Origin of the sequence: Alteromonas confluentis (assembly GCF_001757105.1) — a bacterium.
GTDB lineage: Bacteria > Pseudomonadota > Gammaproteobacteria > Enterobacterales > Alteromonadaceae > Alteromonas > Alteromonas confluentis.
Window position 1 is genome coordinate 21,020 of record NZ_MDHN01000039.1, and the last position, 57,671, is coordinate 78,690.

General features: G+C 47.5%; 53 protein-coding genes (1 of these 53 cut by a window edge). 35 read left to right on the forward strand and 18 right to left on the reverse strand.

Annotation, left to right across the window (positions count from 1 at the left end):
* Positions 1-334: 334 nt before the first annotated feature.
* The 3 genes from tig (at position 335) to clpX (ending at position 3,713) form a co-directional block, all read left to right on the forward strand.
* Positions 335-1,639 carry a trigger factor gene (tig, locus tag BFC18_RS16425; protein ID WP_070126642.1) on the forward strand — a complete coding sequence of 435 codons (1,305 nt, stop codon included), beginning with the start codon at positions 335-337 and terminating at the stop codon, positions 1,637-1,639.
* 98 nt (positions 1,640-1,737) lie between these two features.
* Positions 1,738-2,364: an ATP-dependent Clp endopeptidase proteolytic subunit ClpP gene (gene clpP / locus BFC18_RS16430; RefSeq protein WP_070126643.1), complete on the forward strand. Its 627-nt coding sequence runs from the start codon at positions 1,738-1,740 to the stop codon at positions 2,362-2,364.
* Positions 2,365-2,438: 74 nt separating this feature from the next.
* On the forward strand, positions 2,439-3,713 hold the full coding sequence (gene clpX, locus BFC18_RS16435) for an ATP-dependent protease ATP-binding subunit ClpX (RefSeq protein WP_070126644.1): 1,275 nt from the start codon (positions 2,439-2,441) through the stop codon (positions 3,711-3,713).
* A 94-nt stretch (positions 3,714-3,807) separates the two neighbouring features.
* Here the strand turns inward: clpX and BFC18_RS16440 are convergent, their stop codons facing one another.
* A complete protein-coding gene (locus BFC18_RS16440) occupies positions 3,808-4,323 on the reverse strand; it encodes a prepilin-type N-terminal cleavage/methylation domain-containing protein (RefSeq protein ID WP_083273146.1) in 516 nt (171 codons plus the stop codon).
* A gap of 303 nt (positions 4,324-4,626) precedes the next feature.
* On the opposite strand from BFC18_RS16440, the gene lon reads away from it, so the two are divergent.
* The 3 genes from lon to ppiD all read left to right on the forward strand — a co-directional run bounded on the left by lon (position 4,627) and on the right by ppiD (position 9,700).
* Positions 4,627-6,981, forward strand: coding sequence for an endopeptidase La (gene lon / locus BFC18_RS16445; RefSeq protein WP_070126646.1), 2,355 nt, complete (start codon positions 4,627-4,629; stop codon positions 6,979-6,981).
* 314 nt (positions 6,982-7,295) lie between these two features.
* Entirely contained in the window at positions 7,296-7,568 is a 273-nt protein-coding gene (gene hupB / locus BFC18_RS16450; RefSeq protein WP_070126647.1) for a nucleoid-associated protein HU-beta, read from the forward strand.
* Positions 7,569-7,807: 239 nt separating this feature from the next.
* Positions 7,808-9,700 (forward strand): peptidylprolyl isomerase, encoded by a 1,893-nt coding sequence (gene ppiD, locus BFC18_RS16455; protein WP_070126648.1) that lies wholly within the window; start codon positions 7,808-7,810, stop codon positions 9,698-9,700.
* A gap of 124 nt (positions 9,701-9,824) precedes the next feature.
* Here the strand turns inward: ppiD and BFC18_RS21740 are convergent, their stop codons facing one another.
* Entirely contained in the window at positions 9,825-9,995 is a 171-nt protein-coding gene (locus BFC18_RS21740; protein WP_170826617.1) for a hypothetical protein, read from the reverse strand.
* Between the two features lie 200 nt (positions 9,996-10,195).
* Between BFC18_RS21740 and BFC18_RS16460 the strand changes: the two genes are divergently transcribed.
* Positions 10,196-10,510, forward strand: a complete 315-nt coding sequence (locus tag BFC18_RS16460) for a hypothetical protein (protein ID WP_070126649.1) — start codon at positions 10,196-10,198, stop codon at positions 10,508-10,510.
* 62 nt (positions 10,511-10,572) lie between these two features.
* On the opposite strand, the gene BFC18_RS16465 is transcribed toward BFC18_RS16460, so the two are convergent.
* From BFC18_RS16465 to BFC18_RS16480, 4 genes are all read right to left on the reverse strand, one after another.
* Complete coding sequence (locus BFC18_RS16465; RefSeq protein WP_070126650.1) at positions 10,573-11,757, reverse strand: M56 family metallopeptidase; 1,185 nt, start codon at positions 11,755-11,757, stop codon at positions 10,573-10,575.
* Entirely contained in the window at positions 11,750-12,142 is a 393-nt protein-coding gene (locus tag BFC18_RS16470; protein WP_070126651.1) for a BlaI/MecI/CopY family transcriptional regulator, read from the reverse strand. Before BFC18_RS16470 ends, BFC18_RS16465 begins: the two co-directional genes overlap by 8 nt.
* A gap of 211 nt (positions 12,143-12,353) precedes the next feature.
* A complete protein-coding gene (gene olsF, locus BFC18_RS16475; protein WP_070126652.1) occupies positions 12,354-14,072 on the reverse strand; it encodes a bifunctional ornithine lipid synthase OlsF in 1,719 nt (572 codons plus the stop codon).
* Between the two features lie 119 nt (positions 14,073-14,191).
* Positions 14,192-14,992, reverse strand: a complete 801-nt coding sequence (locus BFC18_RS16480) for a UDP-2,3-diacylglucosamine diphosphatase (protein ID WP_070126653.1) — start codon at positions 14,990-14,992, stop codon at positions 14,192-14,194.
* A gap of 611 nt (positions 14,993-15,603) precedes the next feature.
* On the opposite strand from BFC18_RS16480, the gene BFC18_RS16485 reads away from it, so the two are divergent.
* Positions 15,604-18,540 carry a TonB-dependent receptor gene (locus BFC18_RS16485; protein WP_070126654.1) on the forward strand — a complete coding sequence of 979 codons (2,937 nt, stop codon included), beginning with the start codon at positions 15,604-15,606 and terminating at the stop codon, positions 18,538-18,540.
* A gap of 232 nt (positions 18,541-18,772) precedes the next feature.
* Here the strand turns inward: BFC18_RS16485 and rpsT are convergent, their stop codons facing one another.
* Entirely contained in the window at positions 18,773-19,033 is a 261-nt protein-coding gene (rpsT, locus tag BFC18_RS16490) for a 30S ribosomal protein S20 (RefSeq protein WP_070126655.1), read from the reverse strand.
* Positions 19,034-19,346: 313 nt separating this feature from the next.
* Between rpsT and murJ the strand changes: the two genes are divergently transcribed.
* From murJ to BFC18_RS16545, 11 genes are all read left to right on the forward strand, one after another.
* On the forward strand, positions 19,347-20,906 hold the full coding sequence (gene murJ / locus BFC18_RS16495; protein ID WP_070126656.1) for a murein biosynthesis integral membrane protein MurJ: 1,560 nt from the start codon (positions 19,347-19,349) through the stop codon (positions 20,904-20,906).
* A gap of 90 nt (positions 20,907-20,996) precedes the next feature.
* On the forward strand, positions 20,997-21,923 hold the full coding sequence (ribF, locus tag BFC18_RS16500; protein WP_070126657.1) for a bifunctional riboflavin kinase/FAD synthetase: 927 nt from the start codon (positions 20,997-20,999) through the stop codon (positions 21,921-21,923).
* 60 nt (positions 21,924-21,983) lie between these two features.
* Positions 21,984-24,803, forward strand: coding sequence for an isoleucine--tRNA ligase (gene ileS, locus BFC18_RS16505; protein WP_070126658.1), 2,820 nt, complete (start codon positions 21,984-21,986; stop codon positions 24,801-24,803).
* Positions 24,796-25,311, forward strand: coding sequence for a signal peptidase II (gene lspA, locus BFC18_RS16510; protein WP_070126659.1), 516 nt, complete (start codon positions 24,796-24,798; stop codon positions 25,309-25,311). The genes ileS and lspA overlap by 8 nt, the downstream gene beginning before the upstream one ends.
* Positions 25,312-25,327: 16 nt before the next feature.
* Positions 25,328-25,783: an FKBP-type peptidyl-prolyl cis-trans isomerase gene (fkpB, locus tag BFC18_RS16515; RefSeq protein WP_070126660.1), complete on the forward strand. Its 456-nt coding sequence runs from the start codon at positions 25,328-25,330 to the stop codon at positions 25,781-25,783.
* 12 nt (positions 25,784-25,795) lie between these two features.
* A complete protein-coding gene (gene ispH / locus BFC18_RS16520; protein ID WP_070126661.1) occupies positions 25,796-26,740 on the forward strand; it encodes a 4-hydroxy-3-methylbut-2-enyl diphosphate reductase in 945 nt (314 codons plus the stop codon).
* 164 nt (positions 26,741-26,904) lie between these two features.
* Positions 26,905-27,522: a prepilin-type N-terminal cleavage/methylation domain-containing protein gene (locus BFC18_RS16525; RefSeq protein WP_070126662.1), complete on the forward strand. Its 618-nt coding sequence runs from the start codon at positions 26,905-26,907 to the stop codon at positions 27,520-27,522.
* A complete protein-coding gene (locus BFC18_RS16530) occupies positions 27,519-28,358 on the forward strand; it encodes a PilW family protein (RefSeq protein ID WP_070126663.1) in 840 nt (279 codons plus the stop codon). Before BFC18_RS16525 ends, BFC18_RS16530 begins: the two co-directional genes overlap by 4 nt.
* A complete protein-coding gene (locus BFC18_RS16535; RefSeq protein ID WP_070126664.1) occupies positions 28,358-28,930 on the forward strand; it encodes a PilX N-terminal domain-containing pilus assembly protein in 573 nt (190 codons plus the stop codon). Before BFC18_RS16530 ends, BFC18_RS16535 begins: the two co-directional genes overlap by 1 nt.
* Before the next feature lie 11 nt (positions 28,931-28,941).
* Positions 28,942-33,009 carry a PilC/PilY family type IV pilus protein gene (locus tag BFC18_RS16540; protein ID WP_070126727.1) on the forward strand — a complete coding sequence of 1,356 codons (4,068 nt, stop codon included), beginning with the start codon at positions 28,942-28,944 and terminating at the stop codon, positions 33,007-33,009.
* A gap of 2 nt (positions 33,010-33,011) precedes the next feature.
* Positions 33,012-33,479, forward strand: coding sequence for a type IV pilin protein (locus BFC18_RS16545; RefSeq protein WP_070126665.1), 468 nt, complete (start codon positions 33,012-33,014; stop codon positions 33,477-33,479).
* Between the two features lie 21 nt (positions 33,480-33,500).
* On the opposite strand, the gene BFC18_RS16550 is transcribed toward BFC18_RS16545, so the two are convergent.
* The 4 genes from BFC18_RS16550 to BFC18_RS16565 all read right to left on the reverse strand — a co-directional run bounded on the left by BFC18_RS16550 (position 33,501) and on the right by BFC18_RS16565 (position 36,352).
* Complete coding sequence (locus tag BFC18_RS16550; RefSeq protein ID WP_070126666.1) at positions 33,501-34,004, reverse strand: hypothetical protein; 504 nt, start codon at positions 34,002-34,004, stop codon at positions 33,501-33,503.
* Positions 34,005-34,138: 134 nt separating this feature from the next.
* Positions 34,139-35,251: a hypothetical protein gene (locus BFC18_RS16555; RefSeq protein WP_070126667.1), complete on the reverse strand. Its 1,113-nt coding sequence runs from the start codon at positions 35,249-35,251 to the stop codon at positions 34,139-34,141.
* The gene (locus BFC18_RS16560) at positions 35,241-35,846 is read right to left on the reverse strand and encodes a hypothetical protein (RefSeq protein WP_070126668.1); all 606 of its coding nucleotides are present in this window, start codon (positions 35,844-35,846) and stop codon (positions 35,241-35,243) included. The genes BFC18_RS16555 and BFC18_RS16560 overlap by 11 nt, the downstream gene beginning before the upstream one ends.
* Positions 35,840-36,352: a GspH/FimT family pseudopilin gene (locus BFC18_RS16565; protein ID WP_070126669.1), complete on the reverse strand. Its 513-nt coding sequence runs from the start codon at positions 36,350-36,352 to the stop codon at positions 35,840-35,842. The genes BFC18_RS16560 and BFC18_RS16565 overlap by 7 nt, the downstream gene beginning before the upstream one ends.
* Before the next feature lie 84 nt (positions 36,353-36,436).
* Here BFC18_RS16565 and BFC18_RS16570 point away from each other — a divergent pair, with 84 nt between their 5' ends.
* Positions 36,437-36,823, forward strand: coding sequence for a type IV pilin protein (locus tag BFC18_RS16570; protein ID WP_083273148.1), 387 nt, complete (start codon positions 36,437-36,439; stop codon positions 36,821-36,823).
* Here BFC18_RS16570 and BFC18_RS16575 read toward each other — a convergent pair.
* Positions 36,820-37,365 carry a GspH/FimT family pseudopilin gene (locus tag BFC18_RS16575; protein WP_070126671.1) on the reverse strand — a complete coding sequence of 182 codons (546 nt, stop codon included), beginning with the start codon at positions 37,363-37,365 and terminating at the stop codon, positions 36,820-36,822. The genes BFC18_RS16570 and BFC18_RS16575 overlap by 4 nt on opposite strands.
* 314 nt (positions 37,366-37,679) lie before the next feature.
* Here BFC18_RS16575 and BFC18_RS16580 point away from each other — a divergent pair, with 314 nt between their 5' ends.
* The gene (locus tag BFC18_RS16580; RefSeq protein ID WP_070126672.1) at positions 37,680-38,018 is read left to right on the forward strand and encodes a P-II family nitrogen regulator; all 339 of its coding nucleotides are present in this window, start codon (positions 37,680-37,682) and stop codon (positions 38,016-38,018) included.
* A 55-nt stretch (positions 38,019-38,073) separates the two neighbouring features.
* Here BFC18_RS16580 and BFC18_RS16585 read toward each other — a convergent pair whose 3' ends face one another.
* Both BFC18_RS16585 and ygfZ read right to left on the reverse strand, forming a co-directional pair.
* Complete coding sequence (locus BFC18_RS16585; RefSeq protein WP_070126673.1) at positions 38,074-38,550, reverse strand: FKBP-type peptidyl-prolyl cis-trans isomerase; 477 nt, start codon at positions 38,548-38,550, stop codon at positions 38,074-38,076.
* Positions 38,551-38,635: 85 nt separating this feature from the next.
* Positions 38,636-39,601, reverse strand: a complete 966-nt coding sequence (gene ygfZ / locus BFC18_RS16590) for a CAF17-like 4Fe-4S cluster assembly/insertion protein YgfZ (protein ID WP_070126674.1) — start codon at positions 39,599-39,601, stop codon at positions 38,636-38,638.
* Positions 39,602-39,745: 144 nt separating this feature from the next.
* Here ygfZ and BFC18_RS16595 point away from each other — a divergent pair, with 144 nt between their 5' ends.
* Both BFC18_RS16595 and BFC18_RS16600 read left to right on the forward strand, forming a co-directional pair.
* On the forward strand, positions 39,746-39,997 hold the full coding sequence (locus BFC18_RS16595) for an FAD assembly factor SdhE (protein ID WP_070126675.1): 252 nt from the start codon (positions 39,746-39,748) through the stop codon (positions 39,995-39,997).
* Between the two features lie 484 nt (positions 39,998-40,481).
* A complete protein-coding gene (locus tag BFC18_RS16600; RefSeq protein WP_070126676.1) occupies positions 40,482-41,345 on the forward strand; it encodes a MaoC family dehydratase in 864 nt (287 codons plus the stop codon).
* Positions 41,346-41,427: 82 nt separating this feature from the next.
* On the opposite strand, the gene nadB is transcribed toward BFC18_RS16600, so the two are convergent.
* On the reverse strand, positions 41,428-43,104 hold the full coding sequence (gene nadB, locus BFC18_RS16605; RefSeq protein ID WP_070126677.1) for an L-aspartate oxidase: 1,677 nt from the start codon (positions 43,102-43,104) through the stop codon (positions 41,428-41,430).
* 220 nt (positions 43,105-43,324) lie between these two features.
* On the opposite strand from nadB, the gene rpoE reads away from it, so the two are divergent.
* The 10 genes from rpoE (at position 43,325) to BFC18_RS16655 (ending at position 52,185) form a co-directional block, all read left to right on the forward strand.
* Positions 43,325-43,903, forward strand: a complete 579-nt coding sequence (rpoE, locus tag BFC18_RS16610) for an RNA polymerase sigma factor RpoE (protein ID WP_070126678.1) — start codon at positions 43,325-43,327, stop codon at positions 43,901-43,903.
* Positions 43,904-44,003: 100 nt separating this feature from the next.
* Positions 44,004-44,594 carry a sigma-E factor negative regulatory protein gene (locus BFC18_RS16615; RefSeq protein WP_070126679.1) on the forward strand — a complete coding sequence of 197 codons (591 nt, stop codon included), beginning with the start codon at positions 44,004-44,006 and terminating at the stop codon, positions 44,592-44,594.
* Between the two features lie 8 nt (positions 44,595-44,602).
* Complete coding sequence (locus tag BFC18_RS16620; protein ID WP_070126680.1) at positions 44,603-45,754, forward strand: MucB/RseB C-terminal domain-containing protein; 1,152 nt, start codon at positions 44,603-44,605, stop codon at positions 45,752-45,754.
* Positions 45,747-46,220 (forward strand): SoxR reducing system RseC family protein, encoded by a 474-nt coding sequence (locus BFC18_RS16625; RefSeq protein ID WP_070126681.1) that lies wholly within the window; start codon positions 45,747-45,749, stop codon positions 46,218-46,220. Before BFC18_RS16620 ends, BFC18_RS16625 begins: the two co-directional genes overlap by 8 nt.
* Positions 46,221-46,455: 235 nt before the next feature.
* Positions 46,456-48,252 carry a translation elongation factor 4 gene (lepA, locus tag BFC18_RS16630; RefSeq protein ID WP_070126682.1) on the forward strand — a complete coding sequence of 599 codons (1,797 nt, stop codon included), beginning with the start codon at positions 46,456-46,458 and terminating at the stop codon, positions 48,250-48,252.
* Positions 48,252-49,154 (forward strand): signal peptidase I, encoded by a 903-nt coding sequence (gene lepB, locus BFC18_RS16635; protein WP_070126683.1) that lies wholly within the window; start codon positions 48,252-48,254, stop codon positions 49,152-49,154. Before lepA ends, lepB begins: the two co-directional genes overlap by 1 nt.
* Positions 49,154-49,843: a ribonuclease III gene (gene rnc / locus BFC18_RS16640; protein WP_070126684.1), complete on the forward strand. Its 690-nt coding sequence runs from the start codon at positions 49,154-49,156 to the stop codon at positions 49,841-49,843. Before lepB ends, rnc begins: the two co-directional genes overlap by 1 nt.
* Complete coding sequence (era, locus tag BFC18_RS16645) at positions 49,830-50,741, forward strand: GTPase Era (protein ID WP_070126685.1); 912 nt, start codon at positions 49,830-49,832, stop codon at positions 50,739-50,741. The genes rnc and era overlap by 14 nt, the downstream gene beginning before the upstream one ends.
* Before the next feature lie 31 nt (positions 50,742-50,772).
* Positions 50,773-51,411 carry a pyridoxamine 5'-phosphate oxidase gene (pdxH, locus tag BFC18_RS16650; RefSeq protein ID WP_070126686.1) on the forward strand — a complete coding sequence of 213 codons (639 nt, stop codon included), beginning with the start codon at positions 50,773-50,775 and terminating at the stop codon, positions 51,409-51,411.
* 9 nt (positions 51,412-51,420) lie between these two features.
* The gene (locus tag BFC18_RS16655) at positions 51,421-52,185 is read left to right on the forward strand and encodes a TatD family hydrolase (protein ID WP_070126687.1); all 765 of its coding nucleotides are present in this window, start codon (positions 51,421-51,423) and stop codon (positions 52,183-52,185) included.
* Here BFC18_RS16655 and BFC18_RS16660 read toward each other — a convergent pair.
* Together BFC18_RS16660 and BFC18_RS16665 are read right to left on the reverse strand one after the other, a co-directional pair.
* Positions 52,176-52,721, reverse strand: coding sequence for a tetratricopeptide repeat protein (locus tag BFC18_RS16660; RefSeq protein ID WP_139139034.1), 546 nt, complete (start codon positions 52,719-52,721; stop codon positions 52,176-52,178). The two genes, BFC18_RS16655 and BFC18_RS16660, sit on opposite strands and share 10 nt — an antisense overlap.
* A gap of 179 nt (positions 52,722-52,900) precedes the next feature.
* Complete coding sequence (locus tag BFC18_RS16665) at positions 52,901-53,506, reverse strand: hypothetical protein (protein WP_070126688.1); 606 nt, start codon at positions 53,504-53,506, stop codon at positions 52,901-52,903.
* 139 nt (positions 53,507-53,645) lie between these two features.
* Between BFC18_RS16665 and serB the strand changes: the two genes are divergently transcribed.
* On the forward strand, positions 53,646-54,644 hold the full coding sequence (gene serB / locus BFC18_RS16670; protein WP_425388397.1) for a phosphoserine phosphatase SerB: 999 nt from the start codon (positions 53,646-53,648) through the stop codon (positions 54,642-54,644).
* Between the two features lie 132 nt (positions 54,645-54,776).
* Here serB and BFC18_RS16675 read toward each other — a convergent pair whose 3' ends face one another.
* Positions 54,777-57,287 carry a PilZ domain-containing protein gene (locus BFC18_RS16675; protein WP_070126729.1) on the reverse strand — a complete coding sequence of 837 codons (2,511 nt, stop codon included), beginning with the start codon at positions 57,285-57,287 and terminating at the stop codon, positions 54,777-54,779.
* Between the two features lie 187 nt (positions 57,288-57,474).
* Here BFC18_RS16675 and radA point away from each other — a divergent pair, with 187 nt between their 5' ends.
* Positions 57,475-57,671: the 5' end (the start) of a DNA repair protein RadA gene (gene radA, locus BFC18_RS16680; RefSeq protein ID WP_070126730.1), read on the forward strand. 1,174 nt of this gene lie beyond the right edge of the window; only the first 197 of its 1,371 coding nucleotides appear in the window; it begins with the start codon at positions 57,475-57,477; its stop codon lies beyond the right edge, outside the window.

The window sequence follows — 57,671 nt, forward strand, 5'->3', positions numbered from 1 at the left end:
TTTGGTAGCGCACTTGGTTTGGGTCCAAGGGGTCGCAGGTTCAAATCCTGTCTCACCGACCATTTATTTCCCAATTTTTCCTGTATTTTCTACATCTTCGCAGAAATCTTGCGTCAACAGACTAATTTCCTGTGATTTGTTGCCAAACCCTCTCGACTCTGCAAAAAGCTGCTTGTATACTACCGCGTCTTTTTTTAACCAATGTGATTAAACAACGGTTTAACACTGTTGAATAACAGTCCCTCTAACCCCGGTGTTACGCGCCGAATCAGGCAAGGACGGGAAGGGGATTCAAACAAAGCGTCACTTTAAGACGCACAGTTGAGGTAACAAAATGCAAGTTTCAGTCGAGACGACCCAGGGTTTAGAACGCCGTCTTACTATTACCGTTCCAGCAGATTCTGTTGATTCTGCGGTTAAAGCGCGTCTTCAACAACTATCAAAAACGCAACGCATCAACGGTTTCCGTCCTGGTAAAGTACCAGTAAGCGTGATCCAGAAGCGTTTCGGCGCTGCTGTTCGTCAGGAAGTTGCTGGCGATGTAATGCAACAAAACTTCTATCAGGCAATTGTTCAGGAAAAAATTAATCCTGCAGGCATGCCTTCTTTTGAACTGGTTAAAGATGAAAATGGCCAGGATTTAGAGTTCGTTGCAGCATTTGAAGTGTATCCTGAAGTTGAAGTTCAGGGCGTAGCAGACATCGAAATTGAGAAGCCAGTGGTTGAAATTTCCGACGCTGACCTCGATAACATGATGGAGACACTGCAAAAGCAACACGCAACCTGGAAAGAAGTTAAGCGTAAAGCGAAAAAAGATGACCGTGTTGTTATCGACTTCGTTGGTAAAGTTGACGGTGAAGAATTTGAAGGTGGCAAAGCAGAAGGCTTTACACTGGAACTGGGCCAGAACCGCATGATCCCAGGCTTTGAAGAGCCACTGGTAGGCGCGAAAACAGGTGAAGACGTTGTTGTTGAAGTGACTTTCCCTGAAGATTACCATGCTGAAAACCTGAAAGGTAAAGCTGCAACTTTCGATGTAAAAGTACAGAAAGTTGAAGGTAAGCAATTACCTGACGTTGATGAAGAATTTGCTAAACTCTTCGGTGTAGAAGAAGGTGGTGTTGAGGCATTAAAAGCGGAAGTGCGTAAAAACATGGAACGCGAACTGACTCAAACACTGAAAACTACCGTAAAAGAAGATGTTATTACTAAACTTCTTGAAAAGAACGAATTTGACGTGCCTAAAGCACTGATCGATCAAGAAGTAAATGCACTGCGTGAACAGGCTAAACAACGTTTCAGCCAACAGGGCGGCGGCGCTAACATGCCAGAACTGCCAGCTGAACTGTTCACTGACAATGCAACACGTCGTGTTCGCATTGGTCTGCTGTTAGGTGAAGTGATCAAGCAGAACGAACTGAAAGCAGATGACGAAAAAGTAATGGCTTTAATTGAGTCTGCAGCGTCAGCTTATGAAGATCCTCAGGAAGTTGTGGACTATTATAAAGCTAACGAAGAACTGATGAACCAGATGCGCAACGTCGCACTGGAAGAGCAGGCGATTGATTGGGTGCTGGAAAATGCCAAAACTCAGGATGTCACCAAAGCTTTTGACGAGGTTATGAACAAACAGGCGTAATTTATTACCCTCTGATTGACTTAACCTGTCTGCAACTGCTTAAATGCTCGGAACCTTCCGGGCATTTTTGTTTTTAACGCTAAGAAATCAAGGTAGATATGATAAACCCATTTGAACCACAAGATGCATTGGTGCCGATGGTCGTCGAGCAGACGTCTAAAGGTGAACGTTCCTACGATATTTATTCCCGTCTACTGAAAGAAAATGTGATTTTCTTAGTGGGCCAGGTCGAAGACCACATGGCGAATCTGATTGTCGCCCAAATGTTATTCCTTGAAGCCGAGAATCCAGAGAAAGATATCTTCTTGTATATCAACTCTCCAGGCGGTTCAGTGACTGCCGGTATGGCAATCTACGACACCATGAATTTTATTAAGCCAGACGTAAGTACTGTATGTATTGGTCAGGCTGCGAGTATGGGCGCGTTCCTGTTGTCAGGTGGTGCGAAGGGCAAGCGTTTCTGTCTGCCTAATTCTCGCGTGATGATTCACCAGCCGCTAGGTGGTTTCCAGGGGCAGGCGTCGGATTTTGAAATCCACGCGAAAGAAATTCTGTCTATTAAAGAAAAAATGAACCGTCTGATGGCGGAGCATACTGGTCAGGATTATGAAAAAGTTGCACGCGATACGGATCGGGATAACTTCCTTAGTGCAGCAGAAGCCAAGGAATATGGCCTGATCGATCAGATTTTAACAAATCGATCTGACGCAGCCGCCACTAAGTAGTATAGTTATAGATAGCCTGAACTCGTGTACCCGCACGAAATCTATTTGTTCAGGAAAGGCAGAGGCAAAGTGTAATGAGTGACAAGCAGAACGGCGACGGTGATAACAAGCTTTTGTACTGCTCTTTTTGTGGCAAAAGCCAGCATGAAGTACGTAAGCTGATAGCAGGACCGTCCGTTTTTATTTGTGACGAGTGTGTCGAGTTATGTAACGACATCATTCGTGAGGAAATTAAGGAAATTGCACCTAAGCAAAAACAGGATGCGCTTCCAAAACCTCAGGAAATTCATACTCATCTCGATGATTATGTTATTGGTCAGGAACATGCCAAAAAGGTATTGTCTGTAGCGGTATATAACCACTACAAACGCCTGCGTAATGGTGATGTTCATGAAGGCGTGGAGTTAGGTAAAAGTAACATCCTGCTGATTGGTCCTACAGGTAGTGGTAAAACTCTGCTCGCAGAAACCTTAGCAAGATTGCTGGATGTGCCTTTCACTATGGCCGATGCAACAACGCTGACCGAAGCGGGTTATGTAGGTGAAGACGTAGAGAATATTATTCAGAAGCTGCTTCAGAAGTGCGATTACGACGTAGAAAAAGCCCAGCGCGGTATAGTTTATATCGATGAAATCGACAAGATTTCCCGCAAGTCTGACAACCCATCAATCACCCGCGATGTTTCTGGTGAAGGTGTTCAGCAGGCGCTACTGAAACTGATTGAAGGTACTGTCGCTTCGGTTCCTCCTCAGGGCGGCCGTAAACACCCGCAGCAGGAATTCCTGCAGGTTGATACGTCGAAGATCTTGTTTATCTGTGGCGGCGCATTCGCGGGCCTCGATAAAGTGATTGAACAACGTGCCAACAAAGATACCGGTATTGGTTTCGGTGCGTCAGTGAAGTCTAAAGAAAGCCAGCGTGAACTGAGCGATTTGTTTAAACGTGTTGAGCCGGAAGATTTGGTGAAATACGGGCTTATTCCAGAATTTATTGGTCGTTTGCCAGTGGTAACCAGTCTGGAAGAACTGAACGAAGAAGCGTTAATTCAAATTCTCCGTGAGCCTAAAAATGCGATTACTAAGCAGTATGCTGCATTGTTTGCCATGGAAGAAACAGAGCTTGAGTTCCGTGACGATGCGCTTAATGCTATCGCGCGTAAAGCGATGCAGCGGAAAACCGGTGCTCGTGGCTTGCGTTCAATCGTAGAAGCGGTACTTCTTGATACCATGTACGAACTGCCTTCTATGGAAAATGTTTGTAAGGTAGTCATCGACGAGTCTGTTATTAAAGGCGAGTCGAAGCCTATTTTGATGTACAAGAGCGAAGAGAAGAAAGCAGCATCAGAATGATGCGATGTACACGAACATGAAAAAAGGCCCTACGGGGCCTTTTTTGATCCAATACCACCGCTGTGAAGTGGCAAGGTAATAAGAATAGTTGTGTTTACAAGGTGTCATCTATGACGATTTCACCCGTCAGTGAACTGTAATAAATAGAAAAAGCAGGTTGTGCCTGAAGCACGTAGGTACAGGTATTGTTTTCGTACGTCGCTTGATAATCTGCTGAGTTGTCTTCCGCTACGGTAGGGCTGCCGTTTGTTAGTAGTGCGTTCCATAGTGACGCACAGTCCCATGCGTTATCCGTCATCGGGCTGGCCTCATAGGGCGTGTAACTCTGCGCCGGCCACCCATACTGATTAAAATCAATCACATTCTGTCCATTGCCAAATACATCCAAATTATCCACCGGTCCTGAATGCCCTCCTGCTCGCCATTTTAAATGCGCTAACTTTATGGCAGAACCAAAGGCAGAACCAACGCCCTGCACACTTGCTGCATTTGCATCATCCTGAAGATCGATAAAGCGGGGGGCGGCTGTTACCGCTAGCGTACCGAGAATGACAATTACGATAATTAATTCAATGAGGGTAAACCCAGAATGTCGGGAAGATGTATTCATAACAAGTTTCACTGCAATCTTGATATCTATGGAGTATAGGTTTTTAACGGTAATTTATTCAATTTCTTGAGAATAACAAGTTTGCCATATCAAGAATAGTTATCATTTCTAATAAGCCATAACCAGGTTCTGCCGCATATTTGAACAGTCACTCCGTTTAGCGGTATTCAGCGGGACAAAAAAGGTTGCACCGTCATTAAAAATCGATAATGGTTAAAGTAACAAGGTTTAACACAGGATTGATTGAACTTTGCCTGTGCATCCCCATATCAATTCACATTATGAACAATACAGAGAACACGTATGACAGTAGAGCGTGAAGATCGCATTGAGATCCCCGTACTTGCCTTACGGGACGTAGTCGTTTATCCCCACATGGTCATACCGCTATTTGTTGGTAGGGAAAAATCCATTCGTTGCCTTGAAGCGGCAATGGAAAATGATAAACAAATTTTTCTAGTCGCTCAGAAGGACGCCAGTGTTGATGAGCCTGAGGCGGATGATATCTTTGAAGTAGGTACGCTGGCGACAATTTTACAATTGCTCAAGTTACCCGACGGTACCGTTAAAGTATTGGTTGAAGGTAACGTGCGTGGAGAAATTCACAGCTATGAGCAAGCTGAGCCATTCTTTGTTGCCCAGGTAAACCGTGTTGAAGACGAACTGCTACCTGAGAACGAGCAGGAAGTGCTTATTCGTTCGGCAGTGTCGCAGTTTGAGGGTTACGTCAAACTGAACAAGAAAATCCCACCTGAAGTGCTCACTTCTCTAAATGGTATCGAAGATGCGGCCCGCCTGGCAGACACCATGGCGGCGCATATGCCGTTGAAGCTCGCTGAAAAACAAAAGGTGTTAGAGATGAAGGGCGTGAATGAACGTCTGGAATATCTGATGGCACTGATGGAAGGTGAAATTGATTTGCTACAGGTCGAAAAGAAAATTCGTACCCGTGTGAAAAAGCAAATGGAGAAAAGCCAGCGTGAGTACTATCTGAATGAGCAGATGAAAGCTATTCAGAAAGAACTGGGTGAACTCGACGACGCCCCTGACGAATTTGAAGCACTGAGCAAAAAGATCGAAGAGGCGAAGATGCCTCAGGAAGCTGAAGACAAGGCGAGAGCTGAGTTGCAAAAGCTGAAGATGATGTCACCTATGTCGGCGGAAGCCACAGTGGTACGTAGCTATATTGAATGGCTAACGAATGTTCCTTGGCATAAACGCAGTGCAGTAAAGAAAGATTTGTCACTGGCTGAAAAAGTACTGAATGCAGACCACTACGGTTTGGAGAAAGTCAAAGAGCGCATTGTTGAGTATCTGGCCGTTCAAAAACGTGTCAGAAAACTTAAAGGCCCAATTCTTTGTTTGGTTGGTCCTCCTGGTGTGGGCAAAACCTCATTAGGTCAATCTATTGCCAAAGCGACCGGTCGCAAATATGTGCGCATGGCACTTGGTGGTGTGCGTGACGAAGCGGAAATTCGTGGACATCGTCGTACTTACATTGGTTCTTTACCCGGTAAGCTGATTCAGAAAATGGCGAAAGTGGGGGTTAAAAACCCGCTGTTCCTTTTAGATGAAATCGACAAGATGTCTTCTGACATGCGAGGAGACCCATCGTCTGCGTTATTAGAAGTGCTCGACCCTGAACAGAACAGTAGCTTTAGTGATCATTATCTGGAAGTCGACTACGACCTTTCTGATGTCATGTTCGTGGCAACTTCAAATAGTATGAATATTCCAGGTCCGTTATTAGACCGTATGGAAGTAATTCGTTTATCGGGTTACACCGAAGATGAAAAGCTGAATATTGCTACCCGTCACCTGATTTCAAAACAGGTGGAAAGAAACGGCCTTAAAGCGAAAGAACTAGATATCACTGAGTCTGCCATTATTGGCATGATTCGCTACTATACCCGTGAAGCGGGTGTGCGTAGCCTTGAGCGTGAGATCTCGAAAGTCTGCCGTAAAGCCGTGAAAGACATTCTGCTGAGCAAGACTAAAGATAAAGTGGTGGTGACACAGGATAACCTGAAAGACTACCTCGGTGTTCAGCGGTTTGATTACGGTAAAGCAGACAAAGATAATCAGATTGGTCAAGTAACTGGTCTTGCATGGACTCAGGTTGGCGGTGACTTGCTGACTATTGAAACCACCGCAGTTCCAGGCAAAGGAAAAATGACATCTACCGGTTCACTGGGCGATGTGATGCAGGAATCTATTCAGGCAGCTATGACGGTAGTAAGAAGCCGTGCAGAAAAACTGCGAATCAATGCGGATTTCTATGAAAAACGTGACATTCACGTACACGTTCCTGAAGGTGCGACACCAAAAGATGGGCCTAGTGCGGGTATTGCCATGTGTACGGCGCTGGTATCAACGCTTACGGGGAATCCGGTGAAGTGCGAAGTGGCCATGACAGGTGAAATTACGCTGCGCGGGGAAGTATTGGCCATCGGTGGTTTGAAAGAGAAGTTACTGGCAGCTCACCGTGGTGGTATTAAAACAGTTGTTATTCCTAAAGACAATGAGCGTGATTTGGAAGAAATTCCAGACAACGTGAAAGCGGATTTGTCGATACATCCGGTTCAATGGATTGACGAGGTGCTCGATATTGCGCTTCAAGAACCTGTTGACTCGTTTAAGGTTGTCACTGAAAAGTGACAGCTTGAGAAAGCTGGATCGCAGTAAACACGCGGGATCCAGCGTCATTTTTTGTTTTTGCTCAAAAAATAAACGTTGAAGCCCTAAATTCGATGATTTTTTCAAATTTAGGGCTTTCAACTCTCAGAAGTTGTGTTACCTTTACAACGTACTCGCTTGAAGCCTTGTCTCTAAAGGGATTGCAGCGAATCATTAAACGTTAAATAATTGTAACACTGTACTTGAATCTATTAATCAAGCTTGTTATAACGTTCGAAAAGACAATCACTGTTTTCGGACAAACAGTATAATAACAATCGAAGGGGATCATAATTGTGAACAAGTCTCAACTAATCGACCAAATCGCTGCTGGTGCAGATATCTCTAAAGCTGCTGCAGGCCGTGCATTAGATGCATTCACTGATGCAGTTACCGCAGCGCTTAAAGAAGGTGATCAGGTTGCACTGGTAGGTTTCGGTACGTTTGCGGTTCGTGAGCGCTCTGCGCGCACTGGCCGTAACCCGCAGACTGGTGACACAATCCAAATCGCTGCTGCTAAAGTACCTTCTTTCAAAGCTGGTAAAGCTCTGAAAGATGCTTGTAACTAAGCAAACAAGATTTGACAAAAGGCGATGGTCAGAACCATCGCCTTTTTTATTTGTCCTACCCCTAAGCTCCCGCAGTCCATCCCGGCAAATTGACTGGATTAATCGATGATTCCTGCAAATAGACTGATGGTAATGTCGCGTTTGGCGGGGGGAATCGATATAATCTGGCATATTTTGTCCACACCGCATCGTACGGACCGTGGGCTTTGAGAAGTAAGCAACGGAGTTGAATGTAAGTCATGTTAGAAAGAATCCGAGAAGGTTCGCAGGGCCCCTGGGCGATGATCATCATTGGTCTGGTCGTGCTGAGCTTTGTGTTCGCGGGCGTTGGCAGCTACCTGAATAGCTCAGGCGAGACAGTTGCCGCAACCGTAAATGGCGAAGAAATCAGTCTGAATGAATTAGAGCGAGCTTATCAGTCTCAGCGTAGTCGCATGGAATCGCAGTACGGTGAGAGCGTATCAGAACTGTTTGCTGACGAAGGTTATCTTCAGCAATTTCGTGGCGGCGTGTTAGACAGCCTGATTGACGAGAAGCTGGTTTTACAAAAAGCGGAAGAGCTGGGTTTGAGAGTGGGAGACGAGCAAATTCGTAACACCATTCGTAATATGCCTGAGTTTCAAAGCGGCGGCGAATTTAACAACGATCGTTATCTGATGCTGCTGCGTCAAAACGGCTATCAGCCGAGTGATTTTAGAGATTTGCTGCGCACTCAGTTAACCCGTGAGCAACTGACCCGCGCGTTGGGTGTATCTGATTTTGCTCTACCGGGCGAAGCCAAGCGTGTTTATGCGCTTCAGGCACAAACACGTGATGCCCGATATCTTGTTATCGATTCAGCGCCGTTTGCTGATGAAGTAGACATTACTGATGCCGATATTCAAAGTTACTATGATGCCAATATCACCGCATTTGATACCGAAGAGAAAGTCGCTGTTTCTTATGTGAAGCTGTCTGTTGACGATCTTAAAGGCGATGTATCGGTTTCTGATGAAGACATTGCTGCCTGGTATGAAGAGAATAAAGATCAGTATCGTACCGAAGAGCGTCGTCGCGTTTCGCACATTTTAATTGCGTCAGAAGAAGACAGCGAAGAAGCCCAGCAAAAAGCAGAATCTCTGCTTGCTGAGTTGAAAGACGGCGCTGACTTTGCAACGTTAGCTGAAGAAAATTCTGATGACTTTGGCTCTGCAGAAGAAGGCGGTGATCTAGACTTTATCATGCCGGGTCAGATGGATGATGCATTTGATGACGCAGCATTCGCTCTCGAATCCGTTGGTGATATTACTGACGTGGTTCGCACAGAGTATGGTTACCACATTATCAAGTTGACTGAGCTTCAGCCGGAAACCGTGAAAACGCTGGCGGAAGTGAAAGATAGCATTAAAGAAAGCCTGACCACCGAACGTGCGACAGACAAGTTCTACGAACTACAGTCTCGTATGGCCGAGGTTGCTTTCGAAGTGCCTGACACACTTGAAGAAGTGGCCGCCGTGGCGAATAAATCAATTGAAACCACAGAGCAATTCAGTCGTAATCAAGTACCAGCCGCTATTGATAACCCACAGGTTGTGAGTGACGTATTTTCTCCCGAGTTGATTGAAGAGCAGGTTAACAGCGATTTGATTGAAATGGATGCGAATACCGTTGTGGTTGTGCGTGTGAGCGAGCATGAGCCACAGCGTACCAAGACGCTTGAAGAAGTGCGCGACGCCATCACAGCCTCATTACGTGCTGAAAAGTCTCAGCAGGCTGCTGAGAGTTGGGCCGAATCGCAGCTTGCTGAACTGGATGCAGGTAATGCGATTGATGACGCATTAGCAAGCCGTTCGCTGAGTTGGGAAACTGCGGAAAACGTGAATCGCGCTAATCAGCAGCTTCCTGCCAATGTGGTAAGCACGCTGTTTACGCTTGCGCCAGCAGAAGGTAAATCTCGTCGCGTCGCACGTCTTGGCAGTGGTGATGTTGCGTTGATTGAACTGCTCGACGTGAAAGCGCCAGAAGCCGCAGACGATGCAACAGTCGCGGCTATCCAACAACGCCTTGCCGGTGCAAATAGTCAAACGGCTTATGCTGCGTTTGTAAAATCTTTGCGTGAAGGTGCTGATATTGAGACGGCGGCCACTCGTTAAACACCAGCGGTACGAGGTGCTTTGCTAAGAAACATAGCATTGCCGCGAACAAATAAATAAGGGTGCGATATTCGCACCCTTTTTTTTCGCCTGTAGAAAACGCAATTGCCCGTTACTGGCATCGCTAGTGGGTAAGAATCATCATCACTGTGTAGAACGCAGCAATTGCCGCTGAGAGGACAAGAATATACAGGAATCCCTGTTTGCCCTGAGAGAGTGACCACTTATTTGCTCTTAAATAAGCAAACCACAGCAAACTCAGCAGTAGAGGAACAAGTACAATAATTTTTATCACGGTAAAATTTTCCCTGAGGTGTTGCAAATATGATGCAAAAATACGGTAAAAAATACCATAGTGCTAACCTGATTTTCACCAGCCATTGATCTTAAAGGCTTTTTCCGATTGGAATAGTTCTTGCTGAACATGTATCAAGCAAAGCGTGTTATACGAAAGTTGTAGAGGCGCTTAAACGGTATCTAAAGGAGAACGACCAGATGAAGAAAGCGTACACAGGAATCGTTGCTGCAAGCCTGGCATTTCTCCCGCTGTTAGCCCATGCCGCTGACCGACCACAAAATATAGGCATCGACGACTACAGTATGCCACTGACGCAGATTGCTCAGGACACGTCCACCAATATCGACTTAGCCATGCTGTTAAAGCCTGGCAGTATTCTTGGTTACGATACCTACCGCAAAAGTACGGTAATTGAGCGGGACCCAACGACAGGAAACGTACAGTTGGATGTGTCGGGCCACCGCGTAGAAATACGGCCTGATACCCGGGAAATCGTGGATTATGCTGAGTAATAAAGTTCTTTATAAACAAAAGGGGCATGAAGCCCCTTTATCAATGCTTCTTAATTTTAGTCTTACTTAGGCATTACCCGGACAATTTCAGGCTCTTGCTCAAGTCTAAACTCCAGCTTCACCAGTAAATCTTTTTGAACCATGGCTTTTCCTCCTTGAATACGGGGTTTGTACTGCCACTGCGCCAAAGCTGTTTTAGCACTCTCATCAAACAGGCCTGCGGGCGAAGCACTGACAATCGCAATATTGTCTGTTTTGCCTGTGGCGCTAATATCAAATTTAAGGACGACTTCACCCTCGATATTCTCACTGAGGGCTTGCTGAGGATACACTGGGTCGATCCGAATAACCGGCGTAGCCATGTTAATTTTATCGTCATGTTCTGACGGTGATGGCATATTCGCTAATGCAGTATTTCCAAGCAGCACTAGCGCCGCGAGCATGGTCACTACTGTGATGCGTTTATTTGTTTTTATCGGTGTCGATATCATTTCTAGTCGTTTCATCATGGTCTTTTTATCTCCGAGAGTAGGGTACAGCGAGCTGCTGTAAGCATTGTTGCCCGCGCACTGAACCAGTGCTTTGGCATAATCGACTTTTACTTCCTTGGTCGAATTTGTTAGAACGGTTTCGTCACACGCTAATTCCTGGCTCATTCGGAATGCTCTCACGGCCAGCCAAATGAGGGGATTAAACCAGAACAGGCAAAGGGTGAGTAAAGCCAATGCGTTCCATAGGCTGTCACCCCGACGCAGGTGAACCGTTTCGTGTTTAATGATCAACCGCTGCTGCGAGGTACTGAACTGCGCAGCAAAATCGGCAGGTAGAATGATCGTTGGATACACGATGCCGAACAGCAGAGGAGAGCTGACTTTTTCAGACGTTTTTATCTTTGTTCCGAACACCGTCATGTCGCGTTCACTCATGGAACGGGATAGTCGCCAGTACTGAATAATTACCGAACCTAATATTAGTGACGCTACCGAACCCCACATAGTCAGAAAGGGAAATGACGTTGGCACAGTCGTCGTGGGCGTCATGCCAACCACATAGTTTGTTATACCGCTTGTACTGTGAGGCATGAAATCGAGCGGTAGGTTGTTTGCCAGGAGCATGGCGGGAAACAACCACCACAGTTGGTAAGTGCGCAGCGCACCGATTTTCCCGGGCAGCCATTTCTCTATCGCAATCAAAAGTAATGCCGCTACTGAAATAATGTACTGCTGGGCGATCAACCATTCAGTCATTGTCTTTTTCCCATTTTGCTATGAGTGCTTTGAGTTCATCCACATCCTGTTTGGACAGATTTTTCTGGTTCGCAAAACCCGCGACCAGTGGGGCGACTTTGCCTTTGAACAGGCGGCTGACAAAGGTTTCGGTTTCGCTTTCCCGGTATGTTTGTCGTGCTATTAACGGGGTATAGAGGTATTGGCGCTGTTGCTTCTCGAAACTGAGAACGTCTTTTTTCACCAGCCGTCCCAGCAAGGTTTTAACGGTTTTTTCATGCCACGCTTTGCGTTCGTTTAAACGACTAATGATCTCGCTGGCTGAGGCGGGGTAACCTTCCCAAAGCACGTCAAGTACGTCATATTCTGCATTGGAAATATCTGGCTTATTACGCTTTTCACTCATGTTTGTTTACCGATTACGTCTGTAGTCTTAATTAAGATTACACGTGTAATAGTAAACTGCAAGTTTATTTTTTGTTCACTGAAATGGCGTGGATAAAACGTCGAACGCAGGTCTACCCAAATAGAATAGTTAAGCGTGATCTTGAGAGGTTTACAGTGGTAAAAGCACAGCGCCCTGCAGAGCAGGGCGCGTGATCAAAATAGCAGTCAAGTTAGGCGGTTTTTGAAAGCCCGGTGTATTGTAAATAGCGCTTGCGCTTCTTATCGGTGAGCATATCCATATCCACTACAACAAGCCCGTCAATACAATCGTTAAAATCCGGATCTACGTTGAAGTCGAGAAACGCGACACCACCATCGTGAGCTACTTCAGAGTATTGTTTGTAGAGGGTTGGCACGTTCACGCCCATGTTGGCGAGTAAGTGTTTCAACAAGGTAAACTCTTTTTTATAGTCTTCACCGCTAAACGTTTCAATCACGTCTGCAGATACCTGGTAAGGCAGCCGGGATGTCGCTTCGCCGAATTTGGCCGGAAAATGCTGACGATAAAACTGTACCAGTAAATCTTTAGCGGGTTGGGGGTAGGCGTTGCTGATAGACACAGCACCAAACAGATATCGGTATTGTGAGTAGCGGCTCAGAAATGCGCCTATTCCCATCCACAGGTAGTCAAGGCTACGCTTTCCCCAGTAACGGGGCTGTACAAAGCTGCGTCCCAGTTCTAAGCCCTGAGTAAAAAGCTTTTCGTTATCGCCGCTGTAGTTAAACAGGGTCGCGGAATAAAGCCCGGTAGGATGGCCTTCAGCGCTCAATAATTTAGCGTCGCCAAATCGATAAGCCCCGACAATTTCTAAATCACTCTCGTCCCACAAGACCAGGTGATAGTAGTGAGAATCATATTGGTCTATGTCGCGGCGACGGTTAGTGCCTTCACCTACAGCACGAAAGGCGATTTCTCTTAATCGACCAATCTCGCGCATGATGGGCGAGTAACCCTGATGCTGATAGAGATAAATGTGTTTTCCGTCTGCCGTGTGGCCAAGGTGTTCACATTGCTTAATGGCTCTGGAAAGCTCTTTGCGATCTTCCGGCATAGCAATCGGCGCTTGTGTCGCCAAAACACCTTTACGGTTAGATCCAATGCGATAGAGGTGTCGCTTAAACAGTTGCACTTGCTCTTTCAACGGCAGCGTAAGCTGGCTGTAAGCTTCGTAAGGGATCACTTCACCAATGCGCATAGGCAGGTGCTTCTTACGCTGCTTGAACATTTCCTTCACCAGTAGCGCTGTAGCCAGGGGTTTGTACACCATAGAGACGCTGTAAAAAAGCGGCGAATTTTTCGCATCGATATACACCGGTAACACGGGTGATTTGGTTTGTTTTGCTATTCGCAGAAACCCGGTGTGCCAGCGTGTATCACGCACACCTTGAGGGCGTAATCGCGACACTTCCCCGGCAGGAAATATCAGAACAGCACCTTCACCGGCAAGGTGATTATGAATGGCTTCGAGATGCTGTTTGGGCGTGCCGCCTTGCATATTGTTTACCGGTAGCAGCATGTTGTGCAGAGGCTCTATTGCCATCAACATTTGGTTGGCAACAACTTTCAGATCGTGGCGCACTTCACTTACCAGCTTAATTAAGGCCAGGCCGTCGAGGGAGCCAATCGGGTGGTTCGCGATAATAACTACACGACCGTCGCTGGGGATCCGTTCTTTTTCAACGTCACGGGTTGAATAGCTAACATTAAAGTATTCAAGCACCTGTTCAACAAAATCGATGTCTTCGTAGTGAGGGTAGGTTTCGCCGAATTCAGTGATCTCCCGCTCGTGCAAAAGATGGCGCAAAACGAATGAGAGCGACTTGAATAACCAGGGCTTATCCACCACCTGCGGATAATGCTGGGTGAGTACATCATCGACAGTAAACATAATTCTATTCCTATATTTTTAACCGTACGTTAGCAATCGACTGTGACGTTTTTTGAGCACTTTCGTGTCACTTCGGTGACAAGCGCATCATTTTGTCGAAGCCGCGTGCCTGATCTGGCTCAGGCTGCTTTAGTGGATTTCGTCTGTGGTTTGAATTCGGTTACTGTACTTTGTGCTTGCATCTGCTCTATCCAACTGATGAGTTTAAGATTGCCGCTCATGTCTTCACCCAAGGCTGAGCAGTTTTCAATCCAGTCCCCATCGTTAATATAGTGAATACCGTCTTCCATGGTACTTTCGGGATGGTGAATATGGCCGCAAATCACGCCATCAAGCTGTAATTTTCGGGCCCGGTTGCAACACGCTTCACGGTAACGGGCAATGGCAGTATTCGCCCCTTTAATATGTTTTTTGATGTAGCCTGCCAACGACCAGTAGTCGTTATTACGCCACTGGCGAAACCGGTTGTACCAGCGGTTTAGAAACAGCAACAAGTCATAGCCCTTATCCCCAATCCAGGCGTGAAACTTTCCAATGGTGACATCGGCGTCAAATTGGTCGCCATGAAGAATAAGGTACTGCTTTCCTTGCGCTGTGGTGTGTACATACTCGCGACGAATTTCAATTTCGCCAAAGTCCATGCCAGAGTATGACTGCAAGGGCTCATCATGATTACCCGGCAGGTATACCACGTTGGTGCCTTCACGACTCATTTTCATAAAAGTATGTAGCACCTGATTATGCGCTTCTGGCCAGCGGAACTGACGACGCATTTCCCACATATCAACAATATCGCCAACCAGATAGAGCGTATCGACGGTGACGTTATTGAGGAAGTTGAGAAGATACTCGGCTTTGCAATCTTTATTGCCAAGATGGATGTCAGACAACCAGAGGGTGCGGTAGTGGGTAGGTTTCATCATCATTTCCAAAGCAGTAACTTTGGAAGGATATCTTAGGTTGGTTAATTTACAGTCAGGTGACTGTTCGTTGACAACAAGGTGAAGGTTGAATGACGGATTAATGACAACAGCAAAGAGCGTTATTATTTCTGATTTTCAAATAATTCTTATTTAATTTTTTATTTGTATTTTAGCTTTAATAGTTGTTCTAAATTTAATCTTTTAATTTTTTCTATATATTTATTTTAAATTTTGTTTAAACTTGTTTTTTATATTTTTTCGCATTTTATTAAAGTCTACAAACTTTACGTAAAGTTTTCACTTTATTGATTTTAAATGATTTTTTCGTTTGATGTGGTTTCATTTCAATCGTTTAAAAAATGCACTTTGTTTTTATTTATAGTTATTTTATAAATTATTAATAGTGAATTAGTTTTTTATTTCAAGCTGTTTTCTTGTTGTTTTGTCGATTATGTTAATTCAAAAATTGAACTTATTTGGATTGCTGTGTTAATTATTCTCCCGTTTTAGTTGAGTTGAAATTTAGCTTAATTAATAAACCAGGGGTACGCAGTTACTGTGTAAGAAATAACAACGAACAAACAATAAAGTTTCACAGGGAAACAATAATGAAAAAAAGCTTTTCCAATTCATTTAAGGGGTCATTTAAAGGTTCATTGACCGCCGTTGCCGTTGCGATGACCTTAAGTGCTTCTATGCCTGCCATGGCAGATAACGTTGACGGTGCTATCAAAGGTAGTGTTGTCTCAGCATCTGGCGGCTCGCTGGCAGGCGCAACCATTACCATTGCGGATCCATCAAAGGGTTATTCAAGAATCCTCGAAGCTGATGAAAACGGAGAGTTCAACCTCAATACCGTTCCCGTTGGTAAATATACCATCACCGTGTCAAAGCCAGGCTTCCAGCAAGCGCAAATCAACGACGTGATTATCGGTGTTGGTAAAACCGCTCAGCTTTCTGTTCCTATGACAGAAGGTGATGTTGAGCACATTGGTGTGGTGGGTACGGCAATTCGTGCCGTCGATGTATCTTCTACTGAGTCATCGTTAAATATCAGTTCCGAAGAACTTGATCTTCTTCCTATTGCTCGCTCAGTGACGTCTGTGGCGCTGCTTGCACCAGGGGCGACTGAAGGCGACAGCCGTTTCGGCGATCAAGCATCCTTTGGTGGTGCCTCTGTTGCAGAAAACGCGTATTACGTGAATGGTCTTAATTTGACCAACTTCCGAAATGGTCTGGGTGGTGCAACGATTCCGTTTACTGCTTATGATGGTTTCCAGGTTAAGACCGGTGGTTATTCGTCTGAGTTTGGTCGTTCAACAGGTGGCCTGATCTCTGCGGTAACCAAATCAGGTACTAACGACTTCCACTTCGGCGTTCAAACCATTTATTCTCCAGCGTCACTCACTGAGCAGGCGCCAAACTCGGTTTACCGTCAGAACGATCGTTGTGGTGATGCTGATGGCCAGTGTATTGGCGATCTGTACGTAAACAATGGTGGTGATTATTCCCGTTCACTGGAAACGAATATTTATGCTTCTGGTGCACTGATTGAAGACAAACTCTTCTTCTATGGTATCTACACAGCCCGTGATAACGATACTCGTAACGATGATTCAGTGAGCACGCTGAGCGTAGAGAAAGATGATGACCCGTATTATCTGGCGAGAATCGACTGGAATATCAACGATGACCACCAGTTGATGTTATGGGGTTTCAGCGATAAACGTACGTATTCAGAAACCATTTACAACGATAGCAACGACGACGGCAACTTTGATGAACAAGGCGGTGTTGCTTATCATACTCGTGGTGGCGAAAGTTATGCGTTGCGCTATACCGGTAACCTGACTGATGATTTCAGCATGTCTGCCATGTACGGTGTGGTGAAGTTCTCAGAAACGGATTACTCAGATTTTGATGATTGTCCGGTGGGCTACGACGCAGATACTGCTTCTCGTACAACCTGTTACGTAACCACTACCGTTGGCGCAAATGAAGATAAACGTGAACAAATGCGTTTAGATTTCAATTGGTACGTGGGCGACAATCACACGTTGAAGTTTGGTTACGACTCTGAAACCAACACGGCAAATGCCGCAACGCTCAACTCGGGTGGCATCTACTACTACTACCGTACGTATGAAGCTGGTTCACAACTGCCTAACGGCTATGTGTTGCCTGAAACCATGAAGACAACCCGCGTTCGTAACTATGAAAATATCGGCGAGTTTGAAGTAGAAAACTGGGCTATTTACATTGAAGATGAGTGGGCTGTTACTGATACCGTCACGCTGAACCTGGGTCTGCGTAACGACAGCTTCACTAACTATAATGCGGAAGGCGACGAGTTCGTATCTATCGATAACCAGATTGCACCACGTCTTGGCGCGTCTTGGGATATTAATGGCGACGGCGAAAGCAAATTATATATGACGGCAGGTCGTTACTATCTGCCTGTTGCTGCCAATACCAATATTCGTTTGGCAGGTGCAGAAACCTATATTCAAACTTGGTACGAGTATGAAGGTTTAAATGCAGACGGCACGCCAGTAGGATTAAGCAATCAGTTGGGTGATCCTGCTATCTCTAACGGCGGTGACGGTACAGCAAAAGCGTCTAACACCCTGGCGGATAAGAACCTGGACCCAATGTACAACGATGAAGTAATTGTTGGCTACCAGGCTCAAATTAATGATGACTGGTCATGGGGCATCAAGGCGACTTATCGCGATCTGGGCAACCAGATTGACGATGGCTCTTATATCTTTACTGATGAAGACGGAAACTACCTGGGTGAAAACTGGTTCCTGTTTAACCCGGGCAGTGGTGCCACTTTCAACTTCGACCTCGATGGCGATGGTGTTACTGAAGAGTATAGCTTTACGGCTGAAGAACTGGGTTACCCAGATGCTAAACGTCGTTACACCGCAGTTGATTTAACCATCGAAAAAACATGGGACAAAGTGTGGTCGCTGAAAGCCTTGTATACCTGGTCGCACAACTACGGTAACACCGAAGGTTTTGTTAAATCTGATAATGGTCAGGACGATGCAGGCTTAACGCAGGATTGGGATTACCCATACCTGATGGATGGTGCGTACGGTAACCTGCCTGCGGATCGTCGTCACAACATCAAGGTTTACGGTGCTTTCGCCGTAACGGAAGACTTCCTGATTGGTGCTAACCTGAACATTGCTTCTGGTCGTCCTTGGACTGCGCTGGGTGCAGGATACACGCCAGACTCAGATCTTTACCAATACGGTGATACTTACTGGGTGGGTGACAGATACTTCCCACGTGGCAGCATGGGTACAACGCCATGGACTGCACGTTTAGACTTAAACTTCACTTACAACCTGCATATCCAGGATCAGAAAATCCGCTTTGCTGTAGACGTATTCAATGTCTTCAACGCATCCACAGCAACACGTTACAACGAAGTGGCTGAGATTGCGGCTAACGATGATAGTGCATCATTTGGCTTAGCGCAGACGTACCAAACACCGCGTCGCGTGCAGTTCACTGCATCTTACGATTTCTAATCTGACTTCGTAATTCGCTATAGCGATAAATAGAAAGCCTCTGCATTTTGCAGAGGCTTTTTTTTACATGTAGAAAACCATGAGGATATTTAACTAGCGATGACACACGCTGGCATCCATTGGCAATCATTGCACTCAATGAACAGAGTAGAAGAAGGGAAGGGCTTTCTGATGCTGAATTTCAGACATAAAAAAAGCGCCTGCGGCGCTTTTTTTCTTCTCGTCAGATGTCTTACAGCGCTTTAATTTGCGCAGCCAGACGGCTCTTATGACGAGCAGCTTTGTTCTTGTGAATCAAACCTTTGGTTGCCATTCTGTCAAGAATCGGAGTAGCAGCTGCCAGTGCAGTTTGTGCACCTTCTTTATCGCCAGCAGCGATAGCAGCAACAACTTTCTTGATGCTTGTACGAGTCATGGAGCGACGGCTGGCATTATGCTGACGACGCTTTTCGGCTTGAATTGCACGTTTCTTAGCAGACTTAATGTTAGCCAAGGTGTAACTCCCAAAATAAATACATGTCTAAAAAATAGGGTGCGGATTATGCTCATCCGGCGACCAAATGTCAAACTATTTTGCCCGACACCGCAGGAAAAATAGTTATTAAGATTGCGCAATAAAGGCATCCCCCGTGAGATGCGCGGATTATAGCAGGGCAAATGGGGGAATTCATCTGTATGTCATGTTTTTTTCATGTTTAATTTAACACGCTGTTTCAACGTAGATTATTTAATCGTGGAGATTTCGCCTGACCCTTGCTTCCGTTATAGTGGCGGTCTGAATTTTTGCAGGTAAAAGCAGGGCGAGTGTGTCAGGGAAATTATTAAAATCAGGAATTATTGTGAGTGTCATGACATTCCTGTCACGTATTCTGGGATTGGTCCGAGACGTGGTGGTGGCCAGGCTCATGGGAGATGGTGCAGCGGCCGACGTGTTTTTTTTCGCCAATAAAATACCCAACTTCTTGCGTCGCCTCTTTGCCGAAGGGGCCTTCGCCCAAGCCTTTATTCCTGTATTAACCGAAGTTCACCATGACGAAGACAAAGCGCAAATGCGTGCTTTTATTGCCCGGGTGAGCGGAACGCTAGGTGCGATTGTCTTTGTGGTAGCTATTGTCGGTGTTATCGCCTCGCCAGTGTTAACGGCGCTGTTTGGTACCGGCTGGTTCATTGCCTGGATGGAAGGCGAGGAGGCCGGGGATAAATTTGAGTTGGCATCGGTGATGCTGAAAATTACGTTTCCTTATCTGGCCTTTATTACGCTGACCGGATTGTCCGGCGCCATCTTGAATACCATGAACCGGTTTGCGGTGGCGGCATTTACGCCGGTGTTGCTGAACGTGTGTATTATTGCCTGTGCCTGGTTTCTTGCGCCGGTATTTTCCCAGCCTGCATTTGCCCTCGCATGGGGGGTATTCATTGGTGGTATTGTGCAACTGGCGTTTCAAATTCCATTCCTTTACCGGGCAGGGTTGCTGGTTAAGCCCAAGTGGGGCTGGCATGACCCTCAGGTGGTGAAAGTACGCACGCTGATGATACCTGCCTTATTCGGTGTGTCGGTGGGGCAGATCAACCTGCTGTTCGACACCTTAATAGCCAGTTTCCTGGTAACCGGTTCTATCAGCTGGCTATATTACTCAGACCGTTTGCTGGAATTCCCACTGGGCTTATTTGGTATTGCCATCGCCACTGTCATTTTGCCCACGTTGTCGCGCAATCATGTAGCAAAAGATCCTGCGGCTTTTAGTGGCAACATGGACTGGGGCGTTCGTATGGTGTCGCTACTGGGCATTCCTGCCGCTGTAGGGCTTGCCTTTATGGCAGAACCCTTGATGACGGTGATATTCCAGCGCGGCGAATTCAGCGTGGAAACCGCGAAAATGGCATCTTACTCATTGATTGCCTATGCCTGCGGCCTGATTAGTTTCATGTGGGTGAAAGTATTAGCGCCCGGGTTTTATTCCCGACAGGATACCAAAACGCCGGTGAAATTCGGCATCTGGTGCATGATTGCCAATATGGTGTTTAACCTGATTTTCGCCATTCCGTATGGTTATATCGGTCTGGCCATTGCCACCTCACTTTCCGCTACGCTAAACGCTGGTTTGCTTTACGTTACCTTACATAAAATGGGCGTGTATCAGGCGTCGAAGGAAACCGTATTATTCCTGGTAAAGGTGATACTGGCGAGTGTGGCGCTGGCGGCGGTGATTTTGTACTTCGATGTGGGCGATGCCTTTTATGACTTTGCGCTCACCGAACAGATTTTTCACGTGGCACTAACAATTGGCTGTGCCGCTGCTGTATTTTTCACCATTTTGCTGATTCTGGGCGTTCGAATTCGCCACTTTAAGGCAATTGGCGGATAAACAGTGCGCAACGATTGGTATTACGTGGCGGGTCGTTTATAATCGCGAGCTTTGTAAATTAGCCTTCGGTGAACAGGAAACCTGCAGCAAGTGGAATTAATTCGCGGTCTTCATAATCTGCGCCCCGAACATAGTGGGTGTGTTCTCACCATTGGTAAATTTGATGGCGTACACCGCGGGCACCAGGCTGTGCTGGCGAATGTACATGAAAAAGCCCGACGTTTAGGGCTACCATCCACTGTGATGGTTTTTGAGCCACAACCAGAAGAACTGTTCAGCCCGGACACGGCACCGGCGAGACTGAGCACCTTACGGGAAAAATACCAGTTACTCAAAGAACAGTCGGTAGACCGTTTGCTGTGCGTGCGCTTTGATGAATATTTTGCCAGCCAAACAGCGGATACCTTCATTGAAGAACTGTTGGTTGAGCGTCTTGGCGTGAAATTTCTCGTTGTGGGAGATGATTTTCGCTTCGGCCGTGGTCGTCGCGGCGATTTCTCCATGCTGGAACGTGCTGGTGAAGCCATGGGCTTTGATGTGGTCAGTACGCAGAGCTTTATGGTGGATGATTGCCGCATAAGCTCTACCGCAGTGCGTGAAGTGCTCGCCAAAGGTGAATTTGAAAAAGCCGGTAACATGTTGGGACGACCTTTTGTTATCGATGGCCGGGTTGTGCACGGTGACAAGAAAGGCCGCACTATTGGCTTTCCTACTGCAAACGTATTATTGAAGCGGTCCCGCCCGGCCATTAACGGCGTATTTGCCGTTACTGTAGATGTGCAGGGCGAGCGTTTTTACGGCGTTGCTAATGTGGGTGCCAGACCAACGGTGCAGGGCAAGCGCACCCAGTTAGAAGTGCATATTTTCAACTATACAGGCACCCTGTATGGTGAACAGATCAAGGTTTATCCGGTGAAAAAACTCCGTGATGAACAAAAGTTCGACTCTTTCGACGAACTGAAACAACAGATACAGCGTGATGCGGAAGCGGCAAAAGCCCTTTTCGGTATCGCCTGAGTTTTAAATCAAATTGTTGCGGGCAACTCGCAACGGCAGGTGGACGGAAATAACGAGTTTATGAGCGATTACAAACCGACATTGAATTTACCGGAAACGCCATTCCCTATGCGCGGTAACTTGGCGCAAAGAGAACCGGCGATGCTTAAAAGCTGGCAGGAAAAAGGCCTGTATAAGCAAATTCGCGAAGCAAAGGCAGGTAAGAAACCTTTTATTCTGCACGATGGCCCTCCTTATGCGAACGGTGATATTCACATTGGTCACGCGGTAAACAAGATTCTTAAGGACATTATCGTTAAAGCCAAAGGCATGTCTGATTTCGACGCCCCTTACGTGCCGGGTTGGGACTGTCACGGTCTGCCTATTGAACTGATGGTAGAAAAGAAAGTCGGTAAGCCTGGCGTAAAAGTGTCTGCCGCCGAGTTCCGTCAGAAGTGCCGTGAGTATGCGCAAAAGCAAATCGATGGTCAGATGGCAGATTTTATCCGTTTAGGCGTGTTTGGCGACTGGGATAAGCCCTATAAAACCATGGATTTCCAGTCTGAAGCCGATATCATTCGCGCGCTGGGCAAAATCGTAGACTCGGGCCACCTGGAAAAAGGCTTCAAGCCAGTTCACTGGTGTACAGACTGTGGTTCTGCATTGGCAGAAGCGGAAGTTGAATATAAAGATAAAGTGTCTCCTGCTATCGACGTAAAATTCCCGCTAGCTGATGTGGATGCGATTGGTGCGGCGTTTGGTGTATCTGCCGATGACCTGGAAGCGCACAATGCTTCCGCCGTTATCTGGACCACCACACCCTGGACACTGCCTGCTAACCGCGCTATCAGCCTGCACCCTGAACTGACTTACTCGCTGGTTGAGCTCAACGGCGGCGACTGGATCATCCTGGCGGAAGATCTGGTTGAAAGCTGTATGTCTCGCTACAGCGTGGAAAACTACAAAACTGTTGCGACTTGTGTTGGTCAGGCGCTGGAAAAACTTACCGTTAACCATCCGTTCCTGGATATCACCGTGCCGTTTATTCTTGGCGACCATGTGACCACCGACTCGGGTACCGGCTTGGTGCATACTGCGCCTGCACACGGTGTAGACGACTTTAATGTGGGTAAACAATACGGCATCGAAGTGTATAACCCGGTAGCCAATAACGGGGTGTATAACGATGAAACGCCGCTGTTTGCCGGTCAGTTCGTGTTTAAAGCCAATAAGCCAATCATTGAGAAGCTGGAAGAAAACGGCAACCTGCTACTGAACATCAATTACGAGCACAGCTATCCACATTGCTGGCGCCACAAAACACCTATCATTTTCCGTGCAACCCCGCAGTGGTTCATCAGCATGGACAAGAAAGGTCTGCGCAAAGCTTCACTGGAACAAATTGAAAAGACCGAGTGGATACCAGAATGGGGTCAGAACCGCATTGAAAAAATGGTAGAGGGTCGTCCTGACTGGTGTATTTCCCGCCAGCGCACCTGGGGCGTGCCTATTCCCTTGTATGTACATGGCGTTTCCGGCGAATTGCACCCACAAACTGATTCCATCATCGAAACTGTAGCAAAAGCGGTGGAAGAGAAGGGCATTCAGGCCTGGTGGGATCTGGACGATGCAGAACTGCTCGGTGCCGATGCAGACCAGTATGAAAAAGTACTGGATACCCTGGATGTATGGTTCGATTCAGGTGTAACCCACTATTTTGTGGTTGAGCGTCGTGATGACATTCCGGCCAGCGCAGATTTATATCTCGAAGGTTCTGACCAACACCGTGGTTGGTTTATGTCTTCACTGATGACTTCAACTGCCATGTACGGCCACGCGCCCTATAAAGAAGTGCTGACTCATGGCTTTACCGTAGACGCGCAGGGCCGCAAGATGTCCAAGTCTATCGGTAACGTGATTGCACCGCAGCAGGTGACCAACAAGCTGGGCGCTGACATTCTGCGTCTGTGGGTGGCATCTACAGATTATCGTGGTGAGATTGCGGTATCTGACGAAATTCTTAAGCGTGCTGCTGATGCCTATCGTCGTCTACGCAATACTGCCCGATTCCTGTTGTCGAACCTCAACGGTTTCGACCCGAAAGCACACGCGGTTGCGGCTGAAGATATGGTGGCATTAGATCGTTGGATTGTTGCCCGTACCGAAAAACTACAGCAGGAACTGATTGAAGCTTATAGCAACTACGACATGCTGGTGGTATCTCAGAAGCTGATGCACTTCTGCTCTATTGAACTGGGCAGTTTCTATCTGGATATCATTAAAGACCGTCAGTACACCGCCAAAGGCGACAGCAACGCCCGTCGTTCATGTCAGACGGCGCTGTACCACATCATTGAAGCTCTGGTTCGCTGGATGGCGCCAATCACCAGCTTTACTGCACAGGAAATCTGGGAAGCCCTGCCGGGTGAGCGCAGTGAATTTATTTTCACTGAAGCCTGGTATGAAGGCCTGAGCGGTTTCGCCACTGACGGTGGTTTTGACGACGCTTATTGGCATAAAGTCATGACAGTGAAAGATGCGGCTAACCAGGCCATGGAGCAGGCTCGTAAAGACGGCAAGCTGGGTGGTTCACTGGAAGCCAACATCAGACTGTATGCCGATGAAGCCCTGTTTGATGTGCTCGCTAAGCTTGAAGACGAATTGCGCTTCGTACTCATCACCTCCGGTGTTGAGCTTGCGCCGCTTGCGGATAAGCCAGATTCAGCGTTGGCGACTGAGTTATTAGGCCTGTTCATCGAAGTTGAAAAGAGCGCGGGCGAGAAGTGCGTACGCTGCTGGCATCACCGCGAAGACGTGGGTAGCCACGATGCACATCCTGAACTGTGTGGTCGTTGTGTGACCAACGTAGACGGCGAAGGGGAAACGCGTCAGTATGCCTAAATTACTCACCGATACCGGGCTGCGCTTTTTATGGATTAGCGCAGTGGTTATCGCGCTGGATTTGTGGAGCAAGTACGAAATTATCGGCAACATGGCATTGTCTGAATCTGTTGAGATCATGCCATTTTTTAACTTCACCTATGTGCGTAACTACGGTGCGGCGTTCAGCTTTCTTCATGACGCCTCAGGTTGGCAACGCTGGTTTTTCACCGGTATTGCTGTTGTGGTTAGCACAATTATCCTGTGGTGGCTGAAGCAGTCAGACAAACAGCAGCGTTTGCTGCCCGTGGCATTCTGCTTCATTCTGGGCGGTGCTATCGGCAACGTCTACGACAGGCTGGTACATGGTTTTGTAATTGATTTTCTTGATTTTTACGTGGGTTCCTGGAGCTGGCCCGCGTTTAATCTGGCTGACAGTGCGATTTTTATCGGTGCGGCCTTGCTGGTTTGGGACATGCTGACCAACAAAGACAGCAATAAATCGTCCGAACAAACCCGCGCAAAATAAGTGGTAGGAGCTTGTAATGACAGATAACGTGATCAATGAAAAATCTGAAGTGATTATGCACTTCGATCTTAAGCTAGAAGATGGTTCTGCCGCTGACAGCACGCGTCTGGCCAATAAGCCTGCAAAACTGGTTATGGGCGACGGTAGCTTAACGCCAAATTTCGAAGCCTGTTTGCTAGGTTTGACCAAGGGCGACAAAAAAGCATTCACGCTGGCCCCTGAAGACGCGTTTGGTCATTCAAATCCAGACAGTATTCATCATATGGAACGCAGCCGTTTTAGCAGCGAACTCAAGCTGGAAGAAGGCATGATTGTGGCGTTTGCACAACCAAATGGTGCGGAAGTCCCAGGCATTGTGCGCAGCATTGCGGGAGATTCCGTTACGGTAGACTTCAACCACCCGCTTGCAGGGCAAACTGTTATTTTTGATGTTGAAATTGTTGATGTGATCAACAGCGCTGAACAGGCGTAAACGGAGTCAGTAATGCAAATTCATCTTGCTAATCCCCGTGGTTTTTGTGCTGGTGTCGACCGGGCTATTACCATTGTAGAGCGTGCGCTGGAAATGTTTAGTCCGCCTATCTATGTACGCCACGAAGTTGTGCATAATAAATTCGTGGTTGATGGCTTAAAAGACCGTGGTGCGCTGTTCGTCGATGAGCTCAATGAGGTGCCTGATGACAGTATCGTGATCTTTTCTGCTCACGGTGTGTCTCAAGCAGTGCGACAGGAAGCAGAATCTCGCGGCCTGAAAGTGTTCGATGCCACGTGCCCATTGGTAACTAAAGTGCATATGGAAGTGACTCGCGCCAGTAAAACAGGCACAGAATGTATTCTTATCGGTCACGCTGGTCATCCCGAAGTGGAAGGCACCATGGGGCAATACGATAATCCGGAAGGCGGCATTTATCTGGTGGAGTCTTCTGACGATGTGGCAAAACTGGAAGTCAAAGACCCAGAGCATCTTTATTTTTGCAGTCAAACTACGCTATCGGTAGACGACACGGCAGACGTGATTGATGCGCTACGTGACAAGTTTCCAGCTATCTCTGGCCCCCGTAAAGATGATATTTGCTATGCCACTCAGAATCGTCAGGATGCCGTTCGTGAACTTGCCGGTGATTGTGAAGTCCTGTTGGTCGTAGGGGCCACAAACAGCTCAAACTCTAATCGTCTGCGCGAGTTGGCGGAAAAGATTGGTGCAAAGGCCTATCTGATTGCGGATGAAACCTGTATTCAAAAAGCATGGCTGGAAGGTGTGCAGCATATTGGTGTAACGGCCGGTGCGTCGGCGCCTGAAGTATTGGTTCAGCGCGTGGTTTCGCAACTCAAAGCATGGGGCGCAGAAACTGCATCAGAGCGTCCTGGACGCGAAGAAAACGTAGAATTTGCAGTACCTAAAGAGCTACGCGTCAAACAAGTTAGCTAAATTATTCCTCAGTCTTTCCCCTCTAACGGGGCGAATTTCGCCCCGTGAATTATACTATTCAATACCCATTACCCCCTGCTGATACTTATCTAACACCGCCCTTAATGTAGGATTATTGCGGGAAAGGTTTATTTTTCGGCAACTTCGACATAGGTATTCAGGTTATGCGTCAGCATACGTTGCAACAGCGTCAGTCTGGTGTGGGCTTCATTGAAGTCCTCATTACCCTGTTCGTGCTCGCTATTGGCCTGCTCGGCGTTGCTTCATTGCAGTTTGTTGGTTCATTTGCTAATCGCGATGCAATTAGTCGAACACAGTCTGAACTGGTTGCCGAACAGGTAGCCGAACGCCTTCGGGCAGCCACACGCCCAGCAGTCGCAGGCGATGGTCTGGTGGTTAACAACGAATATTTTGTTGCCAACAATTATAATTTTGCAGAGCTTTCCTGCGGCTCTGATGATCCCTACGCCTGTCATTGTTTAGCGCGCCCTTCTGCCATACCAGACTGTGAAGGCGGAACATGCAGTGAAGCGCAAATGGCCCAGTACGACGCGTGGTCATTGTCTTGCTCTGCAGTGCAGACCAACAAAACGATTACGCTTAATGTGAATTGTACCGACAGCAACGGCGGCGATACGGATACCTGCTCAGCCGGATCGCGCATTCACATCATACTCACCTGGCCAGTAACAAATTCTGCCAATCAGAAATACTCTCTGAATAATCGATGCAACGATACAAATACCAGTAATGCCTGCGTGGTTAAGGATGTCACCCTATGAACCAGCGCGGCTTTTCACTTGTTGAGTTGATGATCGCTTTAGTTTTAGGGCTAGTGATAAGTGGTGCGGTAATTCAAACCATGATCAGCTCCAGAGTCACCAACTCTCTTAATCAATCGGTGGGACAGGTGCAAGAGTCTGGACGTTTCATCATGGCACGTTTCGGCCGCGAGCTGATGGAAGTCGGGCGATATGATTCTATTGTAACGACGGTCGACGGCACTGTGGATTCTGCGATTGAAGCCGCATTTGTCCAAAATCGCCCCATCGGCCTGTCGGGAGACTATCTGTCTGATATCAACTTAGGGGCCAAACAAGGTGCATCAGGCGTCAGTGACGAACTGGTAGTCAATCAACTGGGCAGCGAAGACTGCACAGGCAATCGCTTTGGTTATCCTGATGGTACGCAATTTCATGTTGTTAACCGCTATTACGTTAATGACAACAAACTGTATTGCACCGGTTATGACGGCCGAGTATTGAGAGGCCTCCGTGCTTCCGCTATTGCAAGTCGTTCGGTGATCCTGATGGATAACGTGGAAAGTTTTCAGGTGCAGTATGGGGTGACCGATTCGGTGACCACTTCACAAGGGCAAGCGGTGCGCTATGTGACTGCAAGCCAGTTACCCGCATTGCGAACAGCCGGGCGTCAGGCAGTCGCGATCAGGCTTGGAATTTTATTGATGAGCGACCGCTCTGAAGTCAGTCAGATTGCACCTCGCGACATTGCTGTATTGAATGAAGCCGCCATTAAAACCGATAACGACCGGTACTATCAGGTGTTTACCCAAACCCTGGCACTGCGCAATATGAAAAATTTTGTGAGGAGTTTGTGATGCACGTTAATAGTCGCCAGCAGGGAATGGTGCTTATTCTGGCATTGCTGGTGTTGATTTCTCTTACCATCTTAGGGGTCAGCGCCGTGTCATCCAGTCTTGGCCAAAATAAAATGGCCGTGACGATGCAGCGTTCAGGTATGGCCTTTGACGCCGCCGAAGCGGCGTTGGCCGGGGTGTTTTTCGAAGCTGAAGATGAAATTTTGCTGGTTGACCCGGCCAGAACCGACCCGCTTTCTGAGGCTCGACAAGCTGCAGTTTTCGACCCTGAAAACGATACCCTCATGTGCAATGACGCGCGCTGGACAACCCGCCGGGTAACCGCCGCAGGTTTGTCTGTTGGCGCAGAGCATACCAATACCGGCAACTATCAAAATGACATGCGCACTGACAGTTGGTCGCGCACTGCGTTTGTCCGTGAACAAGCTTGTCGCGGTTCGAGCAATGTCATTGGTGGCAGCAATGTAAACTGTCACGTTTTCGTGATTAAAGGATGTGGCGCAGTTGCTGAGCGAAACAGTGTCGTAGCCAATACGGTCACGGCTGCCGTTGTAGCCCCCGCATCGCAGTAGGAGTGATGACCATGAAAAACATTTATCGCTTTTTTGTTTCGTTTCTGATGTGGTCATGCATTGGCTTTGCTGCGTGGGGAGACGACTTAGACATTTATCTGGGCACAGCGAATTCAGCGAAAACGTATCAGCCTAACGTGATGTTCATCATGGATACGTCGGGCAGTATGCAAGCGTATGACAATACCAGTCAGACCCGCATGCTCAGAGTGCAAAATGCGCTTAAAGACGCACTGCGCGAATCTACGAATATCAACGCTGGCTTAATGCGTTTTTCTGATTATGGTGGCCCCGTTCTTTATCCACTTCAGGCCATCGACTCTTCTGTTAATCCTGAACTGATAACATCGACAGCCGACAGTGGCGATGATGCTTCAGAGCGCTCAGGCTCTGTAGATACCACTGCCAACTCCTTAAGACTAACCTACGGTACCTCGACCGTGACGTCGGGCTTGCGGTTTACTGATTTGAATATTCCTCAGGGAGCGACCATCACCAGCGCCTTTTTGCGTTTGACCTCCAGCCAACTGAATTCCGCTGCATCAGTGATCACCATTCGGGGTGAAAAGGTTGCAAATAGCCAGCCGTTCACAGCGTCAAGTGGCAACATTACGGCTCGCCCTACAACAGCAGCAGAGGTGATCTGGGATCAAGACAATGCCTTTCCAGTAACGGACGAGATGGTGATTACGCCAGATTTTTCTCCGGTCATTCAGGAAATTGTCGGGCAGGCCGCATGGTGCGGTGGGCAAGCGTTAAGCTTAATTATTGAAGGCACGAGCTCAGATCCTTCCAGTGAACGTCGTGCCCGGGCCGCTGATTATGGCACGACTGATGCGCCTCAGTTAGTGGTGACTTATGATGAGTCTACTGCCACTGGTTGTATTTCGGGGGAGGGGCTCTATCAGGTTTCATCAACTAAGGATAACGCCGAAGAGAAGAATAATGGCCGCCAGTCTACGGGCACAGAGTTGACGATGAATGCCAACTACAACAGCTACATCGGCATGCGTTTCACCAACATCAATGTGCCTAAAGATGCTGTGATCAGCCGCGCTTACATGTTGTTCACCGGCTATAGCTATCATGGCGGTAACGCTTCATTGAAGATCTCTGGTGCCGCAGTCAATGACGCCGATGATTTCAGCCCTTACAGCCGATACATGCTGCGCAATATGCCTAAAACGGGTAGCGTGAACTGGACGATGCCTCGATTCTATGAGAATTGGACATACCAGACTCCCGACATTACCTCGATTGTTCAATCTATTGTTAACCGTGGCGGCTGGAGCGCGGGTAACGATATGATGATGATACTCAGCGATTTCTATGGCGACCGCGGTGCCTATTCAGTTAACGGCAGTGCGTCCAGAGCGCCGCAGTTGTATATTGAGTTCAATGGTAATGCGACACCGGGCGTTTCTGCCACCGTTCGTGAGCACTTGATTGGTAAAGTCGACGAGTTATCAGCCAGTGGTTACACACCCATCGTCGATACCTTGTACGAAGCTACCCGTTACTACGGTGGACTTTCTGTAGACTATGGTCTGACCCGGGGTAATTACTCAGTGAGTGGTACCGTGCGACGCAATACCCGCGTTAGCCACCGCTCTTCCTATACCGGTGCTGATCCCGTGCGACCTAACGGCTGTGATGAAGAGAACCTAAGCGATTCAGACTGTATCAATGAATACATTCCAGCGGGTGCCACCTATATTTCACCGGTGGTGGATTTACAATGCCAAACCAACAACCACATCGTTTTACTTTCAGATGGCGAGGCTAACAGCAATCACAGTGTTAGCAAAATTCAGTCAATGCTAGGCAAAAGCTGCACTGGGAGTGGTGGAGAGAAATGCGGCCTTGATTTAGTCAACAATATCAGCAAATCGGAAACCTCGGTAATTGACCGTCGGGTTATCACCCACACCATTGGGTTTGCGGCAAACACACAGGCGAATAACTTCCTAAATCAGTTAGCGCTGCAAAGTGGTGGTGGTTTTTATCAGGTGGACAACAGTGCCGACCTGCTCACCGCGTTTCAAACCATTCTACGTTCGGTGAAAGACATTAATGCCACGTTCGTATCGCCAGGTGTTGCTGTTAACCAACTCAATCGTCTTACCCACAAAGATGAGCTGTACTTTGCCTTGTTCAAACCCTCTGAAGGCACTATCTGGCCGGGCAACCTGAAGAAATATAAAATTAGCGGTGAAACGGTGTTAGATAAAAACAATGCCAATGCCGTTGATTCTGTAACGGGATTCTTCTCGGATGCTTCTCACAGTTACTGGTCGACGTTGAAAGATGGAAACGACGTGCGCCAGGGCGGTGCAGCCAGTCAGATGAATATCAGTCGAAATCTGTATGTATTTGATACACCAGGAACCATCGCTTCCACACTGAATGAATTGAGTGAAAATAACGCCTTAATCACCACCAGTGATTTGGCCATTGATGCGCAGCCAGACCCCTTGTCTCTGCGGCACGAACTGCTGAAATGGTCGCGTGGAGTGGACGTAAAGGACTCTGATGGCGACGGCGATTCAACCGATGTACGTTTACAAATGGGCGATCCTATTCACTCGCAACCGGTAATTGTGAACTACTCGGCCACAGATTCAGCTATTTTTGTTGCCACAAACCAAGGTTTTCTTCACTCTTTTGATACAGAAACCGGGGAAGAGAATTTTGCAATCATTCCGCGGGATCTGCTTTCTAACCTGCACGACTTCTATGTTAATTCCTCCAGTTTTAATCATATCTATGGTTTAGATGGTGACATGGTTCTGCGCACCGTAGGCAACAGTACCTATTTGTATGTTGGCATGCGTCGAGGCGGGAATAATTACTACGCATTTGATGTAACCAGTAAGTACTCGCCTAAATTGTTGTTCAAGATTGAAGGGGGCTCCCCCGGTCTTGAGAAACTTGGCCAAACCTGGTCGCGCCCCACGATTACAAAGGTTCGATACGGTAGTACCGAAAAGAACGTGATGATTATCGGTGGTGGTTATGAAGAAGGTCATGACACAAAAGACGAGCGTGATGGCGATGCACTCGGTAACGCGGTGTACATTTTCGACGCCGATACGGGCGCATTGCTGTGGGAAGTGAGCAATGAAGATGCGAATCTTAATATTGCGGAAATGCAATACAGCATTCCCAGCCGTATTTCAGTGATTGACCGCGACAACGACGGGTTTGCGGATCATATGTATGTCTCTGATATGGGCGGGCAACTGTTCCGTATGGATATTTACAATGGTCAAACGGGTTCTGACTTTATGAAAGGGGCCCGGATTGCTGATTTTGGCGGCACCCTCAAGCCTGAAAATCGTCGCTTCTATTATGGTGCCGATGTGTCTGAAGTCGCCCTGGGTGATGAGTTATTTTACGGTGTTGCAATTGGTTCAGGCTGGCGAGCTGCGCCGCTGGACACCGATGTGAATGACAAATTTTATTTCCTCAAAGACAAAGGTGTCTTTAAGCATGATGCAGACGGACACTATGTGTTCGATACGCTGGCAACAGAAAGTACCTTGTACGATGGTACGGAGTCATTACTTAGCAGCAGTGATACCAATACGCAGGCGGCGGCCATCGCTGAATTGGCCAGTAAAGATGGATGGTTTATCCGTTTAACAACGGCGGGCGAGAAAGTACTTTCGTCCCCGTTGATCATTGATTACAAGATTTTCTTCACAACCTATGTGCCCGCGGTAAGTTCAGAAAGTGCTTGTGCGCCGCCAACCGGGAATAGTCGAGCGTACCTTGTGGATATGCTAACCGGAAGTGCGGTGGATGATCTGAATAACAATGGTGACATTGATAAAAGCGATCGCTATGCCGAACTTAAACAAACGGGTATTGCGCCGGAAACGAAAATACTGATAGAAGAAATTGTTCAACCGGTGGTGTGCTTGGGTACGGAATGTGTTTCGGCGGTCATTGATGTCGATAGCGATGGTAATGAACAACCCTGTACTTCAGCGTTCGCCTGTTTGGCGCAAAACATTTTCGGCCGATTCGAACGGGTACAACAAAATAGCTGGACGACAGAGAAAGAAAGGCAGTAGAAATGGCAGTTAAAGGCAGTAAAAATAAGGGCTTCACGCTAATCGAGCTAATGATTGCCGTGGCGATTGCGGGTATCTTAGTGGGAGTAGGGTATCCGGCGTACCAAAACGTCATTAAAGAGAGTTACAGAAAATCGGCGCAGGCAGACTTGATGGCCTTTGCTGCAGCAATGGAACGGCATCACACCGGAAACTTCAGTTATGCCGGAGCGGCTGCCAGTGGTTCTGACACGGGAAGTCCTGAGGTGTTTTCATCCTGGTCTCCGGCTTCGGAAGATGCAGCCAATAAGCGCTATAATCTCACCATTGAAGCAGCTAATGGCGTAGCTTACGAACTCAGAGCGACACCCGTATCCGGCTCTAGCCAGGCGTCCGACGGTATCCTGGTTTATTTCAGCGATGGCCGAAAAGGATGGGACGAAAATAATAGCGGTAGCGTTGAAAGCAGCGAATTCTGTTGGTCTTGCTAACGATTCAAATACTTTGACGCATTATGGCCTGATAGTATTTAGCCGCGATATCTTATCAACCAGCGCGTTAGTTAATGGATGCCGTCGGTTGAAAGGCGTGCTGATTGTCTTTGGTGTTCCATCATGATCTTTCCATGCAATGGTAACGTTTCCTGATTTTAGTAAGGGAAATGGTGGCGCATTGGTTTGTCTGGTGGTGGCCAGGGAAATGCCGTCGGAGAAAATATCTGTGGTTGTCCAGTTAAGTGAATAATGCGTTTTGCCTGATGCCGAGCCCGGATCGATACGCCGTGTGGTCGCACTCAATCTTGCATCCTGATTTGTTGTGAAAGCGCTGAATTCAGCCACATCTCGCATACCGTTGCCTGTCGATGATTGCAGTATTACCCGTGCGTTTTCAGCACGTGAAGTCATTTCAGCGGCCACAGGCAGTGCCTGCGATGTCAACTGTAGCTGGTAAAGCAATGACACTGTGCTGCATACCGCACTGCTCGATATTAAAAGGGTGAGCACCAGTTCAAACATCGAAAAACCGGTCTGATAACCTATTAGTGGTACAGTTCGCATGTGCATGAGTACGTTTTTCACCTTCTTTGTTTATGGTAAATGAGCTGTGTTTACTTCACTGTGTTTATTTCACTGTATTTATTTCACTGTATTTATTTCACTGTGCCGGGCTTCTCTGTCCCAGGTATAACCGCAAGTTGCTGTAGAGCGGGACTGCGCTGCAGTTGCCTGAGCAGTGCATGGTCGTAAACCACGTTGAAGTGGCTGTCAGATGAGGTAGGGTGATTAACCAGCAGACTTCCGATTATCTTTGTATTTTCTGCCATTTTCACTTTCCAACTAAATTGGTTGTTCACCCGCAGGCTCACTACCATACCGAAAATCGACGCCTGATCTTCCAGTTCCAGGTGACCATTTTCAATCACCAGTAGCACTGGCGCGGCGCTACTGCCTACCATTTGTTTTGCCCTGATTCGACAATGCCCGGTGATCCAGATAAAGCTTGCTGGCGATGGGAGCGAGTCACAACTGGTGGCTTTTACCCATGCGAGTTTCTGATAATCATCCGTGCTACTCCCATCGAGATCAGAAGCAAAAAGGTAATGTGCTATAGGAATGTTGAGCTGGGTGTCATTTTCGACAATATCTGATGCTCGATGATTGTTCGAACTCAGTGGCGAGGATTTGCAGTGTACAAGGTTAATCACTTCAGTTTCACAAGTAAGTCGGTTAGACGCACTTAACACGGGTGCCGAAGACCACAATGAATAACGATAAGCCGGGTTTTGCTTTGATGGCTGTAGGTAAAGGGTGAAGCCACTTTGGTGATGAAGGTGAGAAAACACGACAAGTGGGGCGGCGGGCACATTCATGATCAGCGGAAAACGAACAATGTCCATCTCGCGGCTCTGCGTGAACGGGCCTGCCGAGCGCTGAACCGACAGGTGCGCAGAGAGTATGTCGGCATCATTAAAGCGGGTTTCCTGAACATGGCTGACATGTTTCGTTATGGCTGGTGGTAAGTTTGCAGGCCACTTTTCAGGTAAATACATTTGCGTGATAACGTTGTTAATCGCTACGTCTCTTTTAGCTTGAACTGCCAAAAATTGCTGTCGCCAGAGGAGCTGTTCTGTCGTGCCGGTTAAGGTCATGGTTAACGTCATGCCGGTGGCGGCGACGAGCAGCAAAAGTAATAAAGCGGCGCTTAACCAAATGCCTCCGCGTTGATAATGTTTTATGGCAGAACGCATTCCGTTAGTTTCCATGTTGCAACACTACCGTAAATTGCGTTTCCCTGAATATCGTCGAAGCGCCTTTCAATGCGAGTTTCAGTTCAATGTGCAGCACATTTTGTTGTTGTGATGGAATTAGATTAATTGAAAAGTGTTCAACTGTGACAAAGCGAGGGTCGGTGATATCGTGCCATCCGGTTTGGCCGCAACGTCTACCCGCGGTGCGCGACTCCAGTGCACTGTCTTTTAGCCGGAATCCTTTATGTTCGTTTACTGGTGCATTATCTGCAGTGCCATTGGTATTGAGGTCGACGGCAAAAAGTACACAACTTTTCGCACTTTCGCCTGAATAGGCACCTAATTCCACTGCTTGCTGGAATGCAACAACATTGGTTCCTGTTGCCAGCACATGTTGGCGATTCGTGCCTGTATAACCGCTTTGACGCAGTTCTGTGGTGAGCGTGGCCACAATGCGCATCATTTCGTGCTGCAGCAATAATTCGTCTAACAGTTGTTGCTGACTAGTTCGCATGGTGGCAATGAGACTGGTCAGGCTTACGATAAACGAGAGGCCGCACGCCAACGTGATAAGCATGGTGAGTAAGGTGTAGCCCCGTTGAGTCAGCATTTAGCATAGCCACCAAAACGGCGTTGCAACAAGCACACCCTAATCCGCCCCTGATTACTCACAATGACTTTTCCACTTAAGTTATTAATGCTGAAAGTGAGGCTACCAGCTTGGCCCGACACGCCACCGGAAGAGGCGGAGAAAGTGGGGTGGGTTGCGGCTTTATAGGTTGATTTTTCAAGCGTGACATCAGCGTGGGTGCGAATGTTAACCGGCGGGATGCCGCCTACGGCCTTGCAACCGCCAGCCACTTTGCAATCACACGCATTAAGCGCAATAACCATACACCAGTTGTTGCCGCCGGCATGTGAAACAGTGACATTCGTGGATGATGCAATAGCCAGGTTTTGCGCCCTTCGTAATTGCAGTGCGGCATTGTCGAGCACCCGTGTCAATTTAAGTAACGATAATTGCTCGCTGAATGCCGGCACCGCGAGTGTAGCCAGAATCGCTGTGATTGAAAGACTGACGAGTAATTCAGTAAAAGTAAGTCCGTGTTGTCGCACCAGAACTGTCCTTGTGTTCTGCAGAGAGCTGCGTAGTTAACCTGATAAAGTGAATTGCAGTTTAGTGACTACAAGGAAGGAAGTATGCTGTACCAAAGGAAGGATTCCACGGCTCAACAGGGCGTTAGCCTGGTTTCACTATTGATCTCGATGACAATTGTGGCGGTGTTAAGTGCACTGTCGGTGCCGTCTTATATGGATTATTTACAACGAAAGGACATTCAACAAGTGCGTCACAAGCTGATGACATGGCAGGCAGAGCAAATTCGATACCGGCTGGGAAACGACAAATATGCCAGCACGGCAGAGTTGTCTTCGGTGTCGGTGGCAGATTATGTGTTTAGTGTTGTCGCTGTTACTGCAACAGACTATACGTTGCAAGCTAAGCGCACACGGGCGTTAAACGATGGTTGCGACACACTTACTGTTACCGGGTCGGGGAGCTATTTGCCGGCAAAGTGTTGGCGTTAACTGCAAGTAAGATCAGCGCCCGCTAAATCTTCTTTAATGCCGTTGCCGCTATTATCCACGGCCACCGCCACCCGTCCGTACAAGCTAATTAACACCGCTGAGGCAGATTTCGCATCACCAGAAGCAGGGCAGAGCTTGATGGTTACTGCATTACTAACGCTGCCATCAGGAGAAAATACCAAAGCACCAGTGTGCCCTGAAATATTCACACCAGAAGATACGGGGTCGGATGAACTGATTAAGGGCTCTGCATCATCACGGCTGCCGTTACCGTTACTGTCAACAAAGACGATTTTAGCCTGACGCCAATCGCCCGAGCAGCTTTTATAATCGGCCGATGGGCATACCAGTGTGGTTTCTTCAGTATCAATTGCCGTGAAGCGCGCTGTGCGGGCTGCATTACTGATATCGTTAACCGTGGCAATAACCTTGTTTTGTTCAAGCACGCTTTGAATGGCCGGTGCACCGACGGTAAGCAAAATCGCCACAATGGCAACGCCTATCATTAATTCAATTAGTGTTAAACCGGTTTGCCTGCTCATGGAATATTAGTCAGAATGCTTTGTACTCTTTTATCAGAGTAACCGAATTAGGCGGTTGTTGCGTATATAAAATACAGCATACAGCTATACGCCTATACCCAAACTAATATCAACGACTGATGAGGGGTTTCGATTTTAAACACCTTTTTTGTTTCAGGCGTATATAATTAAGAAATAGGATTTAAGTCGAAATAGGGACGATGGTACGGCCCTTTACACCTTTCGTCTGTGTGTGAAAGCAAGTTTTTGTTATACAATGATTTTGCGACGCAGATGGATGTCGTATCAGTTCACTTAACAATGAGTAGCAAGTTATGAAAAAAATTGAAGCGATAATCAAACCGTTCAAAATGGATGATGTTCGTGAGGCGCTGGCCGAGGTAGGTATCGCGGGTATGACCGTCACTGAAGTTAAAGGTTTTGGCCGTCAAAAAGGACATACAGAACTTTACCGTGGTGCTGAATATCAGGTCGACTTTCTGCCAAAAATCAAAGTTGAACTGGTACTGGCTGACGATCAAGTACAGCAGGCAATCGAAGCGATTGAGGCGTCAGCAAAAACCGGCAAGATTGGTGATGGGAAGATCTTTGTAACTTCTGTAGAAACCGCCATCCGTATTCGTACCGGCGAACAAAACGAAGAAGCGATTTAAAACAAAAAAGCCGGAGAAGGCAGGGCCTTCTCCGGCTTTTTGTACATAATCGGGCTTAGTGGTGGTGACCACCTTCGCCGTGTACGTGACCATGATCTAGTTCTTCCGGCGTGGCTTCTCTTACCTCTACCACTTCAACGTCGAATTGTAAGGTAATGCCTGCCAGCGGGTGATTGCCATCTACAACCACATGATCATCGTTTACTTCAATAACGATTACAGACTGCTCACCACCTTCCGACGACGCACGGAATGACATGCCGGGTTCTACTTCCATCCCTTCAAACATATTTTTAGGCACGCTTTGTACCAGCTCATCCATACGCTGACCGTATGCTTTTTCGGGTTCTACTGTGGTGCTGAATTTGTCGCCGGCCGTTTTACCAACCAACTCGTCTTCCAAGCCTTCAATCAGAAAACGTCTGCCCATCAATACTACCAGCGGGTTCTTACCCACAGATGAATCGAGTTCGGTACCGTCTGTCGAGACAGTGTAGTGTAGCGTTACCACACTATCTGTTGTAATAGTCATAGTTATTCCTGTGATGGATTGTGTCTCACGACACGTGAATGTGTGTTATCGAGCAATCAGTGTGGTGATAGTCAGATAACGACGATTATTCTAAATTATAAGGCAATGCTGTAAAACATGACTGTAGTTCAGGGCTACTTGCCAACCTGTGCTGCGTGCTACTTTCGGTATCATTAGGTAACACAGCCATAAACCAGGTCTGTTCTTTAAGTTGCGCTTTACGAATAACGGTGCCGCCGCGGCGCCAACCATTTTCCAGTTCTTTTTCTACGGTATCACCTACGTTAACATCAACAGCCTGTGGGATACAAAAAACGTAACCTGCGCGTTTGTTTTTACCCAGATAGCGAGTGCGAGCCACCACTTCCTGCCCCATGTAACAGCCTTTGTTGAAATCAATACCGTTCAAGGCTTGCACGTTCATCATTTGCGGCACGAATTCGTTCACTACAGCGCCTGATACATCGGCAATGCCATGCTTTATCGCTAATGCTTCATACACGTCAGGGGCATATTCTGTCACCGAGTTATCTGACATCCATTGCTGAAATTGGGCTGCAGCGTCGGTATGAAGTGCCAGGAGCAACTGATCAGAGGGAAAATCTTGTCTTACCACCACACCCGCGTCATTTTGCAGTGTACTGAGTCCAGCATCGGGAAGGGCACCGAAAACGTCAATTACCCATTGAGCTGTTTTGTCGCCAGAAACCGCAAACAGCGTGACGTCATCAGCTCTGTCGTTAATTTCCACTTTGGAAAAAACACCATATTTTTTCAGTTGCCCCAGCGAGGATTCGGCACAGCCTTTTGGCATTGTTAACCAAATTTCATCATGCCATCTGTAAACGCTACTGAGTGACCATGTTTTTCCTTTAAAGTCGCAATGGGCCGCGTGTCTGGCGGTTTGCTCATCTAACTTCTTAACATTTACAGTCAGTTGGCCTTGCAAGTAATCGTCACGTTGCTCACCGGCAATCGACAGCACCGTGTAGTGAGTCAGTGGAATGACATAATCAGCAGCAAGGCTATCAAGTGTTTCAGGCGTAACCATTGGAAATCCGTAGTAAACTGGTTTATCTCCTATCAATGGGGGAGGATTTTCTATTCTCAACCACCGAAACGGGTAAAAAGGACGGTGAGAGTAGGTCGGGCTTCTGGTATAGTGCGGCGGATAAGTAATGAGGTAGATAGATAAATGTTCACAGAGAAAAGATACAACCGCTTAAAATGGGCCTGTCGACGCGGCATGCTTGAATTAGATGTACTGTTTCTGCCTTTTGTTGAAGAAGCATTTAGTGATTTAGACGCAGAGAAACAGGAAACGTTTGAACGACTGTTGACGTGTGATGATCCTGATCTTTTTGCCTGGTTTATGGGCCACCAGAAATGTGATGATCCTGAACTTGCCGAAATGGTGAAAATCATCCTGGATCGTGTCAAAGTATAATTTCACTCTGAAATGCTGGGCGTTCCGTCGATTGGCATTCTTAATGCCACTGTCGGCGGCGTCTATCGTTTTGTTGTGCCTTCCTCCTACAGCGAAAAGCTGGCTACCGGGAAACCTACCTGAACTGCTCATCATTTTTCTCGTAGTAATAACGTCAGTATGGCAATTTAGAACTAACATTCTGTGTGTTTTCTGCGCGTTGTTGAAGAGGCCTGTTCACGATTCAGTGAGAGATATTGCCCGCCCAACTATATGCGTTGAAGTCGAAGGCGACATTTGGACCGAGCAGGAATCAGGTGCAATACGACGCAGACAAATAGATATAAACCACAGCCGACTGTTTCCCGGTGCAATGTTTCTGCAATTCAGAACTGAAAACGGTGATGCGAGCTATCGCTGGGTATTCAGAGGGGAATGCGATGAGTTGTATTTTCGTCGATTGAGCCGGCTTATCGTTACATGAAGCTTTTTTGGAGATGCGTGTATGTTTGGTTTAATGTTCAAGGCGCTGACACACCGGCCTGACAAAAATTTACTGCGGCAATTTAAGCCACCCGTGGTACCCGCAATTACACGGGAAAAGAATATCATTATTGATGATAAGCATTTGGCCCGGTATGCATCGCTAACCGGTTGGGAGCATGCCGTATTGCACCCGTGTTATCTTCAGGTGCTGTCATTGCCGCTGCAGTTACAATGTTTGGCACATAAACGTAGCCCTTTTCCCCTTTTAGGCCTTGTTCATCGGGAAAACAAGATTCGTCAGTTAAATCACCTCGATAAAGCAAAGCCTTTTGAGATGCGTGTAGGATTTTCCGATATTAGTGCCTACAAGAGAGGGTGGGACGTGAAAATGTACGCCCGCGCGCTGCAAGACAATCAGTTGGTTTATGAAGCGCAAGCGACGTATCTTGTGAAAGCAAAAGCGCCCCATGTGTCAACGGAAAACAATGCTGGCACCGGAACGGTCCATATCAAGCCGCAGATAGAATATGCTGACGCAACCACGCATATCGAAGCGCCAGGGAATATAGGCAGGCGCTATGCGAAACTGTCTGGTGATGCGAATCCTATACATTTGAATGCGTTAACGGCCAAACCATTCGGTTTCCCCCGCGCCATCGCTCATGGTATGTGGACACTCGCCATGTCGGTAAGTCATCTCTATCCGGCGGCACCGGTTACGGAAATCACCATTGATAATCAATTTAAGAAACCGCTGCTATTGCCTGGCCAGGCGCAGTTAAAAACGGCGCAGAGTAACGGCGATACTCGCTTCTTGCTGGAAAATGCAGACAACAATGAGCCGGTGATAACCGGCGTTATGGCGAACTACTTTGCCCTGTAACCGATGCTTTTAGCCCAATAAAAAGCCCAGGTTAATTAACGTGGGCTTTTTGTTTGGTGACAAGATTACTACCGGTAAACCCTTAGTGGTCTTTTACCGTCGCCATAGAGCCGGGTTCGGGTTGCCATTTCGCAGGAAGCGGTTTCAACACCGTAGGCTTTGCGTCTGGAAGCAAGTCGGGATAATCAAGATTATAATGTAGCCCGCGACTTTCTTTACGCTCCATGGCACAGCGAACAATCAGCTCAGCCACAGTGACCAGGTTGCGCAACTCTAATAAATTGTTGGAGACACGGAAATTGGCGTAATACTCCTGAATCTCCTGGCTCAGTAGCTGTATTCGTCGCAGCGCTCTTTCCAGGCGTTTATTGGTGCGCACAATGCCTACGTAATCCCACATGAAGAACCGCAGTTCATGCCAATTGTGCTGAATGATGACCTCTTCATCAGAGTTGGTCACCTGAGATTCATCCCACGGCGCTATCGGTTCTTCTACGTAATTGTCTTGCAGGTGACTGAGAATGTCTTTTGCTGCTGCTGCGGCGTACACCACGCATTCTAACAGCGAATTTGACGCCATTCGGTTAGCACCGTGCAATCCGGTATAAGCTACTTCGCCCACAGCGTAAACGTTGTCCAGATCCGTTTTAGCGTTGAAATCTGTCATCACGCCCCCGCAACTGTAATGCGCTGCGGGCACCACGGGAATGGGCTGTGTGGTGATATCAATGCCCAGCGACAAGCACTTACGATAGATATTCGGGAAATGTTTTACCACGAATTCCGCCGGCTTGTGGCTGATGTCGAGATACATACACTCTGCACCCAAACGTTTCATTTCATAATCGATGGCCCGGGCGACGATATCGCGGGGAGCCAGATCACCGCGGTCATCAAACCGTTTCATAAAAGGTGTGCCGTCAGCATGACAGAGGCGGGCACCTTCACCGCGTAATGCTTCGGTGATCAGAAAATTCCGGGCCTGGGGATGATATAAACAGGTTGGATGGAACTGATTAAATTCCATATTGGCAACACGGCAACCTGCGCGCCATGCCATAGCAATACCGTCACCGCTTGAAACATCTGGGTTCGACGTATATTGATATACTTTACTGGCGCCACCTGTGGCAAGCACGATGAATCTGCTACGAATAACTTCAACGTGAGCGCGCTGTAGGTTCCATACATACGCACCAGTACAATTCTGGCTATTTTGCTTTGAACGGATAAGGTCAATCGCATTATAGCGTTCAAGGAATTCAATGTTTGGATGGGCTGAAACCACGTCATTTAACGTAATTTGCAATGCTTCGCCGGTGGCATCTGCAGCATGCAGAATGCGGCGATGACTGTGTCCACCTTCACGGGTAAGGTGAAAACGTTCTTCACCTTTTTCATCGGTTTCCGTGTCGAAAGGTACGCCATGATTAATAAGCCAGGTGAGCGCTTCTTTAGCATTCTCGGCGGTAAATCTAACCGCCGCTTCCTCGCAAAGTCCGGCGCCCGCATTGAGTGTGTCGGCTACATGTGCGTCAATTGAATCCTGCTCATCGAATACGGCAGCAATGCCACCCTGAGCGTATCGGGTAGAGCCTTCATTACGATCACTTTTACTCAGTACGATAACCCGGCAATGGTCGGCGAGTTTAAGCGCAAGACTAAGACCCGCAGCGCCACTGCCTATTACAAGTACGTCGCACTGGTGTTCAATACTTTGATGTTCCGCTGAAGGTAGTGATGAAGCCACTGATTTCATGGTATTTTAGCGGTTTATAACTAGGATAAGGTTCGGCAAGTCTAAATGAAGCGTGGAAAAAGGCAAATCGCTAATATCCCGTTATGGTAAATTTTCTTATATCTTTTATTGATAATTTAAAGTTTGACCGCATTTTCTTCGAACTTTCTGAAAAATATGCAGTCTACCTGATGCTTGCATGAGCTGTTTATGTGGTAGATGTTAAGGAGAAATGGCTCGGATGAGCGAGCAGATAACCGATCAACAGATTGTTGAAAAGGTACAGAACGGTGATAAAAATGCATTTAACCTGCTGGTAACCCGTTATCAGCATAAAGTCATGCATCTGGTGTCGAGGTATGTGAAAAATACCGGTGATGTAGCAGATGTCACGCAAGATGCGTTTATAAAAGCTTACCGTGCTTTGCCCAATTTTCGTGGAGACAGTGCGTTTTATACCTGGCTCTACCGTATCGCTGTTAACAGTGCAAAAAATTATCTCGTTGCTCAGGGGAGAAAACCGCCTGCCAACGATGTAGATGCAGAAGAGGCAGATTATTACGACGGCAGTGACGCACTCAGAGAGCAGTCTACCCCCGAACGCAGTTTGCTTTCTGATGAAATCGAGGCGACGTTGTTCCGTGTGGTAGAAAAACTGCCTGACGATTTGCGTATGGCTATTACGCTTCGTGAGATCGAAGGACTAAGTTACGAAGAGATCGCCAGTGTAATGGGTTGTCCGGTAGGCACTGTACGTTCTCGGATCTTCCGGGCACGTGAAGCCATCGACAAAGTCATTCAGCCACTTTTGGAAAATTAATTTAGTTTTTTTCGCGATGAAGTTGAACTTTCTCGGGATGAAGTGAACTAAATAGCTGTGTTATGGTAGCAAGCGATCATTTGGATCAGGATTTTATAGTATGACGCAACAGCAAGAAAAATTGTCAGCCTTTATGGATGGTGAGACAGATAGCGCTGAAATTATGGAAGCTATCCTCAATGATGAAGAGCTGAAAGCAAAATGGCAGCGTTACCATGTTATCCGTAGTGGTTTACGCAAAGAAGCAACGGTGGCACCAGAGATGGACATCACCGCAGCAGTGGCTGCAGCCTTAGACAGCGAGCCAACAGTCATGGCGCCTAAGCGCTCAGGCTGGAAATCACTGCCACTTATTGGCAACGTGGTTCCATTTGCAAAGCAAAGTGGCCAGTTTGCGGTTGCGGCTTCCGTTGCCGTTGCCGTCATCTTAGGCGTGCAGCAGATGAATCAGCCAGAGCCAACTGAACCGTTTTCGACATTCGAAACGCCGGGACGCATTGGTGGTTTGTCACCAGTTAGTCTTGAGCAAACTCGTACGTTGCCTCGCAACGACATGAGCGTGGTTCTGGAAAAGAAACGTAAGATTAATGCTATCATTGCAGACCACGAGCAGCAGATTCAGCTGAAACAAGCTGAAGATCAGAGCAACGAGGTAGATCAGGAAGCGCGGTCAAACGTTAATCCAGACTAAGAGTTTCGATGACAAAAGCATTTTTTAATAACGTACCAGCTCCCTCGGAGCTGGTACGTTTGTTTTCACCGCGGAATTTTTGCATTTATAGCCTGGCGTCTGTTGGGCTCGCATTTTCTGTTCATGCTCAACAGCCCCCATCCCCGCAAATAAAGAGCCAATCCCAGCCAGATGCTATTGTATCTGAGCAAAACTCCATGCTGGCCGACGACGACAATAATGCATTGGCTGATGTTTATCCCTATGCACTTACGGAAAAACCGCAATCTGCCACAGATTGGATGCTGAAAATGTCTGCGGCGGTGAGAACGCTGAATTTTGAAGTGTCATTTGTTGTAAGCAGGCTGAATCAGGAAACGGTACCGTTCTTGTGGCGTCATGGTGTGCTTAACGATGGCACTTCTGTTGAACAGCTGAACTTACAAAATGGACCTGGACGGGAACTGATTCGATTTGGTGATGTAGTCAGTATTTTTGAACCTGATGCACCGCCTTATAGTTTGCAGTCTAAATACATCAATGGTCCGATCCCCAGCGAGTTACTTTATGATCCGATGTCGCTGGTGAAGGGTTACGATTTTGTTTCTGTCGGCCGTGCGCGCGTAGCCGGCAGACCTGCTCAGCAGCTCCGGGTTGTTAGTCGTGATAATACGCGTTTCAGTTATCAACTATGGCTTGATCAGCAATCAGGTATGCTGTTGAAAATGAATACCCTGGATTTACAGGGAAATGTGCTCGAACAAATCCAGGTGAGTTCGTTTGAGATTCATCAACAGGCGCCGGAATATTTTGCAAAAGTAAACAGAGATTCATTACCTGCCGCCCTGGCACTACATTCGGCAGCAAATCGGGCGCAAAACTGGGAAGTGGATTACCTCCCCAGTGGCATGGTTGAGGTAAAACAGGATATCAGGCGACTGGCAGTAACCGGTCAGGTTGTTGAATACAAATTATTTTCTGATGGACTGGTCGATGTGTCAGTTTATGTACAGCCCGCAGCCGATGCCATTGGTTCTGACCTGGTGTTGCGCCATGAACTGAGTACATTCTTGAGCCTGACTGATGGTAAAGCCCAGGTTACGGTGATCGGAGAAATTCCTTTGCAAACGGCGAATGCCATCGCAACTTCGTTGAAATTAAAGGACGACAACGGTGATTAAAGAAACGGCGACAGTGGTGGCCGTAGACGGCGATTTCATCACCGTGGAAGCAGCCATTAAAACCACCTGCTCAAGCTGTCAGGCGCAAAGCGATTGTGGTTCAGGGGTCATTTCCCGGGCATTGTCACCGCGCACGCAACAGCTTTCTTTGCGTTCGCCGGTTCCCTGTAAAGTGGGCGATACTGTGCGTATCGGTGTACCTGAAGCCGGGGTAGTGGCAGCGTCTTTATGGCTCTATGTTGTGCCTCTCATCGTATTGGTGATATCGGCTATCGGCGCAGGGCAGGGTTTGCCCCGCCTGGGTTTGCACAGCGAACTATGGGCACTGGCAACCAGCCTACTGTTAACCTTTGGCTCGTTCATCCTGATCTCAGGCCATCTGAAGAAAATTGACCAGACCCGCTTTCAACCGGTTATTTTGAGCGCTACTGTTTCCACTTCAGAGATTTACACGCCACAAAAATAGCGAAGAGGTGACGCCAAGCCCCGGTATCACCCCTCAATTTCTGCAATAATTCGTATTATTATCGCAGACTATCCTAAATGGTGAAGCTTATTCGCTTTTCGCCGAATAAATAGGTAAAATCCGCACGCTTTGCACCAGCGTATTTTTATACACGCATGTGGTGTCGTGAAACAGTAAGTCATAAACTTACTTTCCGGTTTGTTTAATTCTATCTCGCAGGACATTTTCCAGCATTATGCAACAGTCGCACATTCGTAATTTCTCTATCATTGCCCATATTGACCATGGGAAATCCACGTTATCAGACCGTCTTATCCAACATTGCGGAGGATTGACTGACAGGGAAATGGCTGCGCAGGTTCTTGATTCAATGGATCTGGAGCGTGAGCGCGGTATCACCATTAAGGCCCAGAGCGTAACGTTGAATTACAAAGCCAACGACGGCGAAACGTATCAGCTCAATTTCATCGATACCCCAGGTCACGTAGATTTCACCTACGAAGTTTCTCGTTCATTGGCAGCCTGTGAAGGCGCACTGCTGGTGGTTGATGCCGGTCAGGGCGTAGAAGCGCAAACACTTGCCAACTGCTACACCGCCATTGACTTAGATATGGAAGTGGTGCCAATCCTGAATAAAATAGACCTGCCTCAGGCTGAGCCTGAGCGTGTAGCAGAAGAAATTGAAGATATCGTGGGTATTGATGCCATTGACGCGGTACGTTGTTCTGCCAAAACCGGTATTGGTATTGAAGATGTACTGGAAGTGATTGTTAAGCGTGTACCGCCACCTTTGGGTGAGCGTGAGGCACCGCTAAAGGCATTGATTGTTGACTCCTGGTTTGATAACTATCAGGGCGTTGTATCTTTGGTTCGTATTGTTGAAGGCGAACTGAATGCAAAAGACAAAATTAAGATCATGTCGAACGGCCAGGTGCACCAGGCAGATAAAGTGGGTATCTTTACGCCGAAGCAAACCGAAACCGGTACCCTTAAAGCCGGTGAAGTAGGTTTCATTATTGCGGGTATTAAAGAAATTCACGGTGCACCGGTGGGTGATACCATTACGCTGGCACGAGCACCTGCTGAAAAAGCCTTGCCTGGCTTTAAGAAAATCAAGCCACAAGTTTATGCCGGTGTGTTCCCGGTCAGTTCAGACGACTACGAAGATTTCCGTGATGCGCTGGATAAGCTCAGCCTGAATGATGCCTCTTTGTTCTTCGAACCAGAGAGTTCTGCCGCACTGGGCTTCGGTTTCCGTATTGGTTTCCTGGGCATGCTGCACATGGAGATTATTCAGGAGCGTCTTGAGCGCGAATACGATCTGGATCTAATCACTACCGCACCCACAGTAATCTACGAAGTGGTTACCACCAAAGGTGAAACGATGCAGGTAGACAACCCGTCTAAGCTGCCAGCAGTGAATGAAATTGCTGAAATTCACGAACCGGTTGTTGAGGCCAACATTCTGGTTCCGCAGGAATACCTGGGTAATGTCATCACACTTTGCGTTGAGAAGCGTGGTGTGCAGACCAACATGGCTTATCACGGTAAGCAGGTCGCGGTAACCTATGAACTGCCGATGGCTGAAGTGGTGATGGATTTCTTCGACCGTCTTAAGTCAACCAGCCGGGGCTTTGCTTCACTGGATTACAACTTCAAGAAGTTCCAGGAATCCGACATGGTGCGGGTAGATGTATTGATTAACGGTGAGCGTGTTGATGCGCTGGCGATGATCACGCACCGCGAAAACAGTCAGGGCCGTGGCCGTGAACTGGTGGAAAAGCTGCGTGAACTCATTCCTCGCCAGATGTTTGATATCGCCATTCAGGCGGCGATCGGCAACCACATTATTGCACGAAGCACAGTAAAACAATTGCGTAAGAACGTTATCGCCAAGTGTTACGGTGGTGACGTGAGCCGTAAGAAAAAACTGCTGCAAAAACAAAAAGAAGGGAAGAAGCGCATGAAGCAAGTCGGTAACGTTGAGTTACCACAGGATGCGTTCCTCGCTGTTCTCAAGGTAGGTAAGTAATGGCAAATTATTTTTCGATTTTGTTGGTTATCCTGACGGTAGCCACTGGTCTCATTTGGCTACTCGATAGCCTGTTATGGGCACCGGCAAGGAAGCAAAAGTCTGTACAAGGTACAGAAGCTGCATCGTCTGCGACAGGCCAGCAAGCCGAATTGCCGTGGTTAGTTGATACATCACAACAGATTTTTCCGGTTATCGCCTTTGTATTGGTGCTGCGCTCGTTTTTGTATGAGCCGTTTCAAATACCGTCGGGCTCAATGATGCCAACCCTGTTGGTGGGCGATTTCATTCTGGTAGAAAAGTTTGCCTACGGTTTGAAAGATCCGGTGCTGCGAAGCAAATTTATCGAAACCGGCGAGCCTGAGCGGGGCGATGTGGTGGTGTTTAAATATCCTGAAGACACCAACGTCGATTACATCAAGCGTGTGATTGGTCTGCCGGGCGACACTATTGTCTATCAGAACAAACAAATTTTTATCAAGCCCTATTGCGAAAGCGGTACGGATTGCCCTGAAATGAAGCCCGTGCCACTGGAATTCCAGGAGCGTGGTGAATTTGTGCAGGATATGGTGCCACTGCTGCGTTACACCGAGCAACTTGGCGATGTTACCCACGATATTTTGCGTAATCCGGGCCGCAGTATTCCTGCTTCAAATTTCTATACACAACCAGGTACTCGCAGTAACGAATGGATTGTGCCTCAGGGCGAATATTTCGTGATGGGTGACAACCGTGAAAACAGCCGTGACAGCCGTTTTTGGGGGTTCGTACCCGACGAGAACTTAGTGGGTAAGGCGGTGGCTATCTGGATCAGCTTCGAATTTGAGCGTTCCGCAGACAGTTTCCTGCCTGGTTGGGTTCCTACCGGCGTTCGATTTAATCGTGTTGGTGGCATTGAGTAATGCAGGGTATCGACCGATACGCACGGTTATCGAAACTACTCGATTACCGTTTTAAAGACGAAGGTTTATTAGAGCAGGCGCTCACTCACCGCAGTGCGGCAAAAAAGCACAACGAGCGCCTGGAGTTTTTAGGTGATGCAGTATTGGGCATGGTTGTCGCTGACGCCTTATTTGCTCGCTTCCCCACGGTGCCAGAAGGCAAGCTCACTCGCATGCGTTCCACACTGGTAAAAGGCGACACCCTGGCAGAAATGGCAAAAGAAGCCGGGGTCGGCGAACTACTTAAATTGGGCCAGGGTGAGCTGAAGAGTGGCGGTCACCGTCGAAGCTCTATTCTTGCCGATGCCGTAGAAGCCATTCTCGGCGCGATTTATTTAGATGACGGTATCGACACCGTACGCGGTGTTATTCTGCGTTTATGGTCAGACCGTATCGATCGCCTTGATCCGAACGAACACCCTAAGGACAGCAAAACCCGGTTACAGGAGTACCTCCAGTCCCGCCGTGAGCCGTTACCGGTTTACGAGGTGGTGACCATTAGCGGTAAAGACCACGCACAAACCTTTGAAGTCAGTTGCACCGTAGCGCGACTCGATGCACCGGTTTTTGGTGTGGGAAATAGCCGCCGCAAAGCAGAACAACAAGCTGCTAAAGAGACATTGGAGAAGCTTGAACATGCATCTGAATGATGATGTCGAAACCTATTGCGGACTGGTTGCCATTGTCGGCCGTCCAAATGTGGGTAAATCCACGCTACTGAATCGTATTTTGGGTCAAAAGGTCAGTATTACCTCGCGTAAACCGCAAACGACCCGTCACCGTATTTTGGGTATTGATAGCGAAGAAGCTTATCAGACCATTTACGTTGATACGCCAGGGCTTCACCAAGACGAGAAAAAAGCCATCAACCGTTACATGAACCGTGCCGCTTCCAGTTCATTGGCTGAGGTGGGGTTGGTGCTGTTTGTGGTGGAAGGAACTCGCTGGACTGAAGACGACGAGATGGTGCTGACGAAAGTGAAAAACAGTCGCCTGCCTTGTTACCTCGTTATCAATAAAGTAGATAAAGTCGAAGACAAAGCGTCGTTGATTGATCACATCCAAATGCTGTCTGAAAAACATGAGTTCGACCATATTTTTCCGGTAAGTGCAAAAAACGGCAAACAAGTGGATGCACTGCGTGAAATGGTGCAGAAATCCTTGCCGCCGAGCGAGTTCTATTATCCAGAGGATTATATTACTGATCGCTCCAGCCGCTTTATGGCAGCGGAAATTATCCGCGAAAAACTGATGCGATTTACAGGAGATGAGCTGCCTTATTCCACCACGGTTGAGATAGAGCAATTCAAACTCATGGAAAATGGTGTATACCGAATTAATGGTCTTATTCTGGTAGAACGCGATAGCCAAAAACGTATGGTTATTGGTAAAGCCGGCAACCATATTAAAACCATTGGCGAGCAGGCCCGTAAAGATATGGAGAACCTGTTTGATAATAAGGTTTTTCTTGAGCTGTGGGTGAAAGTGAAACAGGGCTGGGCTGATGATGATCGCGCCTTACGTTCACTGGGCTACGGCGACGACTAAGTGATCCGTCTTACGACGTTGTGGAGGTAATATGTCTCTTTCTGATATTCGTCGGCAATATTCAAATGCGCATTTAACTGAGCAGGAGCTCACAGGGCATCCTATTGCGTTGTTTCGTAAATGGTTAGATGACGCCATCCAGTCAGACAGCCCGGACCCCACTGCAATGACAGTGGCCACGGTAGACCCATCAGGCCAGCCATCGCAGCGCATTGTATTGCTAAAAGATGTTAGCGAGGACGGATTCCTGTTTTACACCAACCTTGGTAGTCGCAAGGCGCAAGAGTTGTCGCAAAACAATAAAATCTCTCTGCATTTTCCTTGGTTTTTTATGGAACGCCAGGTACGGGTTTGTGGCACCGCGCATAAACTGCCTACCACTGAGAATGCAAAGTACTTCTTCTCTCGTCCTAAAGACAGTCAGCTCGCGGCTTATGCCTCTCGTCAGAGTCAGCCTATTGCAACCCGCGAGCTGCTTATGACGCAGTTTAAGCAGCTTAAAGATAAGTTCGCTAACAAAGCACTGCCGGTACCGGATTTCTGGGGTGGCTTCCGTGTTGAGCCGCACCAGATAGAGTTCTGGCAGGGTGGGGAAGACCGTCTGCACGATCGTTTTGAATACAATAAAACCGCAGACGGCAACTGGACCACGCAGCGCTTAATGCCGTAGCTTCTACTTATGATAGACAGCCACTGTCACCTGGATTTACCCGCCTTTGATGACGATCTTGATGATGTACTTCAACGGGCGAAAGAAGCGGGCGTCAGTGGTTTTTTAATTGCGGGTACCACGCCCGCGGGCTGGCAAAAACAGCTCGATATTCAGGCTAATCACACCAATATTCATCTTGCCTTTGGAATTCATCCTTGGTTTATTCGTAGCGCGCTGGATGATGCTCTCTCCGATTTGCAGCAAATGGTCGCAACACACCGTGACAGGGTATGCGCCATTGGTGAAATCGGCCTTGATGCCACCATCGAATTACCTCTTGCAGAACAGGAAACCTGGCTACTGGCACAAATAGAAGTCGCGAAACAAAGTAAACTTCCGGTAATCCTTCATCACCTTAAAACCCATCACCGTCTACCTGCACTCATCAAACAGTCTGGCTTTACCTATGGTGGTGTCGTCCACGCTTTCTCTGGTAACGCGCAAGTGGCTAAGCAGTATATTGATCTAGGGTTTAAACTTGGGGTTGGTGGCACTGTCACTTATCCAAGAGGGCAAAAGACGTTAAACGCGGTGGTGGAAGTAGGGTTAGATAATATTCTGCTTGAGACCGATTCCCCTGATATGCCCGTTTATGGCTACCAGGGGCAGCGCAACGAGCCAGCTAGGCTGGTAAATGTGGTAGGCATATTAGCCGAAGCCTTTTGTACCTCACCGGAAATTATCAGCGCCCGCACAAACACGCATTTCAGGCAGTTGTTTATTCAGCCCTGACCAGAAGGTTTTATATCCATGCTGGTGAGATATTCATCGGCATCAATAACCCCTTCGAGACTGGCTTTTTTCAGCCAGGCAATGCCCTGTAGACGATCGGCCACTACGCCTCGGCCCTCAATCAGCGCGACACCATAGTGATATTTCGCCAAACTGGAATAGCCCGCGGCGTCATTGGTGTTGGCGCCGCGCTTCATCAGTGCCGTGGCTTTCGCAAGATCCTTTTCCACCGCCACACCGGTTTCATACATCTGTGCAAGCCAAATCATGGCGTAAACGCTGTCGAAACGTTCGATGCAGTCATTAAAAATTGCCAGTGCTGCAGCGTGATCGCCGGTTTTCTCTGCTGCATAACCGTAAAGACACTTAAGCTGATTATGGCTGCTTATCATGCTGTCGTAGCTGAGTTCATTACCGGTGACTTCACGGGCGACGTTGGTTGAATCATTGTCGGCACTGCTGTCGGCCACAGCCTCGAATGCGCTAAAAGTAAACAGCAAGGGCGTAAGTATGTAGCTAACGTGTGATAACTTCATGGGCTTTCCTGAGAACATTATTGTTGATGGTTTATTAACCACATTAGCAAAGGAAGCGGGGCGGGGCCAGTTCAGTAATCGGCAGTTAACATCGGCATATTGCTTAGCTGAATATACGGCGCTATTGCCATGATCTCAGTGTATGTGAATTCCTGGGGGGAACATTCAACCAAACTGATTTAGCGGTTACTGTTCTGCAGCAGATAACGGTAACGCCACCCAAGCAGGGTTATGATTACACCGCTGATGATACCTATGATCAACAAGGCGGCTTGTAACATAAAATCAGCGCTAATAAGTTGTCTTCGCTCTTCAAGCAAAGCGTCATCATCAAAAACGATTTGCAGCACACCGGTCTGAATATGGTCTGGATTCATTATAGGCTGCATTTTTACGGGGAAGGGCGTATTAGAATCTAAAGTGGCTGGCGCTGTTTCACTGATGGCAGAGCTTAATTCTCTACCGCTCACATCAAAAACGGCCGCTTTACGTATTACAGGGGAGCTTACCAGTCGGGTTAAGTGCGCATCGATGGCATCGGCATGCTTTTGTGCCACCGCGTCTGCGAGTAACATACTGTATTGCTCAGCTAAAACATCAACAGGCAGCGCGGCGGCCTTTTCCAGTGATTGCTGGGCATAATGACGTTGTGTCAAAGCCAAAAAGATACTCGCGATCACAAGTAAGGAAACGGCAAGCAGATGAACGTTTCGCTTTTGCAGCCATGCAAACCAATGTGTTTTCTCTGGGGCAGGCGTTTTCCATGCCGCGTATTTATCAGTCATATTTAGAAAGCTTAACGGTTTGTATTCATGATACCGGTTTTCGATTCCTGGGCATAATCTATTCATAAAAGGCTGTTTTACCTTGTCGATGAATTCGCTAGGATACGCATTCTTTTATTGGCAGGATTTTATTTTGAGCGTGTTAACGGTTTCTTCATTACATAGTCAGCAAGGCTTGCTGGCGTTATTCGGCGCACAACCAGATGGCGTGGTGTTTAAAGATGCGCAATGGCAGGCTGCAAGTGGCAGTGAAGCAGCAACAGACGCAGTGTTAACCGTGTACGCCCCGGCGCTTACCCTTAGCCAACTAGCAGGTATCACTCAGGCGTTGGAAGGAACTTGTGATCTACACGGTTTTACCCTGCATCCGCTTAGCGGTAAGTTTCATGAAGTGGTGGTGAAAGCACCGGTAACGGTGTTGGATGAATCTGCATTGAAGCCGCAGCTAGAAGCTATTGCCGCCCAGTATTATGTCGACATTGTTGTACAGCATAATCAACCAGAACTTGCTCGTCCGGGTTTGTTGGTGATGGACATGGACAGCACTATTATCCAAATTGAATGTATCGATGAAATCGCCAAACTAGCGGGGCTGGGTGAAAAAGTCGCAGAAGTGACGGCACGTGCCATGCGTGGTGAACTGGCATTCAGTGAAAGTCTGATCTCTAGGGTGGCGTGCCTAAAAGGCGTGCCAGTGGCACAGCTTGCACAAATTCGTGACAGCATTCCATTGATGCCTGGCGTTGTACCGCTCATTGCAGAACTAAAAGCCCACGGTTGGAAAATTGCTATTGCCTCTGGTGGCTTTACTTACTTCGCTGCCTATGTGAAGGAGCGCCTTGGTTTAGATGCGGCTTACTCGAATACGTTAAAAGTCGACGGCGACGTGTTGGCTGGAGAAGTGGTGGGTGAAATCGTAGACGCCGACGTTAAAGCGCGCAGAGTGGCGTCGCTGGCAGATGAATGGCAAATTCCCATGTCGCAAACGGTAGCGATGGGCGACGGTGCTAACGATTTAGTGATGATGGCTAAAGCCGCATTGGGTGTTGCTTGTCATGCTAAGCCGTTGGTACGTGAAAAAGCCGACACTGCTATTCGTTATAGTGGCTTACAAGGCATGCTTTATTTACTCAAATGATAGGTTCTTAGCCCAGGCACGCGTTGCATAATTGCGCTTTGCAGGGGCGATTCGCAGTACGATAAGTCGTAGAAGAATTATTGGAAAGTACGGAAGGTGACAGCGCTAATGCGAGTCACCCTGTTCGCTGTGTCAATTTAACATTTTTTGAATGCGGTTTGTTGCTTCGTTGGCTTTTACAACCTGGCTATTACGCGCAATCGTGGCTTGGTCATACCCGAAACGCATGAGTACTTCCTGGGTCATGTCGATTAAATGCACTGACGCACCTATAGACCAGATTTTTTCTTCCAACTCTTTTGCGCGGTGCAAAGCATAGGTGCTGACATAATTTAATTCAGCTTGCAGCATGGCCAAATCGGGCTTACCTGTAAGCGTAATTAACACCTGAAACGCAACAAAATGCCCTTTTGAAATCGCCTCTGAAATAAAGGTCTTTTTACTCTCATCGTTAGCAAACTGCTTATCAAGCTTAGGTATTATTGCCTGGCCAATCTCTTTCGCTGTAGGCTCGTACGCAACCAATAACTCTTCTCTTACTAACTGATGGTCGATTTTCAACGTCTTTATGCTGCTCGTTATAAGCGGCGATTCTTGTTGTCTGTCCCGGTATAGAAACTCAATATTAACGCGGTTTTGCGAAGCAGCATGAGAGAGTAAGTGACAAGGCACGGTCCCCTTGTTTTGATAGACTGCCGTATCAGGCTCATACCTCACACCGGTTTTAGCCAGCAGGAAAGCAAAGTTAGGCGTGTGGCGCGCGTTAATACAGCGCAGCGCATGACCAATCCCCGGGGTTTCCTCTTCTTCAGGATAGGTTTTCAATGACTGCTTGTTTTGTTTGATGAGTGTATTGAAGAATTGCCGTGCCGCTGCGCCGGCTTCGCCTTCTACGGCTTTCAAATGCAGAATATTGCGGTCGGCATTATGATGAATCACTTCATAGTTCATACTGATCGTGGCTGACTTCGAGGTCAGGCGAGGAAATTGAATTTTCACCACGCTCCCTGTATCGCCCGCAAACTCAGGTGAAATTTCAAGGCGTAAGCCAGATATTGAAATGTCTTCAGAAATGCCTGTGCTATGGAAGCTGTCATCGAAGCCCGTTAATTCGATAGGGGTGCGCAGAATGTAGCGCGTCTCCATTCGCTGTTCGGAAAAACGATAGCGGTAAGGTTTAATCGCTATAGGCGCTTTGTTTCTGGGGTGACCAAAAACGCGTAAGTGTCCCAGGTTCTTTCTGTCGAATCTGCGTGAGGCATATTGCCGTTGGCCAGAAAGGGAGGTCACATCGGTGATATGAACAATATACTTAAGGTTTTTGAGTCTTGCCATCAGTCGAGCCGATGGTGGAGAATTTTGTTTTTTCGCTGCGTTGGCGGCACTATCGGGTATGGATAACGGGGCGTAGGCCTCGTCGGGTGTCATCGATGATAAGGTGAGTTTGAACACCCGCCAACTAACTTTCCGAGAGCCAAAACCAATATACAGGGCCTTGAGTTTATCATTCTGTTCAAGCTCCAAATTGGAAGCCGAATAGAAATATACCGCGCCGTCTTTTACGTGGGTAAAGCAGTAAATGTACATTTCCGCCCGGGTTGTCGACTGCTTCTGCAACCAGGCCAGACGGGAGGGTTTGAGCATATAGCCCAATTTCACGTCATCGTTCTCATCTTTCCAGTAGTCCAAGATTTCCTTGTTTGTACTGTTGAGCATGGCGTACCGGGGAAGCAGATGATTGTCTTGTTCATCAATAAAAATAGGTAAAGAAGGACTACAAGGCGAAATATATTGCTCAGCCGTTTTATTGATTATCGCTTCAACGGTGTTGTTTAGATTTACTTTATACCGCCGCTTATTTCCGTGAATAAAGTTGTTCAGGAATTTATCAAATGACGGTGCCGGGAAATCTGTGTTTCTTTTTAAAATTAAATAGAAATTACCGCGCTCAAATTTGGTCGTGATGACGTGATAATGAATGCCACTTCTATTGTCCATGGCAAATTCATCTTCAAATCCGCGGAAATGGATTTGCAATGGCTGACCAGCATTAAATGCATATTCGTTGGGGAGCTTAAGTCGTAGCCCTTCTATAGAAATGTCTACACTCGTGCCTTTGAAGAAATTGTGATGTTCATCTTCAATGTCTAACGCAACCGCAAAGTTCATCCTCTCATGATTACGATGATGGTACGCCAACAGATTTACTACGGGAATAATGTGGTTTGGTAGATTTTCTTGGTTAGATTCAGGGGGGCTTTTTTCTTCAGAACGGGCTGCTTCGGCCCGGTCGCGCATAACCCGAAAATTGTTTTCGGTTTTCATCACCGCTTCGTAAACGCCAAACGTGTAGTTGCCGTATACTTTGACCTGACGTTTAAACACGTCAATGGCTACGTCGTCCAGATAGTGTTTTCGATCGCGAAATTCGAACAGTCGGCAATCGCCATCCACTTGACCTCGTAAGTCAATGGCGCGCAGGCAGGGCTTGGCCAACCGTTTGAGCTCCATCTTTATCAAGAAGCGCTTTTCTGAAGGAAGCTCATGGGTGAGTTGGATCAGAACCTGATTAAATTCCGGACGCCCGACAGACGGTTTCAATTGCTCAATGACATCTGCAAATTGCTGAAGTTCTTTTTCCATTTCACCGACTAATCTTATCTGGCTGCCAACATCATCTGTCTTTATCGGCAGCATTGCAGGTAACTACAACCCAAATTAAGACCGGAAGCTTATCCTTTATTATTTTTCCGGTGTGCGGACCACAGATATTAACGGTAGAATAGCGGCAAATACCACTGTTTTGTTACATCTTTACTCAACTATCACTATGGCTAAACGAAAAACCGCATACGTATGTTCCGATTGTGGCGCTGAATTTCCGCGCTGGCAGGGGCAGTGCAGTGACTGTAAATCCTGGAACACCATTTCTGAATTTGTCGTCTCTCCAGCAAAAACGCCCAAAGCCGGATTCAGTGGCTATGCAGGACAAACCAACGCGCGAATTGAGCCCCTCAATGCCATTAA

Excerpts from the sequence above, each read along its gene's own strand:
- BFC18_RS16485 (WP_070126654.1), top strand. The coding sequence starts at position 15,604 with ATGAAAAAAAGCTTTTCCAATTCATTTAAGGGGTCATTTAAAGGTTCA.
- rnc (WP_070126684.1), top strand. The coding sequence starts at position 49,154 with ATGCAGGGTATCGACCGATACGCACGGTTATCGAAACTACTCGATTAC.
- BFC18_RS16570 (WP_083273148.1), top strand. The coding sequence starts at position 36,437 with ATGCTGTACCAAAGGAAGGATTCCACGGCTCAACAGGGCGTTAGCCTG.
- BFC18_RS16545 (WP_070126665.1), top strand. The coding sequence starts at position 33,012 with ATGGCAGTTAAAGGCAGTAAAAATAAGGGCTTCACGCTAATCGAGCTA.
- ppiD (WP_070126648.1), top strand. The coding sequence starts at position 7,808 with ATGTTAGAAAGAATCCGAGAAGGTTCGCAGGGCCCCTGGGCGATGATC.
- BFC18_RS16665 (WP_070126688.1), bottom strand. The coding sequence starts at position 53,506 with ATGACTGATAAATACGCGGCATGGAAAACGCCTGCCCCAGAGAAAACA.
- BFC18_RS16620 (WP_070126680.1), top strand. The coding sequence starts at position 44,603 with ATGACAAAAGCATTTTTTAATAACGTACCAGCTCCCTCGGAGCTGGTA.
- BFC18_RS16525 (WP_070126662.1), top strand. The coding sequence starts at position 26,905 with ATGCGTCAGCATACGTTGCAACAGCGTCAGTCTGGTGTGGGCTTCATT.
- BFC18_RS16675 (WP_070126729.1), bottom strand. The coding sequence starts at position 57,287 with ATGGAAAAAGAACTTCAGCAATTTGCAGATGTCATTGAGCAATTGAAA.
- BFC18_RS16595 (WP_070126675.1), top strand. The coding sequence starts at position 39,746 with ATGTTCACAGAGAAAAGATACAACCGCTTAAAATGGGCCTGTCGACGC.
- nadB (WP_070126677.1), bottom strand. The coding sequence starts at position 43,104 with ATGAAATCAGTGGCTTCATCACTACCTTCAGCGGAACATCAAAGTATT.
- BFC18_RS16460 (WP_070126649.1), top strand. The coding sequence starts at position 10,196 with ATGAAGAAAGCGTACACAGGAATCGTTGCTGCAAGCCTGGCATTTCTC.
- BFC18_RS16615 (WP_070126679.1), top strand. The coding sequence starts at position 44,004 with ATGACGCAACAGCAAGAAAAATTGTCAGCCTTTATGGATGGTGAGACA.
- BFC18_RS16660 (WP_139139034.1), bottom strand. The coding sequence starts at position 52,721 with ATGAAGTTATCACACGTTAGCTACATACTTACGCCCTTGCTGTTTACT.
- BFC18_RS16580 (WP_070126672.1), top strand. The coding sequence starts at position 37,680 with ATGAAAAAAATTGAAGCGATAATCAAACCGTTCAAAATGGATGATGTT.
- BFC18_RS16465 (WP_070126650.1), bottom strand. The coding sequence starts at position 11,757 with ATGACTGAATGGTTGATCGCCCAGCAGTACATTATTTCAGTAGCGGCA.
- BFC18_RS16480 (WP_070126653.1), bottom strand. The coding sequence starts at position 14,992 with ATGAAACCTACCCACTACCGCACCCTCTGGTTGTCTGACATCCATCTT.
- lepA (WP_070126682.1), top strand. The coding sequence starts at position 46,456 with ATGCAACAGTCGCACATTCGTAATTTCTCTATCATTGCCCATATTGAC.
- fkpB (WP_070126660.1), top strand. The coding sequence starts at position 25,328 with ATGACAGATAACGTGATCAATGAAAAATCTGAAGTGATTATGCACTTC.
- era (WP_070126685.1), top strand. The coding sequence starts at position 49,830 with ATGCATCTGAATGATGATGTCGAAACCTATTGCGGACTGGTTGCCATT.
- BFC18_RS16440 (WP_083273146.1), bottom strand. The coding sequence starts at position 4,323 with ATGAATACATCTTCCCGACATTCTGGGTTTACCCTCATTGAATTAATT.
- ispH (WP_070126661.1), top strand. The coding sequence starts at position 25,796 with ATGCAAATTCATCTTGCTAATCCCCGTGGTTTTTGTGCTGGTGTCGAC.
- ygfZ (WP_070126674.1), bottom strand. The coding sequence starts at position 39,601 with ATGGTTACGCCTGAAACACTTGATAGCCTTGCTGCTGATTATGTCATT.
- clpP (WP_070126643.1), top strand. The coding sequence starts at position 1,738 with ATGATAAACCCATTTGAACCACAAGATGCATTGGTGCCGATGGTCGTC.
- lon (WP_070126646.1), top strand. The coding sequence starts at position 4,627 with ATGACAGTAGAGCGTGAAGATCGCATTGAGATCCCCGTACTTGCCTTA.
- BFC18_RS16535 (WP_070126664.1), top strand. The coding sequence starts at position 28,358 with ATGCACGTTAATAGTCGCCAGCAGGGAATGGTGCTTATTCTGGCATTG.
- BFC18_RS16585 (WP_070126673.1), bottom strand. The coding sequence starts at position 38,550 with ATGACTATTACAACAGATAGTGTGGTAACGCTACACTACACTGTCTCG.
- BFC18_RS16560 (WP_070126668.1), bottom strand. The coding sequence starts at position 35,846 with ATGCTGACTCAACGGGGCTACACCTTACTCACCATGCTTATCACGTTG.
- pdxH (WP_070126686.1), top strand. The coding sequence starts at position 50,773 with ATGTCTCTTTCTGATATTCGTCGGCAATATTCAAATGCGCATTTAACT.
- ileS (WP_070126658.1), top strand. The coding sequence starts at position 21,984 with ATGAGCGATTACAAACCGACATTGAATTTACCGGAAACGCCATTCCCT.
- BFC18_RS16530 (WP_070126663.1), top strand. The coding sequence starts at position 27,519 with ATGAACCAGCGCGGCTTTTCACTTGTTGAGTTGATGATCGCTTTAGTT.
- clpX (WP_070126644.1), top strand. The coding sequence starts at position 2,439 with ATGAGTGACAAGCAGAACGGCGACGGTGATAACAAGCTTTTGTACTGC.
- olsF (WP_070126652.1), bottom strand. The coding sequence starts at position 14,072 with ATGTTTACTGTCGATGATGTACTCACCCAGCATTATCCGCAGGTGGTG.
- BFC18_RS16575 (WP_070126671.1), bottom strand. The coding sequence starts at position 37,365 with ATGAGCAGGCAAACCGGTTTAACACTAATTGAATTAATGATAGGCGTT.
- BFC18_RS16470 (WP_070126651.1), bottom strand. The coding sequence starts at position 12,142 with ATGAGTGAAAAGCGTAATAAGCCAGATATTTCCAATGCAGAATATGAC.
- BFC18_RS16550 (WP_070126666.1), bottom strand. The coding sequence starts at position 34,004 with ATGTTTGAACTGGTGCTCACCCTTTTAATATCGAGCAGTGCGGTATGC.
- BFC18_RS16655 (WP_070126687.1), top strand. The coding sequence starts at position 51,421 with ATGATAGACAGCCACTGTCACCTGGATTTACCCGCCTTTGATGACGAT.
- lspA (WP_070126659.1), top strand. The coding sequence starts at position 24,796 with ATGCCTAAATTACTCACCGATACCGGGCTGCGCTTTTTATGGATTAGC.
- BFC18_RS16540 (WP_070126727.1), top strand. The coding sequence starts at position 28,942 with ATGAAAAACATTTATCGCTTTTTTGTTTCGTTTCTGATGTGGTCATGC.
- tig (WP_070126642.1), top strand. The coding sequence starts at position 335 with ATGCAAGTTTCAGTCGAGACGACCCAGGGTTTAGAACGCCGTCTTACT.
- BFC18_RS16600 (WP_070126676.1), top strand. The coding sequence starts at position 40,482 with ATGTTTGGTTTAATGTTCAAGGCGCTGACACACCGGCCTGACAAAAAT.
- lepB (WP_070126683.1), top strand. The coding sequence starts at position 48,252 with ATGGCAAATTATTTTTCGATTTTGTTGGTTATCCTGACGGTAGCCACT.
- BFC18_RS16555 (WP_070126667.1), bottom strand. The coding sequence starts at position 35,251 with ATGGAAACTAACGGAATGCGTTCTGCCATAAAACATTATCAACGCGGA.
- rpoE (WP_070126678.1), top strand. The coding sequence starts at position 43,325 with ATGAGCGAGCAGATAACCGATCAACAGATTGTTGAAAAGGTACAGAAC.